At 61.9% G+C, this 57,592-nt stretch carries 53 protein-coding genes and 2 pseudogenes; 23 read left to right on the plus strand and 32 right to left on the minus strand.

Annotated features, from left to right (window positions below; genetic code table 11):
• Positions 1-139 precede the first annotated feature (139 nt).
• Entirely contained in the window at positions 140-2,008 is a 1,869-nt protein-coding gene (locus DF200_RS05775) for an FAD-binding protein (RefSeq protein WP_109137338.1), read from the minus strand.
• A gap of 94 nt (positions 2,009-2,102) precedes the next feature.
• Between DF200_RS05775 and DF200_RS05780 the strand changes: the two genes are divergently transcribed.
• A complete protein-coding gene (locus DF200_RS05780) occupies positions 2,103-2,459 on the plus strand; it encodes an MGMT family protein (protein WP_109137339.1) in 357 nt (118 codons plus the stop codon).
• A 5-nt stretch (positions 2,460-2,464) separates the two neighbouring features.
• Here DF200_RS05780 and DF200_RS05785 read toward each other — a convergent pair whose 3' ends face one another.
• From DF200_RS05785 to DF200_RS05795, 3 genes are read right to left on the minus strand one after another with little or no spacing between them, the layout of a single operon-like run.
• Positions 2,465-3,877, minus strand: a complete 1,413-nt coding sequence (locus DF200_RS05785; RefSeq protein WP_241520150.1) for a DNA-processing protein DprA — start codon at positions 3,875-3,877, stop codon at positions 2,465-2,467.
• Between the two features lie 23 nt (positions 3,878-3,900).
• Positions 3,901-5,436: a YifB family Mg chelatase-like AAA ATPase gene (locus DF200_RS05790; protein ID WP_109137379.1), complete on the minus strand. Its 1,536-nt coding sequence runs from the start codon at positions 5,434-5,436 to the stop codon at positions 3,901-3,903.
• Positions 5,433-5,921 (minus strand): YraN family protein, encoded by a 489-nt coding sequence (locus tag DF200_RS05795; protein ID WP_241520151.1) that lies wholly within the window; start codon positions 5,919-5,921, stop codon positions 5,433-5,435. The genes DF200_RS05790 and DF200_RS05795 overlap by 4 nt, the downstream gene beginning before the upstream one ends.
• 351 nt (positions 5,922-6,272) lie before the next feature.
• Here DF200_RS05795 and DF200_RS05800 point away from each other — a divergent pair, with 351 nt between their 5' ends.
• Positions 6,273-7,589, plus strand: coding sequence for an O-acetylhomoserine aminocarboxypropyltransferase/cysteine synthase family protein (locus DF200_RS05800; RefSeq protein WP_109137341.1), 1,317 nt, complete (start codon positions 6,273-6,275; stop codon positions 7,587-7,589).
• Positions 7,590-7,753: 164 nt separating this feature from the next.
• Here the strand turns inward: DF200_RS05800 and DF200_RS05805 are convergent, their stop codons facing one another.
• Positions 7,754-8,887, minus strand: coding sequence for an ROK family transcriptional regulator (locus tag DF200_RS05805; RefSeq protein WP_158275791.1), 1,134 nt, complete (start codon positions 8,885-8,887; stop codon positions 7,754-7,756).
• Between the two features lie 129 nt (positions 8,888-9,016).
• Here DF200_RS05805 and DF200_RS05810 point away from each other — a divergent pair, with 129 nt between their 5' ends.
• The 4 genes from DF200_RS05810 (at position 9,017) to DF200_RS05825 (ending at position 15,695) form a co-directional block, all read left to right on the plus strand.
• Positions 9,017-10,192 (plus strand): pyridoxal-phosphate-dependent aminotransferase family protein, encoded by a 1,176-nt coding sequence (locus DF200_RS05810; protein WP_109137343.1) that lies wholly within the window; start codon positions 9,017-9,019, stop codon positions 10,190-10,192.
• Between the two features lie 252 nt (positions 10,193-10,444).
• Entirely contained in the window at positions 10,445-11,941 is a 1,497-nt protein-coding gene (locus DF200_RS05815; RefSeq protein ID WP_109137344.1) for an MFS transporter, read from the plus strand.
• A gap of 266 nt (positions 11,942-12,207) precedes the next feature.
• Positions 12,208-12,993, plus strand: a complete 786-nt coding sequence (locus DF200_RS05820; protein WP_170112487.1) for an ABC transporter ATP-binding protein — start codon at positions 12,208-12,210, stop codon at positions 12,991-12,993.
• Positions 12,994-13,025: 32 nt separating this feature from the next.
• Complete coding sequence (locus DF200_RS05825) at positions 13,026-15,695, plus strand: ABC transporter permease (protein ID WP_109137345.1); 2,670 nt, start codon at positions 13,026-13,028, stop codon at positions 15,693-15,695.
• Between the two features lie 214 nt (positions 15,696-15,909).
• Here DF200_RS05825 and DF200_RS05830 read toward each other — a convergent pair whose 3' ends face one another.
• On the minus strand, positions 15,910-16,614 hold the full coding sequence (locus DF200_RS05830) for a response regulator (protein WP_109137346.1): 705 nt from the start codon (positions 16,612-16,614) through the stop codon (positions 15,910-15,912).
• A 13-nt stretch (positions 16,615-16,627) separates the two neighbouring features.
• On the minus strand, positions 16,628-19,216 hold the full coding sequence (locus tag DF200_RS05835; protein ID WP_158275792.1) for a sensor histidine kinase: 2,589 nt from the start codon (positions 19,214-19,216) through the stop codon (positions 16,628-16,630).
• Positions 19,217-19,347: 131 nt separating this feature from the next.
• Here DF200_RS05835 and DF200_RS05840 point away from each other — a divergent pair, with 131 nt between their 5' ends.
• The gene (locus tag DF200_RS05840) at positions 19,348-20,778 is read left to right on the plus strand and encodes an alpha/beta fold hydrolase (RefSeq protein WP_109137348.1); all 1,431 of its coding nucleotides are present in this window, start codon (positions 19,348-19,350) and stop codon (positions 20,776-20,778) included.
• A 94-nt stretch (positions 20,779-20,872) separates the two neighbouring features.
• On the opposite strand, the gene DF200_RS05845 is transcribed toward DF200_RS05840, so the two are convergent.
• From DF200_RS05845 to DF200_RS05860, 4 genes are read right to left on the minus strand one after another with little or no spacing between them, the layout of a single operon-like run.
• Positions 20,873-21,718, minus strand: coding sequence for a transporter substrate-binding domain-containing protein (locus tag DF200_RS05845; RefSeq protein WP_109137349.1), 846 nt, complete (start codon positions 21,716-21,718; stop codon positions 20,873-20,875).
• A gap of 56 nt (positions 21,719-21,774) precedes the next feature.
• Positions 21,775-22,554, minus strand: a complete 780-nt coding sequence (locus DF200_RS05850; RefSeq protein ID WP_109137350.1) for an amino acid ABC transporter ATP-binding protein — start codon at positions 22,552-22,554, stop codon at positions 21,775-21,777.
• Positions 22,547-23,275 (minus strand): amino acid ABC transporter permease, encoded by a 729-nt coding sequence (locus DF200_RS05855; protein WP_241520152.1) that lies wholly within the window; start codon positions 23,273-23,275, stop codon positions 22,547-22,549. The genes DF200_RS05850 and DF200_RS05855 overlap by 8 nt, the downstream gene beginning before the upstream one ends.
• Positions 23,256-23,915, minus strand: a complete 660-nt coding sequence (locus DF200_RS05860) for an amino acid ABC transporter permease (RefSeq protein ID WP_109137351.1) — start codon at positions 23,913-23,915, stop codon at positions 23,256-23,258. The genes DF200_RS05855 and DF200_RS05860 overlap by 20 nt, the downstream gene beginning before the upstream one ends.
• 483 nt (positions 23,916-24,398) lie before the next feature.
• Between DF200_RS05860 and ychF the strand changes: the two genes are divergently transcribed.
• Entirely contained in the window at positions 24,399-25,493 is a 1,095-nt protein-coding gene (gene ychF, locus DF200_RS05865) for a redox-regulated ATPase YchF (protein ID WP_109137352.1), read from the plus strand.
• A 165-nt stretch (positions 25,494-25,658) separates the two neighbouring features.
• Here ychF and DF200_RS05870 read toward each other — a convergent pair whose 3' ends face one another.
• Positions 25,659-27,080 (minus strand): DNA-methyltransferase, encoded by a 1,422-nt coding sequence (locus tag DF200_RS05870; protein ID WP_158275793.1) that lies wholly within the window; start codon positions 27,078-27,080, stop codon positions 25,659-25,661.
• A gap of 317 nt (positions 27,081-27,397) precedes the next feature.
• On the opposite strand from DF200_RS05870, the gene DF200_RS05875 reads away from it, so the two are divergent.
• From DF200_RS05875 to DF200_RS05890, 4 genes are read left to right on the plus strand one after another with little or no spacing between them, the layout of a single operon-like run.
• On the plus strand, positions 27,398-28,978 hold the full coding sequence (locus DF200_RS05875) for a site-specific DNA-methyltransferase (RefSeq protein WP_109137354.1): 1,581 nt from the start codon (positions 27,398-27,400) through the stop codon (positions 28,976-28,978).
• A gap of 5 nt (positions 28,979-28,983) precedes the next feature.
• Positions 28,984-31,656 carry a DEAD/DEAH box helicase gene (locus DF200_RS05880; protein WP_109137355.1) on the plus strand — a complete coding sequence of 891 codons (2,673 nt, stop codon included), beginning with the start codon at positions 28,984-28,986 and terminating at the stop codon, positions 31,654-31,656.
• Positions 31,657-31,711: 55 nt separating this feature from the next.
• The gene (locus DF200_RS05885; protein ID WP_109137356.1) at positions 31,712-32,608 is read left to right on the plus strand and encodes an SMODS domain-containing nucleotidyltransferase; all 897 of its coding nucleotides are present in this window, start codon (positions 31,712-31,714) and stop codon (positions 32,606-32,608) included.
• Complete coding sequence (locus DF200_RS05890; protein ID WP_158275794.1) at positions 32,577-33,134, plus strand: SLATT domain-containing protein; 558 nt, start codon at positions 32,577-32,579, stop codon at positions 33,132-33,134. The genes DF200_RS05885 and DF200_RS05890 overlap by 32 nt, the downstream gene beginning before the upstream one ends.
• Before the next feature lie 1,958 nt (positions 33,135-35,092).
• On the opposite strand, the pseudogene DF200_RS11355 reads toward DF200_RS05890, so the two are convergent.
• Together DF200_RS11355 and DF200_RS05900 are read right to left on the minus strand one after the other, a co-directional pair.
• Positions 35,093-36,286: pseudogene (locus DF200_RS11355) on the minus strand (UvrD-helicase domain-containing protein); the annotation flags it as partial.
• A gap of 121 nt (positions 36,287-36,407) precedes the next feature.
• Positions 36,408-37,352, minus strand: coding sequence for a hypothetical protein (locus DF200_RS05900; protein WP_109137359.1), 945 nt, complete (start codon positions 37,350-37,352; stop codon positions 36,408-36,410).
• A 32-nt stretch (positions 37,353-37,384) separates the two neighbouring features.
• Between DF200_RS05900 and DF200_RS10800 the strand changes: the two genes are divergently transcribed.
• Positions 37,385-37,531, plus strand: coding sequence for a hypothetical protein (locus DF200_RS10800; RefSeq protein ID WP_158275796.1), 147 nt, complete (start codon positions 37,385-37,387; stop codon positions 37,529-37,531).
• 141 nt (positions 37,532-37,672) lie between these two features.
• On the opposite strand, the gene DF200_RS10670 is transcribed toward DF200_RS10800, so the two are convergent.
• Positions 37,673-37,948, minus strand: coding sequence for a hypothetical protein (locus DF200_RS10670; protein WP_146192024.1), 276 nt, complete (start codon positions 37,946-37,948; stop codon positions 37,673-37,675).
• 172 nt (positions 37,949-38,120) lie between these two features.
• Positions 38,121-40,121 carry a tyrosine-type recombinase/integrase gene (locus DF200_RS05910; RefSeq protein WP_109137361.1) on the minus strand — a complete coding sequence of 667 codons (2,001 nt, stop codon included), beginning with the start codon at positions 40,119-40,121 and terminating at the stop codon, positions 38,121-38,123.
• Positions 40,122-40,456: 335 nt separating this feature from the next.
• Between DF200_RS05910 and DF200_RS11290 the strand changes: the two are divergent.
• Positions 40,457-41,503, plus strand: a pseudogene (locus tag DF200_RS11290) (tyrosine-type recombinase/integrase).
• Positions 41,504-41,558: 55 nt separating this feature from the next.
• Here DF200_RS11290 and DF200_RS05920 read toward each other — a convergent pair.
• The 8 genes from DF200_RS05920 to DF200_RS05945 form a co-directional block, all read right to left on the minus strand.
• Positions 41,559-41,762 carry a hypothetical protein gene (locus DF200_RS05920; protein WP_109137362.1) on the minus strand — a complete coding sequence of 68 codons (204 nt, stop codon included), beginning with the start codon at positions 41,760-41,762 and terminating at the stop codon, positions 41,559-41,561.
• The gene (locus tag DF200_RS11230) at positions 41,759-41,884 is read right to left on the minus strand and encodes a hypothetical protein (protein ID WP_277725062.1); all 126 of its coding nucleotides are present in this window, start codon (positions 41,882-41,884) and stop codon (positions 41,759-41,761) included. Before DF200_RS11230 ends, DF200_RS05920 begins: the two co-directional genes overlap by 4 nt.
• A gap of 50 nt (positions 41,885-41,934) precedes the next feature.
• On the minus strand, positions 41,935-42,285 hold the full coding sequence (locus tag DF200_RS05925; RefSeq protein WP_146192025.1) for a type II toxin-antitoxin system HicB family antitoxin: 351 nt from the start codon (positions 42,283-42,285) through the stop codon (positions 41,935-41,937).
• A complete protein-coding gene (locus DF200_RS05930) occupies positions 42,282-42,587 on the minus strand; it encodes a HigA family addiction module antitoxin (protein ID WP_109137364.1) in 306 nt (101 codons plus the stop codon). Before DF200_RS05930 ends, DF200_RS05925 begins: the two co-directional genes overlap by 4 nt.
• Positions 42,559-42,846, minus strand: a complete 288-nt coding sequence (locus DF200_RS05935; protein WP_109137365.1) for a type II toxin-antitoxin system RelE/ParE family toxin — start codon at positions 42,844-42,846, stop codon at positions 42,559-42,561. The genes DF200_RS05930 and DF200_RS05935 overlap by 29 nt, the downstream gene beginning before the upstream one ends.
• A gap of 267 nt (positions 42,847-43,113) precedes the next feature.
• On the minus strand, positions 43,114-43,506 hold the full coding sequence (locus DF200_RS05940; RefSeq protein ID WP_109137366.1) for an ImmA/IrrE family metallo-endopeptidase: 393 nt from the start codon (positions 43,504-43,506) through the stop codon (positions 43,114-43,116).
• Between the two features lies 1 nt (position 43,507).
• Positions 43,508-43,642, minus strand: a complete 135-nt coding sequence (locus DF200_RS11235) for a hypothetical protein (RefSeq protein WP_277725067.1) — start codon at positions 43,640-43,642, stop codon at positions 43,508-43,510.
• Between the two features lie 65 nt (positions 43,643-43,707).
• Positions 43,708-43,896: a hypothetical protein gene (locus DF200_RS05945; RefSeq protein WP_146192026.1), complete on the minus strand. Its 189-nt coding sequence runs from the start codon at positions 43,894-43,896 to the stop codon at positions 43,708-43,710.
• Positions 43,897-44,029: 133 nt separating this feature from the next.
• Between DF200_RS05945 and DF200_RS10675 the strand changes: the two genes are divergently transcribed.
• The 3 genes from DF200_RS10675 to DF200_RS05955 all read left to right on the plus strand — a co-directional run bounded on the left by DF200_RS10675 (position 44,030) and on the right by DF200_RS05955 (position 45,400).
• Positions 44,030-44,245, plus strand: a complete 216-nt coding sequence (locus DF200_RS10675) for a hypothetical protein (RefSeq protein WP_146192027.1) — start codon at positions 44,030-44,032, stop codon at positions 44,243-44,245.
• A 130-nt stretch (positions 44,246-44,375) separates the two neighbouring features.
• Positions 44,376-44,894, plus strand: a complete 519-nt coding sequence (locus DF200_RS05950; protein WP_109137368.1) for a hypothetical protein — start codon at positions 44,376-44,378, stop codon at positions 44,892-44,894.
• A 125-nt stretch (positions 44,895-45,019) separates the two neighbouring features.
• A complete protein-coding gene (locus DF200_RS05955) occupies positions 45,020-45,400 on the plus strand; it encodes a hypothetical protein (RefSeq protein ID WP_109137369.1) in 381 nt (126 codons plus the stop codon).
• Here the strand turns inward: DF200_RS05955 and DF200_RS05960 are convergent.
• Genes DF200_RS05960 through DF200_RS05970 form a run of 3 tightly spaced genes read right to left on the minus strand, consistent with a single transcriptional unit; the run spans position 45,328 to position 47,124 of the window.
• The gene (locus DF200_RS05960) at positions 45,328-45,747 is read right to left on the minus strand and encodes a lipocalin-like domain-containing protein (RefSeq protein WP_109137370.1); all 420 of its coding nucleotides are present in this window, start codon (positions 45,745-45,747) and stop codon (positions 45,328-45,330) included. The genes DF200_RS05955 and DF200_RS05960 overlap by 73 nt on opposite strands.
• Positions 45,748-45,790: 43 nt before the next feature.
• Positions 45,791-46,753, minus strand: coding sequence for a homocysteine S-methyltransferase (mmuM, locus tag DF200_RS05965; RefSeq protein ID WP_170112486.1), 963 nt, complete (start codon positions 46,751-46,753; stop codon positions 45,791-45,793).
• A 5-nt stretch (positions 46,754-46,758) separates the two neighbouring features.
• Entirely contained in the window at positions 46,759-47,124 is a 366-nt protein-coding gene (locus DF200_RS05970) for a phage holin family protein (protein WP_109137384.1), read from the minus strand.
• A gap of 119 nt (positions 47,125-47,243) precedes the next feature.
• On the opposite strand from DF200_RS05970, the gene DF200_RS05975 reads away from it, so the two are divergent.
• The 3 genes from DF200_RS05975 (at position 47,244) to DF200_RS05985 (ending at position 49,280) form a co-directional block, all read left to right on the plus strand.
• A complete protein-coding gene (locus DF200_RS05975) occupies positions 47,244-47,660 on the plus strand; it encodes a peptide deformylase (RefSeq protein WP_109137371.1) in 417 nt (138 codons plus the stop codon).
• A gap of 47 nt (positions 47,661-47,707) precedes the next feature.
• Positions 47,708-48,490 (plus strand): nucleoside triphosphate pyrophosphohydrolase, encoded by a 783-nt coding sequence (locus DF200_RS05980; protein ID WP_109137372.1) that lies wholly within the window; start codon positions 47,708-47,710, stop codon positions 48,488-48,490.
• A 106-nt stretch (positions 48,491-48,596) separates the two neighbouring features.
• On the plus strand, positions 48,597-49,280 hold the full coding sequence (locus DF200_RS05985) for an HAD family hydrolase (protein ID WP_109137373.1): 684 nt from the start codon (positions 48,597-48,599) through the stop codon (positions 49,278-49,280).
• 13 nt (positions 49,281-49,293) lie between these two features.
• Here DF200_RS05985 and DF200_RS05990 read toward each other — a convergent pair whose 3' ends face one another.
• Complete coding sequence (locus DF200_RS05990) at positions 49,294-50,139, minus strand: sulfite exporter TauE/SafE family protein (protein ID WP_109137385.1); 846 nt, start codon at positions 50,137-50,139, stop codon at positions 49,294-49,296.
• 217 nt (positions 50,140-50,356) lie between these two features.
• On the opposite strand from DF200_RS05990, the gene DF200_RS05995 reads away from it, so the two are divergent.
• Entirely contained in the window at positions 50,357-51,067 is a 711-nt protein-coding gene (locus tag DF200_RS05995) for an SDR family NAD(P)-dependent oxidoreductase (protein ID WP_109137374.1), read from the plus strand.
• A gap of 7 nt (positions 51,068-51,074) precedes the next feature.
• Here DF200_RS05995 and brnQ read toward each other — a convergent pair whose 3' ends face one another.
• Positions 51,075-52,394 carry a branched-chain amino acid transport system II carrier protein gene (brnQ, locus tag DF200_RS06000; protein ID WP_109137386.1) on the minus strand — a complete coding sequence of 440 codons (1,320 nt, stop codon included), beginning with the start codon at positions 52,392-52,394 and terminating at the stop codon, positions 51,075-51,077.
• A gap of 272 nt (positions 52,395-52,666) precedes the next feature.
• Here brnQ and DF200_RS06005 point away from each other — a divergent pair, with 272 nt between their 5' ends.
• A complete protein-coding gene (locus tag DF200_RS06005; protein ID WP_109137375.1) occupies positions 52,667-53,494 on the plus strand; it encodes a histidine phosphatase family protein in 828 nt (275 codons plus the stop codon).
• A gap of 28 nt (positions 53,495-53,522) precedes the next feature.
• On the opposite strand, the gene DF200_RS06010 is transcribed toward DF200_RS06005, so the two are convergent.
• The gene (locus tag DF200_RS06010; RefSeq protein WP_109137387.1) at positions 53,523-54,779 is read right to left on the minus strand and encodes an alpha-amylase family protein; all 1,257 of its coding nucleotides are present in this window, start codon (positions 54,777-54,779) and stop codon (positions 53,523-53,525) included.
• Positions 54,780-55,024: 245 nt separating this feature from the next.
• Here DF200_RS06010 and DF200_RS06015 point away from each other — a divergent pair, with 245 nt between their 5' ends.
• On the plus strand, positions 55,025-56,014 hold the full coding sequence (locus DF200_RS06015; RefSeq protein WP_109137376.1) for a DMT family transporter: 990 nt from the start codon (positions 55,025-55,027) through the stop codon (positions 56,012-56,014).
• A 69-nt stretch (positions 56,015-56,083) separates the two neighbouring features.
• On the opposite strand, the gene DF200_RS06020 is transcribed toward DF200_RS06015, so the two are convergent.
• Both DF200_RS06020 and DF200_RS06025 read right to left on the minus strand, forming a co-directional pair.
• The gene (locus tag DF200_RS06020; RefSeq protein WP_241520156.1) at positions 56,084-56,815 is read right to left on the minus strand and encodes a Fic/DOC family protein; all 732 of its coding nucleotides are present in this window, start codon (positions 56,813-56,815) and stop codon (positions 56,084-56,086) included.
• A gap of 166 nt (positions 56,816-56,981) precedes the next feature.
• Positions 56,982-57,254, minus strand: coding sequence for a hypothetical protein (locus tag DF200_RS06025; protein WP_109137378.1), 273 nt, complete (start codon positions 57,252-57,254; stop codon positions 56,982-56,984).
• Positions 57,255-57,592: the final 338 nt, after the last annotated feature.

A 57,592-nucleotide genomic window follows, 5' to 3' on the forward strand; every position in this document is an offset into this window, starting at 1 on the left:
AAGGACTAGGATTTCGCGCTCACCCCAAGTGAGGCACCACTCCGGATTACGCGCTCACTTTCAAATGAGGCACCTCGCGGCGGAGCCAATCATCAAGGAGTGTTCACGAGCGGCCGCGGCCGACCGGACTCGCCGTCGGTCAGTAGGTGCGGGACTTCGGCGGATAGTCGGTGATGGCCACCGGTTGCCAGGAGACGACACGGTCCGGGCCCGTCATCGAATGGGCGAGGAACCCTTTGTCGTCGCGTTCCGGGAAATCCCGGCGGAACAGGGCGCCACGCGACTCATGCCGGGCGTCCGCCGCCGAGAGCATGGCCTGCGCCACCGTGAGCAGATGCCGCGCCTCAAGTATCGCGGTGATCTCCTGGTTGTAGGCCGCGGTGTCGCTGTGCGCCGTGAGACGTTCGGCGCGGGGGACGAGCTCGCATTCGATGGCATGCAACGCCTTGATGAGACCGTCGTGGTCACAGCGCACGGCGGCGTGGCGTTCCATGATTGCCCCAAGGTCGGCCATGAGACGGTAGGCGTTGTCCTCTCCGGCGCCTGCATCATCGTCGGACGGTTCCGTGGAGGCCGCGGACGTAAGCAGGGAGTCGACGGCGCGGCGACGGAGATTCGCGGCGTCGGCGACGGATGGAATCGCGGCCGTGGCGTCGTCATGGGGCGCGGTCCCCTCGATGCGTGACGCCATGGCTTCGCCGGCCCGGGTGCCGAACAGGCATGCATCCAGCAGCGAGTTCGCGCCGAGCCGGTTGGCTCCGTGAACGCTGACGCACGAGCATTCGCCCGCCGCGTAGAGCCCTTCGACGGGGCGCCTCGCGTCACCGGTCCATTCGTAGACGTTGCCGTCGGCGGCGATGGGGATGCCACCCATGGTGTAGTGCGCGGTCGGCTTGATGGGGATGAGGTCCCGGGATGGGTCGCGTCCCGCGTACTGGCGCACGGTCGCGCACACTTCGGGGAGCCGCTTCTCCAGTACGTCATGGCCCACCGCCCGCAGGTCGAGCCACACGCAGTCCCTCGGCCCGTCCGGATCCTTCGGGTCGGCGACGCCCCGGCCGGCGTCGACCTCGGCCATGATGGACCGGGACACCACGTCACGGGCCGCGAGATCGCCATGCCCGGGGGCGTAGCGGTCCATGAAGTGCTCGCCGTCGGCGTTCAGCAGCCGTCCGCCCTCGCCCCTGGCCGCCTCGGACAGCAGGATTCCGGTATGCGCCAGTCCGGTGGGATGGAACTGCACGAATTCGATGTCCTCCAGCTGCAGTCCCGCATCAAGCGCCAGGGCCATGCCGTCGCCGGTCAGGTCCCACGAATTCGACGTGGTATGGAACAGCCGGCCGGCTCCGCCGGTGGCCAGCATGATGGTGTCCGCCTCGATGCCGTGCACCTTCCCCGTGTGCGTGTCCAGGACCACCAGTCCGCGGGCATGGGCCGCGCCGGCGTCGTCGCGCTCGACCACCAGATCGCTCACGTACCATTCCTCGGCGAACTCGATGCCCTCCCGGACGCATTGCTGCCATAACGAGTGAAGGATCTGATGGCCGATGCGGTCGGCCGCGTATGCGGTACGGTGCACCGGCTGCCGTCCGAATTCCACTGTGTGCCCTCCGAACAGACGCTGGGCGATGCGTCCGTCCTCGGTGCGCGAGAACGCCACGCCGTCATGTTCCAGACCGATGACGGTGGCGGGGGCGTGCTCCGCCAGTATCGCGGCCATGTCCTGGTCTACCAGCCAGTCGCCGCCCTTGATCGTGTCGTACAGATGCCAATGCCAGTCGTCATGTTCGATATTGCCCAGACTGGCGGCGATGCCGCCTTCGGCGGAACCGGTGTGCGAGCGCAACGGCTGGAGCTTCGAAAGCACCAGGATCCTGGGTTCGCGTCCATCCCCGCGCATCCGTTCGTACGCCTCGGAACGCAACAACCCCAGGCTGGCGGACAGCCCCGCCGCGCCGGCTCCGACGATTATCGCATCATAGTGTGTTTCCAACTGCTTCGGACTCATACCCTTGATTGTCGCACAAGCCCGGACCACGGAACGGCGGGGGAACGGCGGACGGCCCGCGTGGCAGGACCGGCGTCGGACCCATAATGGGAGCATGGACAAGGATGATGAACAGTCGTTTTCCCGGAAGGTCTATGCCGTGGTGAGGCGGATCCCGGAGGGGTGCGTGGCCACATACGGACAGGTGGCCGCGCTCGCCGGCGCCCCGCGCAGCGCGAGGTTCGTCGGTTTCGCGTTGCACGGCAATCCCGAGCCGGGGAGGATACCCTGCCACCGTGTGGTGTTCCGTGACGGGTCCCTGGCCCCGGGATTCGCCTTCGGCGGCCCCGAACGGCAGCGTGCGTTGCTGGAGGAGGAGGGCGTGGTGTTCGTGCCGCCGTCAGGGGAGGGCGGCAACGCCGGCGCGGATGGATGGCGGGTCGACCTCGGCCGCTGCCTGTGGCGGGCGTAGCCCGTCTAGCCGGGCGCTGTTCCCCGGTCCCGCCGACGAGGGGCAGAGGAGACGATCCCGTCGGATCCTATGACGACGGCTCCCGAGGCCTCCATGGTGGCTAGCGTCGCCTGCAATGTGGCCGCGTCGCAGGGCGGTGACGTCTTGCGCGCACGCAGACGCGCAAGGATGGCGTCGGGTGTCGCCGGTGTATGGCGGCGTCTGCAGGCGCGGACGGCTGCCTCCACCGCCTGCCGCATCCCGTCGTCTTCGATGGCTCGTTCGCGGGCCGGGCGTGCGCTGGCGGCCTTCTTCCGGTCTCCGGCCTCGTCGACGTGGACGGGATCCCCGTCGGTATCCGGTGGCGCCGCGGCGGCGTGCGGTGCGTGGCAGATGTCCGAGACGTCGGTGGCCGAGGCCAGCAGCATGGCCTTGCCCTCATGGACCAGCCTGTTGCATCCGGTGTTGTAGGGTTCGTCGATGTCGCCCGGGGCGGCATAGAGCTCGCGGCTCATCTCCGCGGCCCAGGTGGCGGTGTTCAGGGCCCCCGAACGATGTCTCGCCTGCGCGACGACCACGACCCTGCCCAATGCCGCGATTATTCGGTTGCGCAGCAGGAACCTCCGCGCCTCGGGGACCGTTCCCGGGGGCATCTCGCTGATCAACGCCCCCTGGCGGTCGGTCATGGCCTCGAACAAGGGGATATTGCGGGACGGGCCGATGTGGTCCAGCCCTCCGGCGAACACCGCGACGGTGCGTCCGGCGGGATTCCCCCCATCCGTGCCGTCCCGCTCGTCCCATGCCGCCACGGCGCCCCAATGTGCGGCGGCGTCGGCGCCCATCGCTCCTCCGGACACCACGAGATGCCCGGCGCGCGCCGCGTGGAGTCCTATGCCCCTCGCCACGAACCGCCCATAGTCGTTGGCCTCGCGCGACCCCACCACGGCCACCGGGGCCTCGCAGCTGACCAATGCCGAGGGATCGCCCACGCCCCACAGGCACAGCGGGGGCGCCCAATCCGAACGTATGGACAGGTCCGCCAGCTGCGGCGGCCAATACGGCGAACCGGGACCGATGAGCCACTGTCGTCCATCGCGTATGAACCATGACGTCAGCTCCTCGCGCGAGTGTGCGGGCAGGAGGTCCAGCCGCCCACGCCAGCGGTTCAGCGCCGTGTGGAACCCGTCCATCGCCCTGGCATCGGCCCGGCGCCCCCATCGAGCCAGCCCGGTGATGAACATCCGGTCGAGTTCGCGGTCTCCGCCCCGTTCCCCGTATCCCAGCCATCGCGGTCGCCGGCCGCCGGCTCCCTCGCATAGGAGCGCCAGCAGCTGTGCGGGCGAGTCGGCCCCTTTCAGCGTGGCGAACATGAGGGCGTCGGGCCCGTCCCCGCAATGGGTGAGCGCCGCGCGGCAGAGCGCATCGATATCCATGCCCATGCTCATCGTCTCCTCCATATCCGTTATTTCAATCGTGTCCGCAGCGCTATGCCGGCTGCGACGTCCCCCGAGTCGGGGCTGGTCCGGCCGGAGACGTCCGCCAGCGTCCAGGCCAGACGCAACGCGCGGTCGGCGCCCCGCAGGCTGAGCTGCTGCGTCTCCAACGCGTCGGACACCAGCGACAGCGCCTTCCTCGATGTGTTCCGGCGCAGCCACTCGCCGCTCGCCTTGGCGTTGCATGGCCACCCCTGCATCCGGAAGCGTTCCGCTGCGGTCCCGCGCGCCTCGATCACGCGCTTGCGGATGGTCTCGCTGGATTCGCCGGGCCTGCGCTCGCCGGAGACGAGTTCCGCCACCGGCGGCACGGTCACCTGGATGTCTATGCGGTCGAGGATCGGTCCGGATAGCCGGTTCCAGTAGCGGGTTCTGTCCTTGACGCTGCATACGCAACGTTCGCCGGACCCCCAGCCGAATCCGCATGGGCAGGGGTTCGCCGCCATGACAAGCTGGAAATGCGCCGGATAGTGCGTGGTCCCCTTGGAGCGCGAGAGCGAGATGAAGCCGGTCTCCAAAGGTTCGCGGATGGTCTGCAGCACGCGTGGAGGGAATTCGGGGGCCTCGTCCATGAACAGCACGCCGTTGTGGGCCCGTGTTATGGCGCCCGGGCGTGCGAAGCCCGAGCCTCCTCCCACCAGCGAGGCCACGCTGGATGTGTGGTGGGGTGCCTCGAACGGCGGGACGTCGGTGATGCCGTATGAGGGAAGGGACCCGCATAGAGACCGGATGGAGGCCACCTCAAGCTGCTGCCGTTCGTTCATCGGAGGCATGATGGTGGGCAGCCGTGAGGCCAGCATGGTCTTTCCCGCGCCGGGAGGTCCCACCATGATGACGTTGTGTCCGCCTGCCGCCGCCACCTCCAGCGCCCATTTGACGTGGTCCTGCCCCACCACCTGATCCATGTCGGACGGATCGTGGCCGCCCGTCGTGTCGGCGGCCCCTCTCGTATCGTTTGCGGCGTCGACGTCCTCGGGAAGATGGTACCGGGCGTCGCCTCCCATGTGTTCGATGAGTTCGCCGAGATGGCGCACCGGCACGATGTCGATGCCGGGTACCAGCTCGGCCTCCTCCAGGTTGCCGTGGGGGATGAACGCCCTCGCGATGCCGCGGTTGCGTGCATGGAGCAGCATCGGCAGCAGTCCGGTGATGGGCAGCACGCAGCCGTCGAGCCTCAGCTCGCCCATGACGAGGGTCTGCTCGAAGGCGTCGTGCGGTATGGCGCCGCCGGCGCACAGTACGCTGGCCGCGACCGCCAGGTCGTGGCTTGCCCCGCTTTTGGGCAGGGACGCCGGGGAGAGGTTCACCGTCACCCGTGTCTGGGGCCAGGCGAAACCGGCGGCCGAGCACGCCGACTTCACCCGTTCCCGGGCCTCGGACAGCGAGGCGTCGGGCAGGCCGATGATGGAGAAATACGGCAGGCCGGGGGATATGTACGCCTGCATGGTGATGGTGAAGGCCTTGAGGCCGACGAGACCCACCGAAAGCGCCGTGCCGATCATCAGAACGCCCCCGGTATATGACGGATTTGCGGGGCGCGACGCCCGCCGAGCACGCTGATGGCCAGGACGTCGAAACGCGTGCCGCGATGGCGTATCGCCCCGCCGTGCCGCTGCATCCATTCCAGCCCGGCATGACGCAGGGTCCTGCGTTTGTGTTCGGTCACCGCGTCCTGGGGCGGCCCGAACGTGGCGCTGCGCCGTGTCTTCACCTCGACGAACGTGAGCTGGTCGGCACGGTTCAGCGCGATGATATCGAGCTCGCCGTGCCGCGTCCGCCAGTTGCGGCCGAGGATGGTCCAGCCGCGCTCCCTCAGCCACAGTTCGGCGTAGTCCTCGCCGAGGAGACCGAGCTGCCGCGGGGACAGCCCCGGCTGGTGGAGCCTCATGGTCAGCCGGTCGATCTGCTGCCGGACCTGCGCCGCGGAAGGCTCTCCGGCAATGGTTGTCTGCCGGTTCGAGATCCGCCCGGCCTGCATGGTGTCTGTCATGGGTCCACTTCACCATGGACCGGCCGGCGGCGGGGTTCTTTCCCGGGCATGTGGACGGACGGACCACCCCCGGCCGGCGAATGTAGACAACGGGCGACCGGCCACGCGGACGTGGACGGGCACACGCCCGTCCACACGCAAGCCGTTCCGGCGTGTCGCGGAGGATCGCCCGGAAAAACCGGCGACCGGCCCCGTCGGCAAACCATTGCGGAACATGCGACTGGGAAAAGGCTATAACCAACCCTGATAGCCAAAAGCCCGTTTTGGCTTGAAAACAGGGGCTTCCAGCGGATATTGTCACAGTCATCAACCAAAAACAAACCAAACACGAACTTGAAGGAGCTCACCACAATGGCTGAGAAGAACAAGAACTACCGTTTCGAAACCCTGCAGCTGCACGTCGGTCAGGAGCAGGCCGACCCGGCCACCGATTCCCGCGCCGTGCCGATCTACGCCACCACCTCCTACGTCTTCCATGACTTCGACCACGCCGAGGCCCGCTTCGGACTTCAGGATCCGGGCAACATCTACGGCCGTCTGACCAACTCCACCCAGGGCGTGTTCGAGGACCGCATCGCCGCCCTCGAAGGCGGCACCGCAGGCATCGCGGTCGCCTCCGGCGCCGCGGCCGTCGAATACGCGGTGCGCAACATCACCCAGTCCGGCGACCACATCGTCTCCTCCAAGAACATCTACGGCGGCACCTTCAACCTGCTCAAGCACACGCTGCCGCGCGACGGCATCGCCACCACCTTCGTCGACCCCGAGGTCCCGCAGAACTTCGAGGACGCCATCCAGGAGAACACCAAGCTCGTCTACTTCGAGACCTTCGGCAACCCGAACGCCGACCTGCCGGACTTCGAGGCCATCTCCGCGATCGCCCACAAGCACCATCTGCCGGTGATCGTCGACAACACGTTCGCCACCCCGTACCTGTTCCGTCCGCTTGAGCACGGCGCGGACGTGGTGGTGGAGTCCGCTACCAAGTTCATCGGCGGCCACGGCACCACGCTGGGCGGCGTCGTCGTCGAGGGCGGCAAGTTCAACTGGGCCGAGGTGCCGGGCAAGTTCCCGACCCTCACCGAGCCGGATCCGTCCTACCACGGCCTCAACTTCTACGAGGCGCTGGGCGGCGCCGCGTTCGTGACCCGCATCCGCGCCATCCTGCTGCGCGACACCGGTGCCACGCTCTCCCCGTTCGCCGCCTTCCTGCTGCTCCAGGGCACCGAGACGCTCTCCCTGCGCGTCGAGCGCCACGTGCAGAACGCCCTCAAGGTCGTCGAGTACCTGCAGACCGTGCCCGAGGTCGAGTCCGTCTCCCACCCGGCCATCGAGGGCCGCCGCGACCACGAGCTGTACAAGAAGTACTTCCCGAACGGCGCCGGCTCCATCTTCACCTTCGACATCAAGGGCGGCAAGGACGCGGCACGCGTGTTCATCAACAACCTGCACCTGTTCAGCCTGCTGGCCAACGTCGCCGACGTGAAGAGCCTCGTGATTCACCCGGCCTCCACCACCCACTCCCAGGAGACCCTGGAGGAGCTGGAGGATCAGGGCATCCACCAGGGCACCATCCGCCTGTCGATCGGCACCGAGAACATCGAGGACATCCTTGACGACCTCAAGGGCGGCTTCGAGGCCCTGCGCGAGTCCGGTCTCGCCAAGTGACCCTGAGGATTCGGGGGTAATCCTTACTTTCGGTCAATCGGGGCCGGCGCTGTTGGGGGATGGCGTCGGCCCCTTTCCCTTTCCCCCGTCCGGATGCCGTCCCGCGATGCGTGGCCCCATGCTACGCATCGCGGGACGACGCGCATCCATGCATCGGCCGTGCGCTACCGGCCGCACACCTCGTCCACGAACGTGCGCACGAAGGTGAGCGCGGCGCCGAGCACGTCCTGGTCGGGCGCGCACGCGCTCTTGCGCATCGTCAGGCTGCAGTCGGGGAACGAGTCCAGCCGTTGCACGCGCTGTTTCAGGTCCGCCATGTCGTCGTTGGTGAAGTACTGGCCGACCTGGCCGCCGATGATCACGTCGCAGTTGAGCACGGTGCGCATGTTCTTGATTGCCAGCGCAAGGTTGTCGAGATAGATGTTGAAGACGCGGCGGTGCGTGTATTCGTCGTCGCGCACCTGGTTGAAGAACTCCTCGATGCTTTCGTTCCTATGCCCGGTCAGCACGCGGGCCGAGCAGTAGGCGTCGAGGCAGCCCTTGCGCCCGCAGTAGCAGGGGGCGCCGTCCTCCACCAGCGTCATGTGCTCGATGGTGCCGTTCTTCATGGTGGAGCCCTGGCGCAGACGTCCGTCGATGATGACCGCGCCGCCCATGTACGGCTCCAGATACACGCACAGCGCGTTCTCTATGGACGGGTCCAGCCATAGTTCCGTCATCGCCGAGGCGTCGGAGTCGTGGATGAACGTGCACGGGTGGTCGATCTCCCTGGCGAACGTGGATGTGTTCAGCCCCTCGTTGCCGAGGATCTTGCCGAACGTGATGCTCTGCCCGTCCGCGGAGACGATGCCCTGCATGCAGAACGCCACGCCGAGGATCGTGGACGATGGCACGTTCAGCGATCTGATGAAGTGGTTGGTGAACTGGCAGATGCGGTGGTAGTACGCGTCCGTATGCGCGTAGGGAAGCCTGCCGGAGGCGCGCTTGACGCACACCCCGTGCATGTTCACCGCGCAGACGATGACCGTGTCCGAGGTCATGCGCACCCCGATGGACAGACGCACCAGGCTGTTGAACATGTAACGCTTCGGCTTGCGTCCGCCGGTCGACTCGAAGAAGCCCCCGCATTGGATGAGCCCGTCGGCCTCCAGGTCGCGCAGGTTCTGCGTGATCGTCGGCAGGCTCATGTTCAGCGCCCGCATGATGTCCTGCTTTGACGAGCCGTTATGCCGGTAGATATGGTCGAGCACCTGATGCCGGTTGTGCAGTTTGACCTGCGCGGTGGTTGCAGTAGCCAATAGAAAACCTTTCCAACGCCTCATTGTATAGACCGGGATCCGATTCCGCCGTGAGGGCGGCGGAAGTGTCGCATCGTGGTCTGCGACTACGATGACGTATGACGGTCGTCTCGAACGATAGGACGCATCATGACCTCTGATTTCCATGCACGCATCCCCGACCTCATGATGGCTTCGGGCCCCTGCTCCGCCTACCCGCGTGTGCTGTCCGCCATGGGACGGCAGATGATGCACCACCGCACCGAGGACTTCGTCGAACTCATGTTGTCGGTCGACGCCGACCTGTCGCGGCTGTTCCGTACGCGCAACCGTGTCCTGCCCGTCGAGGGGGAGTCGATCCTCGGGTTGGAGATGGCCGCATACAATCTCGTCGAACCGGGCGACGTATGCATCAACCTGGCGTCCGGATACTACGGGGCGGGGTATGCCAGGGTGCTGCGCGGCTATGGCGGCGAGGTCGTCGACGTGTCCGTGCCGTACGACACGTCCGTGTCCATCGATCAGGTGCGCGGGGCGCTGGACCGCCATCCCGAGGCGAAGGTGCTGGCCTTCGTGCATTCCGAGACCCCGTCCGCGTCCGAGAACCCGATGGGGGACATCTGCCGCGAATGCCGTGATCGCGGCGTGCTCACCATCGTCGATTCCGTTTCCGGCGTGGGCGGCTCCGACGTGCGGTTCGATGATTGGGGGGTCGACGTGTGCGTCACCGGCACGCAGAAATGCCTTGGCTCCACACCAGGCATGTCGCTGGTCGCGCTCAGCGACCGTGCGTGGGAGCGTACACGCGCGGTCGCCGTCGACGCCGGACGATACGAACGCTCCTACCTGTCGTTCCTGCCATGGCGGCGGTGGGTGGACGAGGACTATGTGCCATATACGCCGCCGATCTCGTCGATCTACGGGCTCAAGGCAGCGCTCGACATCATCATGGACGAGGGCGGCGTGGACGCGTCGATCGCCCGTCACGAGGCCGCCGCCAAGGCGACCCGCGCCGGCATCCGCGCCATGGGACTGGAACTGTGGGTGGACGAGGACGCCCACATGGCCAACTCCGTCACAGCGGTCACCGTCCCCGACGGCATCGACGACCGACGTCTGCGCGGCATCATGGACGACGAATACGGTCTGCATATCTCGGGAGGCCTCGGAGACGAGGCCGGCCGTCTCATCCGCATCGGGCACATGGGATATACGGCCAGCCGGCAGAAGGTCGTCACCGCCTTGGGCGTGCTCGCCTCGGCGCTCGCCGAACTCGGCCGGCCGGTCGACGTCGCCGCCGGGCTGGAGGCTGCGGCCGGGGCGTAAGGTCCGCCCGTCTCGTCATCCGAAGAGGAAGGCGGCCCCGATCGTTCCGTCGAACCTTGTCTCGGCTATGTTGCTACACTGCACATGCTTGTGCGCCAGGCTCGCAGTGAATGGCATGGACCCGCAGGGATGAGATTCATGATGGGCGCACCGAAGGCGTTTCGTACATTCCGATGGATGATGTGATGTAAGGATGGAATCGTGAGGGAATCGCGGACTGTGGTGAAGGAACGGGAGACGGGGATATCGCCGATGGACGACATCGCGACCGGCGGCACGGCGGCGGATATGGATGAGAGGATACCCCGCAAGCTCATCGGCTCGATATTCGCGGTGGGGTCGTTGGCCTTCTTCGGCATCCTGACCGAGACGGTGATGACCGTGCTGTTCCCCGAACTCATGAGGGAACTGCATGTCGGCACCGCCACCGTGCAGTGGATCACCACGATCTACCTGCTGTCGGTGGCCGTCACCATGCCGATCAGCTCGTACCTCAAACGCCGGTTCCCCCTGAAGGGCATATTCGTGGCCGCGGTGATACTCGCCGTCGCCGGATGCGTCATCATGATCTTCGGCCGCAGCTTCCCGGTGCTGATCGTGGCGCGCATCATCCAGGGCGTGGGCTCCGGCATCGCCACGCCGTTGATGATCAACATCATCCTGGAACAGTCGCCGCGTTCGAAGATAGGCCGGCTCATGGGCGTGGGGTCGCTGGTCATCACGGTGGCGCCCGCCATAGGCCCCACCGTGGGCGGCGCCGTATCCAGCGTGCTGCCGTGGAGGGCGATCTTCGTGCTCATCATCCCCGTCATGGCGGTGTCCCTGATCGTCGGGCTGTTCTGCATCGAGCAGAGGACGCCGACCCAGTCCGCGCAGCTGAACCCGCTGCAGTTCATCGCGATCGTGCTCGGCCTGGCCGGACTGGTCATGGCGCTGAACCAGGCCGGCGTCGCCATCGGCGCGGCTGCGGATGGGGGATCCTACGCCACGGCCGCGTCCATCGCCTGCGCGAGCCTCGTCGTCGGTGTGCTCGCCCTGCTGTTCTTCGGCTACTCGTCCAAGCGCTCCTTCTCACCGCTCATCCGGCTGGGAATCCTGCGTGACCCGGTGGTGCTGCTGCATCTTCTGGCATATGGGATCCTGCCGATGGTGGGCATCGGATTCGGATACGTGATCACCAACCTCGCCCAGCTTTCGCTCGGCACCAACGCGTTCCTCGCCGGGGCGCTGGTGCTTCCCGGCGCCCTGATCGGCGCGTTCTTCGCACCCGTGGGCGGCATGCTGTACGACCGTTTCGGCCCGACCCGCCCCATCCTCACGGCCTTCGCCGTGGCGATCGTTGGCCCGGTCCTCCTGCTGGTCTTCTCCATGCGTCTGACGCCCGAGCTGCTCGCCGGATTCTACTTCATCTTCGGCCTGAGCTATGCGCTCGGCTACTCCAACATCATGACCAGCGCGTTGAGCGCCATCCCCCCGCAGTTCACGCCGGACGGCAACGCCATCTTCAACACCATGCTGCAGTTCGGCGGCGCCGCCGGGACCACGCTGTTCTCGACCGTCCTCACCATCGCGCAGGCAGGGGCGGGGAACGAGGGGTCGTCGTCGTTCGCCCATGCGACGGCGGTCGGCGGCGCATGGACCTTCGCCGTCATGGCCGTCATCTGCGTCGCCGCGTTCATTGCGCTCGCCTTCGCGTTCCGCATCAGGTCGCTTCGAGGCAAGCGGGACAAGGCCATATCCCATATGTGATGCCATGTCATATGACATAGACCATCGGTGTGCCCGTCATCCCAGGGGATGACGGGCACAGTCGTTTTCTCCGCCCCACGCACGATGGAAGGGACGGCGAGTCCCTCGTAATCTGGCGGATATCGACGGGCATTCGCCCGGATGCGAAAGGAAGGAGAACGACGATGGGTCGTCATACGAATACGGGGGCCGGCGCGATGCTCCGGTCGGGACGGGCCGCCGCAAAACACGTCGGACACATGGCGGATGCCGCATACGACATCCCGATGCCGCCCGCAAGGACGGGTGTGGCACGGGGAACGGTGGCCGTCGAGGCCATCGGACTGACCAAGGACTACGGAAGGGGAGAAACGGCCGTCCACGCCCTGCGCGGCGTGGACGTGTGCTTCGAACGCGGACGGTTCACCGCCATCATGGGACCGTCCGGCTCCGGGAAATCCACGCTTATGCACACGCTTGCCGGCCTTGACTCCGCCACCGGCGGACACATCCTGCTCGACGGCTCGGACATCACCACGATGAACGACCGCGAACTCACCCTGTTGCGCCGCCGTCGGATAGGATTCATCTTCCAGAACTTCAACCTGCTGCCGATGTTCACCGCGGAACAGAACATCCTCATGCCGCTCACGCTCGCCGGCGCGAGGCCCGACCGGTCCTGGCTACGCACGCTGGTCCGTACGCTCGGACTCGAACAACGCATGAACCACCGGCCCAACGAACTGTCGGGCGGACAGCAGCAGCGCGTCGCCATAGCCCGGGCGCTCATCGCGAAGCCGGCCGTCGTCTTCGCCGACGAACCCACCGGCAACCTCGACTCCGTGTCCAGCACCGAAGTGCTGGAATTCCTCAAACGTTCCGTACGGGAACTCGGACAGACCATCATCATGGTCACCCATGACGCCGTCGCCGCATCCTACGCCGACCGGGCCATCGTCTTCGCCGACGGACGCATCGTGGCCGACGAACCCCATCCCACGGCCGAACGCATGAACGCGCTGCTCATGGAGGAGCGCCGGAACACCGCAGCGCACGCGCGGCCGGGCCGCTGAACCGAGACCATACGCAGGAAAGACGCACGATAATGTTCTCCATAACCATCAGAATGATGAAACGCAGCGCGAGGATGCTCGTGCCGGCGGGCATCGCCATAGTCATCGGCACCGCGTTCATCGCCGCCACACTGCTGTTCGGCAATGCGATGAACGACACCCTGAAGCGCATGACCACCGCGCAGTACGGCGACGCGAACTACTCCATCGGATTCGACACGTCCATCGCCGATGCGGACGACGCGGACATGGACTACCTGTATTCACGGACCGTCTCGGACTTCCATCCGGAGCGGCTGCGAGCCGTCGAAGGCGTGAAGGGGCTGCGCTTCGAGGCGCGCGCCGAAGCGGTCGCGACCAACGGCGACAGCCACGCCAACGTGTTCGCCGTGACCACCGCATCAGAGAGGGGGCTGCTGCCCGTGACCGTCACGCAAGGCGCCCAGCCGTCAGGAGACGGACAGGCCGCATTGCAGGATTCCACAGCGAAACAGCTTGGCGTGAGAGTCGGCGACGACATCACGCTGGCATCGAAGGGCGCGTCGCACGATATGCGGGCACGCGTCGTCGGGCTCACCCGCGACGACGCCGGCGCCTACCCCTACTACGGCGGTGCCTCACTGCTCTCCGACGACCTCATGGCCGCAATGAACGGCGTATCCGATTTCGGACGGGTGAACGCCACCACGGCCTATCTTGACATCGACGGCGATCCGGCCGCAGTGAAGACCACCGTCGACACAATCAACCGCATCCTGCCGAAACGGTTCACCGCGCAAAGCCGTGACAAGGCGGCCAAGGCCGCCGTCAAGTCGCTTTCCGGCGGGGACACCGACATCGTCACCACGTTCCTGCTCGGCTTCGGCGCGCTCGCCATGCTCGTCGCCGCGCTTGTCATCGCCAACACGTTCCAGGTACTCGTCGCCCAACGGCGACGCACCCTCGCCCTGCTGCGCACCATCGGCGCCGGCAAGGGGCAGCTGTACGCCTCCGTGCTGTTCGAGGCGGGACTGCTCGGCCTTGTCGCATCCGTATTGGGCGTGGGGCTCGGACTCGCGTTGATGGCCGCGGTGACGGCGTCCGGACTGACATCGTCCATCGGCATGGCCATGCGGCTTGTGCTCGACTGGCGCGTGTTTGTCGTGCCGATCGCATTCGGTGTCGTCATGACGGTCATCGCATCGCTCTCCTCCGCGCGCACCGCCACGTCCGTCACCCCACTGGAGGCGCTCAGGCCGATGGAACTGTCGGAAACGCGCCGGACGGGCGTCGTGCGAGGCGCCCTGTCCGCGCTGATGCTCGCAGGTGGACTGGCGATGTGCGCCTACGCGGCATGGCAGATGAGCCGAAACACCGCGGGACAGGCGTCGATGGTCGACGACCACTATTCGACCGTGCTCGTCATGGCCGTCGGCGGATGCGCGCTCGTCTTCCTCGGCCTCATCGTCTCCGCCGTATACTGGCTGCCCCGGGCCCTGCACGGCGCGGGAGCATTCGCCTCCCTCGCCGGCCCGAGCGCCAGGATCGCGCACGCCAACATCCAGAAGAACCCACGGCGCGTCGCAGCCACCGGCGCCGCACTGCTCATCGGCGTAACCCTCGTCTCCACGATCGCCACCGGCGCCGCCAGCGGCAAGGCGACCATGGGCGAAGCGCTCGCCTCCCGATACAGCGTCGACATGATCGCCTCCGGCGACGACATGACCGACGCCAGGGCCTCCAAGGCCGCCAAGGTGAAGGGCGTCACCGCATCCATATACGCGCCCACCGCGACGATGAACGTGAAGGACACGCACGGCACGACCATCACCACGCTCGTCGTCGGTGTGGACGGTGCGGACACCCTGCGCAAGGTCATGCACGCCGACCTCGGCGACACTGCCATCGGGAACGGCACGATACTCATGCCCCACCGTTCCGCGTTCGGCGGCAAGGACTTCGTGTTCAGGAACGGCCGCGTCGAACTCACTCCGGCGAGCGTCTCACCCGCCTCCGGCGACACGGCGACGTCCGACGACGCCCGCGACGGCAAAGGCGCGCTGACGCTCGACGTGCGACAGGCCGACTACCGCCGCGTTTCAGCCGACTACGCCGCCGTCGCCTTCGTGAACATCAGGCACTTCACCGACGGCGACCTGAAGACCGACGGCCACATGATGCTCATGCGCATCGACGCCGACAAAGCCGGCACCACCCTCAACGACGTGTTCACCGGCGTGCAATCCGCATTCGCCGACTCCGCAGGCATCACCGTCACCGGACCCATCGCCGAACGCGCCCAATGGGAGACGATGATCGACGCGATGATGGCGATGCTCGTAGGACTCATCGCCGTCGCCGTGCTCATCGCGCTCGTAGGCGTCGCGAACACGCTGTCGCTGTCCGTCATCGAACGCACCCGTGAATCCGCCACGCTGCGCGCCATCGGCATGACTCGCGGCCAGCTGCGCCGTTCCCTCGCCATCGAGGCGCTGCTGCTCGCGCTTGTCTCCGGCCTGGCCGGCGTGGCGCTCGGCACCGGATTCGGATGGCTCGGCTCCTACATGGTGTTCAGCCTCTACGGCACGGTGGTCTTCCCGTTCGACTGGGCGGTCAACGGGGCCACGCTCGGCATCGCGGCGCTCGCGGCCCTGCTCGCCTCCGTCGCCCCCGCCCGACGCGCCGTGAAGACACCCCCGGTCGAGGCGCTGGCCGAAGCCTAGCGGAACCCTACGGGAACACACACCGTCCCATCAGCGGATACCCAGCCGACGGGCCTATAACTTAACCAAGTGATGCCCGCACGACACGCCTTCGGACGTGAAACGGCGGGCATCGTCCATTCCGTGCTCATTCCGTGCTCATCCCGCGTCAATCCCGCATAGGGGATCGGTCCGTATGCAGCACCAAGCACCAGAGTGCCGGCGCCGATGCCGGCTACACCAGATGGTTCTCGTAGGCGAACACCACCGCCTGCACGCGGTCACGGGCGTTGATCTTCGCCAGAATATGCGCCACATGCGTCTTCACCGTCGGCAGGCCGATGAACAGCTTGTCGGCGATCTCCTGATTGCTCAGACCATGCGCTATCTCGACCAGCACCTCGCGCTCGCGCTCGGTAAGCGTGTCGAGTTCGGGATCGGTGTATGCGGCCGTGGAGCCCGATGCTCCCAGGTCCGCGGCCTGCGCCCTATGCTCCCGGCTCATCTTCTCGATCAGCCGTTTCGTCGCGGAAGGCGCGATGATGGCGTTGCCTTGGAACACCGTGCGAATCGAGGCGAGCAGGGTCTCCGGCTCGGTGTCCTTCAGCAGGAATCCGGAGGCTCCGGCATTGATCGCGGCCATCACATATTCGTCCAGGTCGAAGGTCGTGAGGATGATCACCCTCGTCGTCACGCCGCCGGACTCCCCGGTCGGCGACGTGATTCGCCGCGTCGCCTCCAGGCCGTCCATGCCCGGCATACGAACATCCATGAGCATCACGTCCGGGTGCAGCCGTTCGGCCATCGCCACGGCCTCGGCGCCGTCGCCGGCCTGTCCGACCACGTCCAGATCGCTTTGCGATCCGATGACCATGGCGAATCCGGCGCGCACCAGTTCCTGATCGTCCGCTATCACCACACGAATACGGTGTTCCGGCATGTCCGTCCCTTCCTCACTTGGTGCCGTCCTTCGCATCGACGGCTTTCCGAACGCTCACGGTGTTCCACTGTAGCTGTTGGCTCAGAGGACCCGCGGGGGAAAGACGCATGGTCCCGGCGCCTGCGTCGGTATCGTCGCTGAAGCCGGTCTCGCGCAGCACGCCGAGTAGCTGGCGCATCCTCTTCAGTGCGGCGCGGCCTTCGGAGGCGATGTCGCCGAACGCCGCGGCGACCGTCTCCGGATCGGCGTTCCCGTCGTTGAGGACGCGCAGGCCCTCGTCCGCCCTGCCGATCACGCCGAGCAGCGTGTCGGATACGTCGGCCTGGATGTTCGCGCTGATGCGGTCCCGCTCCATGTTCGCGGCGAGGACCTTCTGCCTGGCCTCCTCCTTGCGGAGCGCCTCCTCGCGTGCACGCAGCACCAGCATGTTCGAGCCTCGCGAACGCGACCACATGCCCGCGGCCATGACCCCCAGCAGCGTGATACATGAGACGAACGCGCACGCCGACAGCAGGGGCAGGGCCGCTGCACCCCGCGCCGGATCGGAGGCGACCGATTCCGGCGATCCGACGAGCAGCGCAATCAGCGATGCCGTCGTGATGCCGAGATAGTTCCTCGCGGTGAAATTGGCGGCGAACACGAACGACCCCAGAACGATCGTGGGAATGGTCCACCGCCGGGCGTTCCTCGGACCGTACAACGTGACCGAATACACCGAATACACCGACAGCAGCGGGGCGAGGGTGCTCCAAGGGGCCGCCGTCAGCTCCAGCATCGCGACGGCTGCGAACGTCGCGGCGCTGGCCTGCGGGAACCGTCGACGCCACACCAAGGGCAGCAGGAGCATGATGTTGGCCAGAATTCGATGATGCCCCGTTTCACCGCCCACGGATGGGAGAAACATCATGAACAGCAGGACGACGGCGAGCAGGTCGACCAGAAGATAATGCCGCTCGGTCCATCGGGAGACGCGTTCGATCATGTTGAAATCCCCGGCTTCGGGATTATCGTGTGCGTCGTCATGTCCACGGTCGTCTCGCAGGAAGTCGAATATCGTATGGATCCTTTCGGCGGCGGACTGTGCGAACCCGTCCGGCGAATACATCGGAGCCGTCTCCCCGGACGACGGTGCCGCATCCGCGGCCCGGCCGCCGTGCTCCACCTCCTCCGCCGCCATGGCGGAGGAGACGCGACGGCCCTCCGGCCCGTCTTCGACTGCGGAGGGGGAGAAGGGGATGAACGCCTCGACCTCGAATCCGCCTCCTATGCGTGGCCCCGTCGAGCATGTGCCACCCAACGATTCCAGACGCTCCCGCATCCCTATCAGGCCGTATCCGGTTTTGTGGCCGTCCTGCATCGTTGACACGCCCCGGCCATCATCCTCGACGCGCAGCCGCAGCCCGTTGTCCGACCAGTCCTCCGTAAGGGAGGCGTGCACGTGCGGGCCGGCGTATTTGCGGATGTTCGTCAATGATTCCTGAACCACGCGGTAGGCGATGACCTGCGCGTGCGCGCCGAGCCTGTCCGGGGCCGACGTGCCGTTCACCACGCGGTCGAGCCTAATGTCCGGGCAGGTGGCCCGCGCCTGCCGTACCAATGCGGCGATGCCGTCGTAATCCGGGCGTCCGTCGTCCGTTCCGGGCCGTGACCGGGATGAGGCTCCGAACATGCCGGAGTCTCCATCGGACCCATCGGCATCGGATGAGAAGATGCCGAGCAGATGCCGCATGTCGTCGAGCGCCTTCGTGCTTTCGTCCCGTATGGTCTCCATGGTCGATCGTGCGAGGTCGTGGTCGTCGGCCGCGGCGAACCTTCCGCCGTCCGCCTGCACGATGATGATGGACAGCGTGTGGGCCACCACATCGTGCATGTCGCGGGCTATGCGGGCCCGCTCCGCCAGCGCGGCTATGCGCGACTCCTCCTTGCGCCGGGCCTCCAACGCCGTATTGCGCTCCTGCATCCATCGGATGGTGGTGAGTCTCGCGCGTTGCCAATAGGCCATGACGATCACCGCGATCACCGGGGCCAGCATCATGGCCAGCACCATCGCGGCGTCCAGACGCATCGACGGGGCGCAGGAGTCGAGGTCTACCGAGCCCGACGGGGTGAGGCATTCGTATGGCGAGGACTGGTATCGGTCGGCCCCGTTCACCGTCAGCGGGCCGAAGGCGAGCACCGCCATGTTGACGGCCGCCGCCACGAACGTCATGCCCGCCGCCATGGCGATGAACGGCCGTGCGGCGGCGCGGTCGCCGTGGACGATCACGGCGTAGAGATGCATGAGGGCGAAGCAGTCGGTCGCCACCAGGGCGGGCCCCACCGCCAGCTGGATGATGCATAGGGCCACGAATGCCAGTGCGGATGCGCGCGGCGTCTTGCGGCGGAGCATCAGGGGAAGGGCGTATATGCAGGTCCAGAACATGAGCGATCGTTGCGACGTGGGGAACAGCAGCCCGTTCTGCGACAGCGTGCCCGACGTCGAAGTCGCCCCGAGCAGCAGGGTCAGCGTCAGCGACAGCGCGATGTCGAATGCGAGGTGGCGGTCGACGAATCGTCCGGACGACGATTCGGTTCCGCCTGGGATGTCCGTGAATGCATGCACACCCATAGCCTAGCCGGATTCGGCGGTTCCGCCGTCCTTCCTGGGAATGATTGCCTATGATTCGGCATATGTCGGTTCCCGACATACTTCGGTGCGACAATGGGGCCGTAAGACGAACAAGGAGCGTGCCGATGCCGTTGTTGGGAAGATACTATGTGCCGGGCCTGTGCGTGGAGGACCATTCCATCGCCGTGCCGGTCGACTGGGGTGGGGCGAATCCCGCGGATGTCCTGCGGTCGGGGCTTGCGAAGGATGGCCCGGATGGGTCTCCGGCGACGTTGGGGCTGTTCTATCGTGTGCTGTGCGCCCCCGAGCACGTGCATGACGATCTGCCGTTGCTGGTGTTCCTGCAGGGAGGGCCGGGCGGCCAGTGCCCGCGGCCGCTTGGCCCTAGCGATGACGGGTGGATAGCCGAGGCGGTCCGGCATTTCCGTGTGGTGCTTCCCGACCAGCGGGGCACGGGGCGTTCCTCCCGCATCGATGCGCAGTCCGTCGCCGGCATGGACGCCCGTGCTGCGGCGGATTATCTGAAGCTGTTCCTCGCCGATTCCATCGTCCGCGATTTCGAATACCTGCGGTTGAAGGCGTTCGGCGGGGCGCGGTGGGCGAGCCTGGGGCAGAGCTACGGCGGCTTCCTCACCCTGACGTATCTTTCGCTGTTCCCGCATGGGTTGGCGGCGTCGTTCACCACGGGCGGCATACCGCATGTGCCCGCGGACGCGGCCGAGGTGTATGCGCACACGTTCCCCCGCATGATGGCGAAGACGCGGCGGTACTACGAGCGCTATCCGCAGGATGCACGGCGGGTGGCGGCCATCGCCGACCGTCTTGCCCAGGGGGATGTGACGCTGCCGAACGGCGACCCGTTCTCCTTGAACCGACTGCGGATGCTGGGTGCCGATTTCGGCATGAAGCCGAGCTTCGAACGCCTGCACTGGCTGGTCGATCAGGCGTTCACCGGGGGAGACGGGGCCGTCCTTCCCGAGGACGATTCCTCCGGGGTGCCCCATGCCGACCATGCATACGGATGCGAGCCGGCAGCGTTGTCCACGGGATTCCTCATGAACGTGCTGGCGCGTACGGCATCGTACGAGCGTCCGCTGTACTGGCCGCTGCAGGAGTTCATCTACGCCGACGGCGAGCTCGACCATCCCATCCGGTGGGCCGCGCAGCATGAGCTGGAACACCATCCCGAGTATGCCGCGGACGCCCGTCCGTTCATGTTCACCGGCGAGGCCGTGTTCCCATGGATGTTCGACGAGGACTCCTCCCTGCGTCCGTTCAGGCCGGCCGTGGAACTCCTGATGGAGGATACGCATTTCGGGAGGATCTATGACGTCGGCCAGCTGGAACGCAACGACGTGCCGTTGCAGGCGGCCGTCTATTTCGACGACATGTACGTGGATTCCGGCCTGCAGCTCGACACGCTCTCCCGCATCGGCAACGCGCACGCGTGGGTGACCAACGAATTCGAGCATGACGGCGTGCATGACGGCCCGACCGTGTTCCGCCGTCTGTACGAGGAGGCCCGGGACCGGGGCGATCTCGCCAATCTCCGATGATCGGGGAACGGGAAAAGCCCGCCGTGACGATTCCCCTCGGAACCGCCACGGCGGGCTTTTCCCATGCGTGTGACGCATCGCGCCGGGCGCGGCGTCACTTGATGATGACGTCCTCCGGCTTGATGTCGCTGGTGAAGCTCGGCGCGAGCTCGGTCTGGTAGGACTTTTCGAAGAATCCCTGGTCGGTGAGGGTCTTGATCTCCTTGTTGGTCCAGTCGAGCAGGCTCTTGTTACCCTTCTTCACGGCGGGGGAGATGGTGGACTCCTCGCCGAGGGTCTTCACGCCCACGGTGTAGCCCTTGTTGTCCTTGGCCCATGCGTACAGGTAGGTGTTGTCGTCGGCGAGGGCCGCCACACGGCCGTCCTTGAACGCTTGGAACTGCTGGGTCTTGGAGTCGAACTTCTGCAGCTGGACGTCGGGGTAGTTCTGGGTGAAGAACGTCTCCGCGGTGGTGCCCTTGGTCACGGCCAGGGTCTTGCCCTTGAGCTGGTCGGCGCTGGTGATTTTGGCCTTGTCGGGGGAGACCACGCCGATGGAGACCTTCATGTACGGGCTGGCGAAGTCTACGACCTGCTTGCGTTCGTCGGTCACGGTGAAGTTGGCGAGGACGAGGTCGACCTTGTCGGACTTGAGGGCGTCCACGCGACCGTCGGCGTTGACCTGCACCCAGTCGACCTTCACACCGAGGTCCTTGCCGATCTGGTTGCCGAGGGCCACGTCGTAGCCGGCGCGGGTGCCGTCGTTCTTCACGTAGCCGTAGGGCGGCAGGTCACCGAAGGTGGCGATGCGGATGGTTCCCGCCTTCTTGATCTGCTCGACGGTCTGGCCCTGCTGCGAGGAGGCCGCGCCATCGGAGCTGCTGGAGCCGCCGCAGGCGGCGAGCGAGATCATGGTGACGCCGGCCAGAACCCCGGCGATGACTTTCTTGAGTGTATTCATCGTTGCTATCCTCTCTGTTCGGTGATGAATCCCTTTGGAAAAATGGAAAAACCGGTCTATTCCCCGTCGCTGATCGGCGCCATGCTCTCCAGGAACGCCTTGGCCCGGTCGGTTTCGGGATGCGTGAAGAAGTCATGCCCCGACTGCCGTTCCAGGATCACGCCGTTTTCAAGGAACAGCACGGTGTCGGCCACACGGCGAGCGAACTCCATCTCATGGGTCACCACGATCATCGTCATATGGTGTTCGGCCAGGCCGAGCATGAGTTCGAGCACCTCGCGGACCATCTCCGGGTCGAGCGACGCGGTGACCTCGTCGAAAAGCATGAGCTCGGGGTTCATGGTCAGCGCGCGCACGATGGCGATGCGCTGCTTCTGTCCGCCAGAGAGCTCGCGGGGGTATGCGTCCCGGTATTCGCTCAGCTGCACGTCGGCGAGGAGGCCGTCCATCTGCCGTTCCACCTCGTCCTTCGGGCGCTTCTGCACCTTGGTGGGACCGAGCAGGATGTTCTGCGCCACGGTGAGGTTCGGGAACAGGTCGTAGCTTTGGAACACCATGCCGATCTCGGTGCGCAGCCTGCGCCACGTCTTCTCCCTGCCGTCGATCGGCTCGCCCTTGAACGATATGGTGCCGCCCTGGATGGTTTCGAGCCCGTTGAGGCATCGAATCAGCGTGGACTTGCCCGACCCGGATGGGCCGAGCAGCACGAACACCTTGCCGCGCGGCACGTCGAAGCTGATGTCCCTGAGCACCTCGTGGTCCCCATAGGACTTCTTGAGATGCCGGACCGACAGCAGGATCTCGTCGTTCGAGACGGAATTGTTCGAATCAGCCATTGTTACGCTCCTTGGCGCGCTTCTCCAAGGCCCGGGCGATCATCGCCAGAGGCCAGCATACGATGAAATACAGCAGGAACACGAATCCATACACCCAGAACGCGGAGTCCGGATGGGCCATGCGGTTCGCCTCCATGATCTGCTGACCGACGGTGATGACGTCGATCACGCTGATGAGCAGCAGCAGCGACGTGGTCATGATCACGCGCGCCGCCAGATTGATGGTCGCCGGGACCATGAGGTTTATTGACTGGGGGAGGCGCACGTACCACAGCAGCTGAAGGCCGTTCATGCCGAGCGCCTTGCCCGCGTCGATCTGATGTTCGGGCACGGAGATGAGCGCGCCGCGGACGACGTCGCTGATCTCGGCGGCGACCCACAGGCCGAACGCCACCACGGCGATGGTCTCGCCGTCCACCTGCACGCCCATCTCGCGCGGCAGGATGTAATAGAACAGGAACAGGATGACCAGCGTCGGGATGATGCGGAAGAACTCCAGATACAGGCGCAGCACGGCCCTCAGCACCGGATTGCGCAGGATGCGCAGGGCGCCGAGCACGACGCCGAGCGGAATGCCGAAGACCAGCGCAAGGCCGGCGATGCTCACCGAGGTCCACAGACCGCCCAGCAGTCGGGTGAGGTTGTCGCCCGTGAACAGGATCGTCCAGCCTGCGTCCGCGGCGAGCACGGTCGATGCGGAATCAATCGCCGAAAGTACCACGGCGTACCCTCCTTTCGAGCAGGGTCAGCATGACGGACAGCGGGATGAGGATGATGGCATAGGCCACGACCAGCATGAGCAGGTACTCGTCGGTGCGGTAGTACATGCCGATGAGGTCGCGGGCCGTGTTCGTGAGCTCGGGCACGGCGATGACGGTGAACACCGAAGTCTCCTTGACCAGGAAGATCGCGTTCGCGGCCACTGCGGGAACGCTTCTCGTCAGGCCCTGGGGAAGGGTGACGTGCCGGATCATCTGCAGCGGCGAAAGGCCGAGCGCCTTGGCGGATTCGACCTGGATGGTCGGGATGCCGCTGAAACCGCCGCGGAACGCGCCGGACATGTATGCCGCGCCGAGCAGCGAGATGCCGATGATGGCGCACGCCTGGGCGCTGAGCTTGATGCCGATCGAGGGGAATCCGTAATACAGGAAGAACAGCTGGATCAGCAGCGGCGTATTGCGGAGCAGCTCCTCGAACGTGGCGCAGACCTGGGAGGCCACCGGCACCCGGTATTCGCGCACCAGCGCGATGGCCAGTCCCAGGATCGTCGCTAGCGCGACGCCGATGGCGGAAAGTTCGAGCGTGAGCACGAAGGCCTTCCGGAAAAGGGGAAGGGCCTGTTGGATGACCTGCCAGCTCATCTGCCACCCTCCTTCGATCCCTGCGTTGTTGTCTCTGTCTCTTTGCTTTGCATGAGTCTTTTTCTCTCGGAAACGTCTGTGAATACCATACGGGCTTTTCCGGCACCATCCGGACGCGGCCCCTCCGCGGGAAAGGGCCTGTGCGGGACGGCGGGGTCTCGCCGTACGTTTGACGAACGACGGTCCCCATGGTCGGGCATCGATGAAAACCGTTGCGGTCATTGGTGTCCCGATGTCGTGCCGATCCGTCGGCGGGGAGTCCGGCGGCGAAGGGGAGTCCCGTGGTTATGGACATCATTTATGACGTGCTATCAGCAAATCGATAACTACCATAACAAAACTTTGGTGTGTTGCAATTGCGTCGGTAATAGATATATGTTTGAAGCAAGGTGCGTGATATAAAAAAACCTTATAGGGGCGAGACCGTCGCGCCGGGCGTCCCATGCTCCCGTCTATGTCCCTCGTGCCCTTAGACTGGGAGACATGTCTTTAACTATTGGAATCGTCGGTCTGCCGAACGTCGGCAAGTCCACCATGTTCAACGCGCTGACCCGCAACAACGTGCTTGCGGAGAACTACCCGTTCGCCACCATCGAGCCGAACACAGGCATCGTGCCGCTGCCTGACGACAGGCTGGCCGTGCTCGCCAAGTTGGTGCACACCGAGAAGATCGTGCCCGCCACCGTCACCTTCGTCGACATCGCGGGCATCGTCAAGGGCGCGTCCGAAGGAGAGGGCCTGGGCAACAAGTTCCTCGCGAACATCCGCGAGGCCGACGCCATCTGCGAGGTCGTGCGCGCCTTCGAGGACGACGACATCGTGCACGTCAACGGCCGCATCGACCCCGCCGACGACATCGACACCATCAACACTGAACTTATCCTCGCCGACCTGCAGACCATCGAGAACGCGCTGCCGAAGCTTGAGAAGGACCTGCGCGGCAGGAAGATCGAGCCCGCGTACCTCGACGCCGTGAAACAGGCCAAGGAGATCCTTGAGTCCGGCGAGACGCTCGACAAGGCCGCCCGCGAGGGCCGTTTCGACAAGGATTCGGTCTATGACCTGCATCTGATGACCGCCAAGCCGTTCATCTACGTGTTCAACGTGGACGACGACGAGCTGCAGAACGCCGACCTGAGGAAGAGGCTGGCCGGCTCCGTCGCCCCGGCTCCGTCGGTGTTCCTCAACGCCCAGTTCGAGGCCGATCTCACGGAGCTCGACGAGGCGGACGCCCGAGAGATGCTTGAGGACGCGGGTCTCAAGGAATCCGGTCTCGACCAGCTGGCCCGCGTCGGCTTCGACATCCTCGGACTGCAGACCTTCCTCACCGCGGGTGAGAAGGAGGTGCGCGCCTGGCAGATCCACAAGGGCTACACCGCCCCGCAGGCCGCCGGCGTCATCCACACCGACTTCGAGAAGGGCTTCATCAAGGCCGACATCGTCTCCTACGACGACTTCGTGGCCGCCGACGGCTCCATGGCCACCATCAAGGAGGAGGGCAAGCTCCGTCAGGAGGGCCGCGACTACGTGATGCAGGACGGCGACATCGTCGAGTTCAAGTTCAACGTCTCGAAGTAAGTAATACCAACGATTTCTGCCTGTCAAAATTTGTCAAAAACTACGGCGTGTCGGCATGTTTTTGTACAGGTTTTGACAGACCCGCAAGGCGGGGGCGTCGTCGAACGTGGATTCGATGCCGCCCCCGCCTTGCGGGTCTATGGCATGGATGCTGGTTAGTTTCCGTTAGCTGCCCAGTATCTTTCGCTTTGACTGCATTAGGTAATCCTCATTGAGGTCAATGCCCACGTACTTACGACCAAGCGATCGCGCTGCAAGTCCGGTTGTGCCACTTCCGTTGAATGGGTCCAGCACGATGCCATTGCGTTTGCAACCTGCCTTAATACATCGTTCGGGTATCTCTACTGGGAATACAGCAAAGTGTGCGTCATGTGTGAATGAAGGACAAATCGGCCAAACGTCTCGGAGATTGCGTCCCCGCTTCAGGTCTCCCACGGGCTTGATGTTTTTTGCCCCACCATTAGCGCGATAAGAACCGGATTGGTTTTCAATGTTCTTAAAGCGCCGTTTCGAGATGTCGGACAATGGTATACGTACATCATCGATGTTGTAAGTGTTGCCGTCGGTTTTAGTAAACAGGAAAATCTGTTCGTGATTATGGTTCAACCGATTACCAGATGCACCAGGAAGCACCCTCGTTTTATGCCAGATGACCTCATTGCGCAATAACCATCCATCCTGCATCATAGCGAGAGCCAGCCGCCAAGGGAGGCCCATCAAAGAATGCGCGGGAGCGGGATCGCGCGCATCTCCTGTCGAATAGCAATCGTCAATATTCAGCCACAGAGTACCGTCATCCGCAAGTATGCGCTTTACCTCATGGAACACGCCAACGAGCTTCTTAATGTAAGCATCGCTTGTATCCTCGCGGCCTATTTCCTTGCGACCTCCGCTGTAGTTTCGTTGATTGAAATAGGGTGGGGACGTGACAACGCAATCAATGCTCTGCGCAGGGAATCCGCTCATAACCGCTTTTGCATCACCTTGATATAGCCGTAGCCCATTTTCGTGATGCCAGAGACAGTGTGTGGGGAATGAGCCATCCCATTCCAGCTCATCATCTTGCACCGGCGTGAGGTCGTTTAACACGGCAAAGCCATTAGCAGCTATGCTGACAGCGCCAAGTGTCGTCTTCTCAAGCTCTTGGGTTGCAGCAATCACCGTCTGCTTGAAACGGCTGCGTCCGCCGTTACCTGTAATGACGTACATGTCGTCATAACTAACAGATGCCCCGGCAAGCTGTTGCCTTGCGATAAGGTACAGGTCTACGGACATGGATGATCGCAGCTGCCTTACTATCAAGGAATCCACGCTAATGGCATGGGCCAGACGATGCATGAACTGCCGTGTCAACACGATTTCGCCCTGCTTGTTTTGGCGTGAGACCGATAATGACCGCCAACGCTGTCCGTCGTGCTCGGAATACCGACAGCTAAGCAGCAATGAGAGTTGACGTTCTATGCGGTCGTACTGCCGGCCGCCAACACTAGCGTCAGCTCGAACCATAAAATCCCGTAATCCAGAACGGGCTATGCGCCCTGTTTCGGCATCGACGCTTCCATCTCGCTGAATGAGACTGGTGCTCATCCACATCAGTACAAGTCGTGCCGCCTTACCTGACGGAAGAGTCTCCGCTGTAGTGGACACGCGATACTGTCCGCGCGTTAGAGACTGCTGCCCTCTATCCCTGTGGGGAAAGGCCATGTCCAGACCAAGTCTCGGAAAGAACATCTTCATGGGCGCTCCAAGTCTCACCTTAAACACAGCCGGTATCGGCTGCCCTGATGTATTAACCATAACAGATGTGCAAAAGGTGATGACGTCGATACGTGTGGCGAGTTAGCATATGAACTCATACACATGAGACAATGGTGCTGCCAAGTAACGCTGGGAAAGGAATGTGCATGCCGACGCTGGAATGGATGGGCAAGGATAAGGTCATTGGCTATCATCGCCAGGTCCCCTATCGCGTGCTTGACAGCGTTCCGGCCAAGGGTGTCCTAGCAACAGATGGTAGCGATCGCGGCAACAAGATTATTCATGGTGACAATCTTGAGGCGTTGAAGTCACTGCTTCCCGAATATGAGGGAAGGGTAGATTGTATCTACATCGACCCGCCATACAACACCGGCAACGAAGGATGGGCTTACAACGATAACGTGAACGACCCCAGAATCCGTCGTTGGCTGGGTGAAGTCGTTGGCAAAGAAGGCGAAGATTTCTCACGGCACGACAAGTGGCTGTGCATGATGTATCCGCGTTTGCAGATGCTGCGTCTCTTGCTGAGTGAGACCGGTGCTATCTTCATCAGTATCGACGACAATGAACAGGCAAACCTGAAAATGATGTGTGATGACATCTTTGGGCCATCCAACTTCATTGCCACTATCATTTGGCAGAAGCGCACCTCACCGGACGCCCGCAAGAGAATGAGCAATGGTCACGAGTACATTCTCGTATACGCCAAGAATGCCTCGGACCTGACTAAGGTGCTCAATCTTCTTCCATTGGATGAAACAGATGCAAAAAAATACCGTAACCCGGACAACGACCCGCGAGGGCCGTGGGTGTCGGTTGATTTCACGGCGCAAGGGTACAGGCCAAACCAGATGTATCAAATAGAAACGCCTTCCGGGAAGGTCATTGACCCTCCGGAGGGACGTTGCTGGAAAAACTTGGAGAGCGTGTACAAGCAGATGCGCGCCGAAAACCGCCTATGGTTCGGCGAAAGTGGGGACGGGGTGCCGCGCCAGAAAAACTATCTGGCCGATAGAGCCGGCAAAACTGCATGGACTTGGTGGCCGAATACCGAGGTGGGCCATACTCAGGAAGCCACGCAGGAGCTTGCTGAACTGCTCGGCAAGGCAAGATTCGACTACCCGAAGCCGGTAAGACTGATAGAGCGAGTGCTGGAACTGGCTACCAATAAGGAATCTATTGTTCTGGACAGTTTCGCCGGTTCGGCAACGACAGCACATGCCGTTTTACGCTTGAATCAACGTGACGGGGGTCACCGTCGGTTCATTCTCGTGGAACTGAGCGATTACGCGGATACAGTTACTGCCGAACGGGTCCGTCGTGTCATTGCGGGCTATGGTAAGGGCGATAAAGCGACTCCCGGCATTGATTCTGGTTTTTCTTACTACGAACTTGGACCGGTGCTGTTCGAGCCGGATGGCATGCTGAATCCTGAAGTGCCGCGTGAAGAGCTGTTCCGGTATGTCTGGTATACGGAGACGAAGGCTGATTATGTTGACATGACGAGTGAGCATCGTTACCTTCTTGGAGAGATAGCGGATACCGTGTATTACCTCGCCTATGACGGTGCCGAGGAAAGCGTGCTCGGCTATGACCTACTGAGAACGTTGCCTCGACGTGGTTCCACTACTGTCATTTATGCCGATCGCTGCGTACTGCCGCAGGACAGGCTCGATGCTCTGAACATCGTTTTCAAGCAGATTCCCCGTCAGATTGCAAGGGTGTGATTGCCATGGAACTGAAGAAATACCAGCGCAAAGTTCTTTCCGCAGTGCGCGAGTATGCCCATCTGACCGTCGAACTTGGTACCGGAGGCGCCGCATATGACCGTCTGCTTGCCCAGGATGGCTTACGTCCCGGCAAGGACGATATACGTCCGTACGCTGATGACGTGAACGGTGCGCCAAGGGTCTGCGTTAAGGTGCCTACTGGAGGCGGTAAGACCTACATTGCCGCCAATGCCTTGCGTACACTCACGGACGAACTCCGAGTTGACACGAAGGCTGTCGTATGGCTGGTGCCTCGTAAGGAGATACTACGCCAGACGCTGCGGCAACTGCGCAATCCCGCGCATCCGCTTCGTATGGCTATAGACCGCGATTTTTCACATCGCGTAGAAATCTTGGACAAGGAAGACGGCCTGATGGGGCGGGGCCTTAATGCATCATCCGTAGAAGGGCAGCTCACTCTGTTTGTGTTGTCCTATGATTCGTTTAAGAATAAAGACGGTCGCCGGGCTTATGCAGAGAACTCTTCACTGGTGGCGTTGACCAACTACCAGAAGGCACAAGGCGAAGCCGTAGAAGTTGCTGGTGCTGATGATACGGCTCTTATCACTGCGTTGGCCGGCATGCATCCCATCGTCGTCGTGGATGAGTCCCATCATGCCAAATCGAGTCTATCCCTTGAGATGTTGCGTAATCTCAATCCTCGTTTTGTGCTGGAACTGACAGCCACGCCTTCCGCTAAATCCAACGTCATCGCTCGGGTATCTGCCCAAGAGCTCAAGGCGGAGGAAATGGTCAAACTTCCCGTCATTGTGTATCGCAGGGACGGCAAGACCGAAGTCGTGCAAGATGCCATCATGCTGCGCAGACGACTGGAACAAATCGCGGAAATCAACGAACAGAAAACGGGCCACTACATCCGGCCTATCGTCTTGCTGCAAGCCGAACGCAAAGATGCCGATAATGCTGAAACCTTCCGCAAGCTGAAAGCTAAACTCGTGGATGCCGGCATACCCGAGGAACACATCGCGATCCGGACCGGCAACGTGGATGAACTCGGAAACGTGGACCTCATGTCCCGGGGATGCCCCATCCGCTACGTCATCACGGTCGAAGCATTGTCAGAGGGATGGGACTGTCCGTTCGCCTATGTGTTGGCGACCGTTGCGAACAAGTCCTCTCGCACCAGCGTTGAACAGCTTGTAGGGCGAGTACTGCGCCAGCCTTATGCTCAGCATGCCAAATCAGGCAGTCTGAATACATCGTACGTCTTGACATCATCGGCCGACTTCAACGAGACCATTGACCAAGTAGTTGCGGGACTCAATGGAGCAGGATTCTCCAAAAGGGATGTGCTGGCAAGTATAGAATCCGATGACCCGAACAAGACATCAGGTCCGGTTCCAGTGCAAGGCATCCTTGATGAACTGGCTCATCACGCCGAAAACAACGACACAGAAGTTTTCGAGGGTGCTGATGATTTCGATGACTTGACGATTGCCCTACCTGATGAGAATGAAAAACTGCCGGATAATGGGAGCACTGAATCAGTACCCGACTCCATCGATGACATGATTCGCGCGTCCGAAACTGCTGAAGCTGTATGCGCTCAATCCGCCAAAGATAATACGGACACATTGCTGGGCGGCACGACTGGAATGGGAGACGACATGAATACATTCCGCATAAGAGATACAGTGGCCGACACCGTACGTAGCCTAAGGATTCCCCGTTATCGTCTCGAACAGCAAGCCGGCCTGTTCTCAGATTTGGATGACACTGAAGGTGAACTATTCGATCGCGACTCCCTGCTTGAACATTTCATGCTCGCTAAAATCGGCACGGAAGACATCAGACTTGATGCCATGCACGTTGCTGACGCTAAACAAATCGACATCTCGAACGATTCCGAACTCAAGGTCCGTAATCTATCCGATGCACAGCGCCGAGGTATGAAAGAGCTTTTCGCACGCGATAGCAACGAAGGCCGTCGGCGAAGCGCCAAATTGGACCTTCCAAACCTTATGAGTCCGCAAGTGCAAAAGCTGTATGGCGCACACGGCTTGAAATCATTCATCAACCGTGTTGTAGACCAGATGAGCGATGACGAACTCGAAGGATACTTGGACAATGCATCCGCTTATGCCGCTATCATCAGCCAGGCAATCAAGGACAAGGCAGACGCATTCCGCGTTAGAGAGTTCGATGTGGAGCGCCGTCGTGGCGACATCATCATTACGCCTGAATACGCATTTCCATCTTCGGTGTATCTTCCCAATCCATTGACCACTCTCGATCGCACACTGTACGAAGCCGAAGACGGTGGTATGAACGAGTTGGAACTTCAGATGGCCGACTCTTTGGCCAACTGTGAAGGTGTCATCTGGTGGCATCGCGTTGTAGAACGTCGCAAGGGCGAGTTCTACATCAACGGATTCATCAACCACTACCCGGACTTCTTGGCTATGACACGCAGCGGTCGTTTGTTCGTCATCGAGACAAAGGGCGAACAGCTGAAAAATGACGACAGTCGTGACAAACTCAGACTTGGAAACCAATGGGCCAGTGATGCCGGACCAAACTATCAGTATTTCATGGTATTTGGCAATAGCCCTATGGACATTGATGGTGCGTATTCGTTTGCCACGTTCAAGTCTGACTTCTTGAACCACCTGTAAATCGATGGAAAAAACAAATCGTCTAATGTAACGAACGCGAGAAAGAGAAAGAAAAATGGGAGTAAGTTCCACATTTCAAAGGTTTTGCTCATCCTTGCTCATGGATAAAGATACAACAGATACCATAAGCCTGAGATACCACAGCATTGTCAAGCTGATAAATGTTTATTACTGGGACGTTTCCAGTGAGTCGCTCCATGGTTTATATGTCGGTTCTTATGGTAGAGGGACTGAAATCTCGACCAGTGACATCGATATCCTAATAGAACTGCCACCTGAAATATTCCATCGTTATAACCGTTATACCAGCAATGGTCAATCTGCTTTATTGCAAGAAGTAAAAACTGTAATACAAGCCAGATATTCAAACTCGCATTTGCGAGGTGATGGACAAGTTATCGTTATTGAATGGTCTGATGGGATTCGTTTCGAGATTGTTCCCGCATTTTCCCAAGATTCCGGTAATGCATATTACTACCCGGACACTCATGATGGAGGTTCATGGAAAGTAACGAATCCTAAGGATGAAATCAATGCGTTAAATAGCCTTTCAACATACTATGAACATTCGCCCAAAGATTTATGTCGCATGCTTCGTGCATGGAGAGATGCCAACAATGTCAACATTTCTGGTATAGCAATCGATGCGTTGGTTTATGTTTTTTTCTTGCTTAATGATGTGCCAATTGAAAAGTACAAAAACTATTCCCAATATGGGGAGATGACTCGCGATTTCTTCGCGTACCTTGTAAAACATGGCAGCGATTCCAGTTTATTTGCTCCGGGAAGTCTTTCAACTATAGATTTTTCCGTAGATGTTACGGCAAAAGCAAATAGTGCATATGAGCACGCTAAAGAGGCTCAATACGATGTAGACCTTGGCATTGATTCATTAGCAGAAGATGAATGGAAGGCCATCTATGGTGACCGATTTGAAGTCAGATTATCGTGAACAGCTCCGGTCTGAGCTGATAACGCGGTACGGGAAAGTGGTGTACACATTCACTGCGCATGAAAAGGATGCACACCGGTTAAGGGCGAAAGACCGTAGGCTCCGATGGAGCCAGCTCATATTTTCAGCAATAACTGCGGGTGGGTTTTTAGTAACCGTATTCCCTACATGGGCTAAAACCATTGGGGCGATTTTTGCCGTTGCTCTCGTGATTGTGAACGCAGCAACAAAGAATTTTAATCCGGCGGCGAAAGCTGAGGAACACCAGAAGGCAGCCGATCGCCTATGGATAGTACGCGAAGAGTATGAGGCACTCCTTACAGATTTTAACGAACTAAGTGATGATGAGATTCGTGAGAAGCGTGACAACTTGACTAAGACTGTAGCGAACATCTACGTAACGACTCCGCGAACGTCTGAGAAAGCGTATCAGGAAGCGCAACATGCGTTAAAGAAAGAAGAAGAGCAGACCTTCAACGAAGGCGAAGCCGAACGGTTCCTGCCACCTGTATTGAGGCGGCAATAACTGCCTTGTCGAACCGCGATCGCCGGAACGCCCTTGGCTACTTCTTCTCGTTCATACAAGCCAAACAGCTGGCGACGCCAGCTGGCTTAAGTGTTTATATAGAAACAACTGGCACGTAGCGGTAGGGGCGGCAAGCTGATTGGTCGCCGCACCTACCATAAGGTCTGCTGAGATTATGAAAGGAAATCGGCTTCGTCATCATCCGCGTCAACGGTTTCGTATTGAACGTATTGGCGTAGGTCTGTCAGCCAGTTGAATGTGATGGACTGTTCCAGCGTCCAGTTCGCGTTACCAGTCCTCGTGCGTTGCAGGTAGCGATCGCAGAGCTGTCGCTCGTCGGCATCGTGAAGCACTTGGGCGATGATGCCGGTGCGGGAGATGAGGCGGGCTCCCGTAATGGCGTCTATTTGCGGGATGATTTGGTCGAGTTCTTCTTTGCTGGTCTTCGCAAATAGTTCGTCGGGTTTGAAGGCGTATTTGCATGTTTCCTGGATGGCTGATTTCAACAGTGCAGGATTCTTTGTGAGATGTGCTTTTTGTTTTGGCGTCATGGCGTGTCCTTTGACACTGATGGATTCGATATCGATTACCGCGCCGTTGGACCATGCTTTCTTCTCGTTTTGCCGCGCCTTCTCGTAAGTGACTGTACCGGGCTCGCATTGCTTGACCTGAGCCTGGGCTTGCTCGATGGTTTGTTCCACGTCGGCGCGGCTCATGCTCATAAATCGTTGCCAACGGTCGGTCTGGAAATCATCATGCGTTATTCCCTTTTTCCGGTCTTGTCGGATGATAGTTTTTACGGCTTTTTGAACGGCGTTGGTCCATTCCAGTTTCCACCACAGAAGGTCTTTGTATAGGTGGTTGGCTTCCACGATGTCACCCTTGTAGTCGTGTTTGTTCCTGATGTCGTCTTTATGGAGTTGGTCATGGTAATAGGCTTCCAGGGTCGCGAAAATCATGTGGGCATGCACATGCCATTCGCCTTTTGCCCGTATGCCGTCTATCTGCCGTTGCAGCTCTGCCTGTTGTGTATCGGTCATGTCATGCGTGGCTTCATGCTGCTGTAGTTGGTCTTCCAGCTCGTGTAGGCCGGCGTTGACGTACTGATTGGTGGCTTCGTCACTGCGTGTGGTGCCTGCGATACCTTGGGTGAATACTCGCTCGCGTTCGCTCATGCTGTGATTGATGTCTACGTGGGTGAGGTTACGGACGGCGCTATTGAGCACGCGGATGCCGAGCGCAAGGTCGTCAAAGTTGGGCATGGTCCCCGTGAAGAATGCAGGCGTCGCGAACCGTAGCTCGGCAATCCGCTCATACAGTTCGGGCAGTAAATCCCGGTAGTATTCGGGGTTGGACAGACAATCGAGTGCCGCGCCGACGCACAGTTGGTTACGGACGGCCCTACGCCCCATGCAAATGTTGCAGGTCTTCTGGTTGCAGAACCACGCATGCGCCAACAGACTGCGCCGCACGTTGCCATCGGTCATGGTCTCGAACGTCAGCTTATCCGCGCAATCTGCCAGCTTCGCCGCCGACTTAGTGTTTCCCAGCCGTTGGTAGCTTGCGACAATACGACTCTGCTGCTTTTTCTGGATGGTGATGTTCTGTGCGGTTCTGTTGTCCTCGATGACATCCTCCAGGAGATTACGGCTGCTGATGTCGTGGTGAAGTCGGTCAAGAATCGTCTGTGAGTCGGATGGCTCTTGCAAACCGCAGTCTTCCAGTGTGGGGTAAGGCCCGCATGCGGCGGAAGTACGGCCACCGGGAAGACTTGTCTGGTCGGGATAGGAGATGACGAGTCCCAATCGTGCTCGTGTCATCCCCACGTACAGCAACATGTCCGCCTCGTCGCTGCGATCGCCCCATACGGCTCGACTCACGCCCACCAGTATGATGATGTTCGCTTCATCGCCTTTGTAGGAATGAATGGTGCGGAAGGCGTCCACGTCTATTGGCATGTTGCGTTCCTCAAACGTTCGCTTTAACGCGCGGAACTGGCTGCGACGCCACGCGAGGAATCGTATGTTGCTCACCGCAGTATGACCGTCGGCCAATAGGCCTTCAACGATGTCCGCGATTTTCTCGGCTTCATCCTGTTCATTGTTCGCTCGTATCAGCTGGGGCGTCATGCCGGCTGTGGCGTTCTTGGCGGCTTTGATGTTGTCTCCGAACACGTGGTTCGCGGCATCGACTATCTCTGGTGCACATCGGTGGTTAACGGGAAGTTCCAACGTTTGGTCGAAGTGGCTGCCATCGCGGAACCAGTCAGGCGTCGCGCCCTGAAAAGCCATGATGCCTTGCCGCCAATCGCCGGCGACGATGGTTTGCATCGTCGTAGCGGTGATGCTTTCCACCAGCCGTATTTGTGCCGGGTTGAGGTCCTGTGCTTCATCAACGCCTAGTATCTCGAACTGAAAACCTGACTGCTGGTAGTGTTGCGCGGCGAGTAGCTCAATGGTTGGCCATTCAGCACTGTGAATGGTCTTGCACCGCTTGGCGTATTCCTCCAGGATGTCTTTGAGACATTCAGATTCGGGATGCTCGTCAGGATACATGGCGTAATGCGTTGCATCTTGCATCAGTTGTTTCAGCGTGATGTGTTCGTGCGGGTACTTCCTCATGCAGGTTTTTCGAATGTCGGAGAGTATCGATTTCTTGTCCTCGTCAGTGATGGCCGTGACGTATATGCCGGCCGCGCCTAGTATCCGCAAGGCCAGTGAATCGAGTGTGCTTACGCTGGTGCCATACACACCATTGCGCGTAAGCGCACCATCGATGACACGGGCGGCTTTGCGGGTAAACGTGATGACTGCGATGCGTTTCGCGTCGTGAAGTGTGGCGGCGGCTGCGATGGCGTTGGCGAGCGTCCGTGTCTTACCGGCTCCGGCCGACGCGACGATGCGCAGTCGGTGGTCCGTGTTTCTCGCCGCCAGTAGTTGCCAGCGGGACATCTCCAGCTCGCCGTCGTGGATTCGCTTTTGCAGTACACTGTTGCGATGTGCGCGTTCGAGCTGCCGTTCGTTCTTGACAAGCGTGAGCCGTTGCGTGGCAGATATTGCTGTTACGGACATTACGAAACACCTCCATGTTTCGGTTCCACGGGAGGGGAAGCCCGTGTTATCGTCGGTTGCTCTTACGCCGGCCGGTGCCATTGTGGCGACGGCCGGCGTTTGGTTTTAAGGGGAATATAGAGAGCCGCTTATCTGGTGGCTATCGTTACGGCATGCGCCCAGTGACAGGAGATGCTATCCGTCGTACGTGTTCTCGCATCCATCATGCTCTGGTCGTCAAATCGACGCCGCCCCACAACGGTCCGCCGTTGGAATCGGCCATCACGACGCGCGCCAGCTGTTCGGTGCCGGTCGCTGCGATGCCACGGCGAATCGAATGCGCGATCGCCTCACTGGTTACAATCCAAACGACCAGCGCATAAGCGTCACGACTCTGCCGAGTGGAGTATCCGGCCATCGTGGCGATGTAATCGTTCACGGGCTTGCGCGTCAGTTCGACTTCGATGGCTATGGATTGGTGGAACGGTCTGGCAAGAACCAGGTCGGGTCTGTGGTCGGTCAGTGAGATAACGGCGCTGTCCGATTCGGCGTACACGTTGCTGACCAGGCGTTGCTCGCGTATGCTCCATGCCTCACCATGTGCCATGACAATCCATGGCCACAACTGATACGGATTTCCGCCGGCCCAAGCTCGGTACGCGACATCATCGCGTTGCGTATCCATGAGGTGCATCATCTGTGCCACGGCCTGGTCGCGTTTGCCGGACCGGCGCAACCGGCCTTCGGCCATGCGAAGGTCCGTTTCGCAAACCAGGCCTGCCTCGTAGTCCTCCATCTGTGCGCGAACGTTTTCCCACTCATTGCTGGGCAAGTGCAGCACGTTGTCGCCATGCGCAAGTTGCGATGCGATGCTCGACACGGCCAGTGCGTGCGCCGAAGCATCTGCGGCTTTCAGCGGCGATGTCTCCAGTCCCAGCAATGGGATGAGTTTGGGCGTCGGTACGAATACGACATGTGCGCTCGGACCGGTGATGACGCGCACGTAACCACGTTCCGAGTAGGCGTGCAGTCTTCGGCTAATCCTGTATCGGCTGGATAGCGCCAGCCCGGAAAACCGGACGGCGCTCAGAATGCTGAGGCAACGAAACCTCGCCAACGCTTCCAACACCCTTCGGTCGCCGTTGGTCGGGCGCAAAGTGCGGGTCATTTTGGTGTCCTTCCATAAGTACAAGGGACGGTATGAAGCCGTCAGACACGATGTATGACGGCTTGCCAGCCAATATCGCAGAACTCGCATCAGATGTTGTGCCTGATGAGGTCGGAAAACGTCTGACGCCGATAACGCCGGTGGAACGGGATTATCGGCGCGATCGCATCGGCGAGTAAATCACACATAACCGCCATCGGAAAGCCAACAAAGACAGCGAGAATGCGATTCGCACACTCCGGCGTCGGGGCATGGTCATTCCATTGGAGAGCCGTCGTGGTCTGAGATATAAGGGGCCAGCTCTTGGTCGCCGCATACGCTTAGAGCACGCTGGAACGGGAGAACGACCCCGCCGAAATGCCGGCAGGCGATGCGGCGATAATGAAGCGCGGCGGCGAGGCAAAGCGCGAGCGGCTTTTTCTTTTTTTTTCGACGATATGTTCCTGACGACATTTCCCGGAAAAGGAGCAGCCATGCCAAGCGCCAAAGACCCAGCGATAATCCACATCATCGGACCCGAGACGGCCGAGTTCTGCGTCAATCCCGGCCGGTGCATACTGACGCATCACCGGATGAGCGAGCTCAACGAAGCGCAAATCATCTCCGTCTATGCATCAGCCGGCATCGACATCACAGAACCGCATCCACTGAGAAAAAAAGATGCAAGACGCATACCTTAAACACAACTCGTTCGCGTTTTTCGGACGAATATGCGCACATGTTGTGCTTAAGGTTCAGTGATGGCTAGGAATGTATAGTTACTGTTTATCAGTATTCAAATCCAGTTGGAGGTATGGCTTCCTTGACCATGTGCGCATAGCGATCAAGAGTGAATGAAGCGTTCTTATGTCCGAGCTCCGCCGCTACCTGTGGAATGGGTACCCCTGCTTGTATGCGGCTGGATGCTGCAAAATGGCGTAACCCATGATAGGTCCAACCTTTTCTGTTGTGTATTGAGTTTTTACGATGGAGCGGGTATTCGCCGGTGTTGGCAGATACATAATCAAAAATCGGATTGAGGCTTCTTTCAACGAAGTTGGCTTCGGTCATGTACCCGCAGGTACCAGGCACTATGGCAGTGTTGTTCGTCCATCCAGGTATGGGACGTATGGCGGGCAGACCGTCCTTGGTCATACGTGGATTGGAACGTGCCGGGAATAGGAGCATTTCGCGGAACTCGTCTATACGCTTATTCGGCGGTATATCGGCAAGGGCTGGCGAGTTCCACAGTTCGCGGAAGCGTTCGAGAAGCATCCATCCTATAGGCACATACCCCTTGGTCCACAGGAGGCCGGCTTCTTCATCGGTGCATGTCCAGAATGATACGTTGTTTTGTGACTCCGGCTGCTGCTTGAAACGCGTGACGATGTTGCCGATGGCTTCGCGCTGACTGACGTGCGTGCGATTGGCGATGTATTCCCAATTAGGAAGGAAATACGGCAAGTGCGCTACACGTTCTCTGCCGATTCCCATTTTCGGCGGCTGAATAAGGTACTTCGTTCCCGCCTGCGTTATTTGTTCCTCGATGCTGATTCGCCCGTTGTAATCCGCACGACTGTCCCAAACGGGAAATGTTCCTGTTCTTTTTTGGTTTCGGCGAATGGCATAGACCTCAGTACTGGCGGGAACTGTCCTGCCCCCGATGGTTACTGTCCGGGTATCGTTATGAATGGCGAGGCTGGAAACAAACATGCGTGCTGCTTGTTCACGAGTCAGAAAATGCCTGACACGTAGCGGTAGCATTTCCCCTACGCGGAGACCACCGGCTGCGCTCAAGGCAAATGCAAGGCCGATAAGTCGAAAGCGTTCGCCGCAAGCTACTATCTCTGCTGCTTTGCGTTCATTCTGATGATGCAGGTGTTTCGGTATACTGCGTCGGATGTCACTGGCGTACACAGGAATGTGTTTCGTTTGTTTTTTCGGCATGTTCGCCGATCGCATTTGAGCATCTTCTTCATCGATGGGGAGACCCAAACGAATACGAGCGTCAAGCGGGGTGATGTCCATGATGCCGTCGAAGGCGTCGGGTGACTGATTGAAGAAACGCGTGACCTCTCGTGCGCTACTGGTCTTTTTCCCCGTCATCGGGTCTATGTGCGTTGGCTTTCCGTCACGTTGTCCGGGCATTGCGTCATCCAGTGGCGTAATGCTCATGGTGCTGTATGCGGCAGTGATGATGTCGGCAACGTATTTGCCACTGGGAATGTCACGCTCATCAACGGGTTTGGTTCGCCCCTTATATGCTTTCCCCGTGACTATGAGCTGTGAAGCATAAAATGTTGCATCATTTCCGGTCCACCGTTCAGCTTGCGCCATGGTTCCCTTGATGAGGCCCTTAATCTTACGTTGACGCTCGTTGTTCAATGTAGGTAGCGTAATGCTGCGGATGTCCGATTGCGTGATACGTGTCACTGGTTTGTTACCAAGCACCGGCGCAAGATGCTTCTTGTATAGGGAAATCATTCCCGCTCGAGTGCCGTCTGACCAGTCGCTTCCTTTCACAGCAGACATTTCGTAGAACATCTCTTCAAACGTTGGAGGTTGGATGTTTGCTCGTGTCTGTGTAACATCGCCGAGGCCCTTACGAGCCGCCTCGATGGCTGCGTCCTGAGTCGCGCAGTTCGTAGTCCGCATTTTCCCGGTTTTCGGATCGCGCCACCGCGGTCTCCAGTATGGCGATGCGGCGGTAGGCGCAGTCATGGAGGCGCGACCATTCAGTATCGGGATTGCCTTGCGATTCTTTCTAACAGGTTTCTTGACGTTTGTCATGCTGCTCCTTCATTTTGACATTTCACTGTCAAAGCTCATAGCATGAATCTTAACAAAATATTGAAATAATAGGAAAACCCATACGAAAAATGGTAATCACGAAGAGTTCAAGTTCAACGTGAGCAAGTAGGGGTTGACGTTCCTGAAAACGGCGGATTTCCAACGTTTCCGGCTTCTCGGAGTGTGTGGAATCCGCCGTTTTTCGATGCACGCGAAACCGCCGTTTTCCGCACGTATTCCGCCGTTTCCCGCATGGATAGAGTGCCTTTAGAGTGCCTTTTTGAGGGCGCTTGCGGCGGGGTCCCCGAAGGCGCTCCCACGACAGGGAGGCAATCATGGCGACCAACGGAAGACGACGCACGAAGGGCGCGGGCAGCATCATCCACCGCAAGGACGGCTCATGGGAGTTCCGCCGCGAGATCGGCCGCGACCCCGCCACCGGACGACGCCGTTTCATCACGGCCAAGGGGAAGACGAAGGCGGACGCGCGGGAACGCTTCGACGCGAAGATCGACGAGCTGGGGCGCACCGGCAGACTGCCCGGCGGCCGGTCCCCGTATCTGAGGGACTATGCGGAATGCTGGCTCGACGAGTACCGGATGCACGTGAAACCGACCACGTACCGGACGCGCGCCGGCCGCATCAAGGCGTGCATGGAGGTCATCGGATGCGTGCGACTGGCGGACCTGACCGCCGACCACATCCGAAAATGCATGCGCGTGCTCGGAAAGCGGCTCGCCCCTCCACGCTCAAGGACCACTATGTGAACCTGAAGATGATGCTCGACCAGGCGGAACTCGAAGAGCTCATCCCCGTGGACCCGTGCCGACGCGTGCGCCCGCCGCGACGGCGTGCCCGGCGTCAACGTATGCCAGCAGATACAGGAATACGGCAAACCCGGCGAGGTGGAGATACCCGGATGGCTCAAGGCCGAGCATCTGTACGGCATCCTGTGGCTCACCACGCCCAAGACCAGGACCGCCCACCGATTCGTGCCCATCACGGAAAACCTATGGGAGCGGCTGTGGGCGCGCATCCGGAGGCTGGGCATAGGCCCGCGCGAGCTCGTGTTCACCAACTCGCGAGGCAACCCCATCCGCAGCAGCACCGAACGATACAACTGGCGCAAGGCGCTCGCCGCCGCCGGCCTGCCCATGGTCAACGTACACAGCGCACGCCACTGGACCGCCAGCATGACCGCCCGCGCCAACATGCCCGACGACGCACGCACCGCCATCATGGGCCACACCAGCATCGCCATGACCAACCACTACACCCACAGGGATGCGGCAAGCCTCGCCAAACTCCTCGGCCAGGCCATCCCCGAACTCCACGACGCCACCGACGTCATCGACGCCGAGGTCATCGACGAAGCCTCATAGACGAAACCAACAACGAAGCCCCGGCGCTCGCAAAGAGCGGCCGGGGCGGTTCCGATCAGGCCTTGTGCTTGCGGGGGCGTCCGACGCCGACGCCGCGGCCGGGTCGGGCCGCGTTCCACGCATCGATCGTCTCCGGCAGCCAGCCACGAGTCGAACCGATCAAAGCGTCCGGCTCCGGCAGATGATAGCCCCTCGCCGCGGGGTTCTTCACGCCGATGCGCTCGCCGACCTCCTTGAGGCTCAGGTACCGTTCGGTCATCGCCGGCCTCCCGCGAGGTATCCGAAGACGCCGGCGGCGATGGCCCGCCCGCCGACGGCGAGGATGAGGCACATCGCGCCGCATGCCAGCGAGACGAACCCGTATGTGTTTTTTGCGTTCATGATGGTCCATGGATTAGTCTGGTAGGGAGCCGTAGCTCCGGATACTTGGGTTATTCGGAATCTGCGGCTTTCGTCCTATCTGCGAGGCCCTCCCCGCGCAGTGCGGCGACGGTGCTGCGGGCGAGCTTCGATGCCTCGTCCTGCGCCTTGCGCGCGGCGTCCCGCTTGGAGAACGGTTCGTCCACCATGCGCTGCGTGGCCTCGTCCAGCCGCGGTTCGACGGTGATCTCGCCGACCCGCACGTCGAGCATGCCAGCCGCGTCTCGCACCATGGCCTCGACCTGATCGAGACGGCGGGCCTGCGTGAACAGGCCGGGGATCTCGGGGACCTCGACGGCCCACCGGCCGCCGCTGCGGATGCACACTGCGGTGACGTTCGCTGTTCCGCTCGTTTTCATCATGCGGTGACGAGGGGCCGGATGTCGCCGAGACTGGTCGGGTCGAACGTGAGCAGATCGTAATCGTTCTGGAGATTGCTCCAGAATTCCGCGGTGGTTCCGAGTGCCTTGGATAGTCGCCATGCCATCGCGGTGCTGATGCGTCGCTTGCCGTTGACGATCTCGCCGATGGCGGTCTCGCCCACGCCGATCGCCTTGGCGAGCCGGTAGCGGCTGATGCCGAGCGGCTGCAGGAATTCCTCGTCGAGGATCTGGCCCGGTGTGCTGTAGTATCCGTTAGCCGTGGTAGTCGTCGAAGTAGACATCGGTTGCCTCCTTGTTGGTCTCGTCCCATTGGAATACGAGTCGCCATTGCTGGTTGACGCGTATGCTCCAGCGGCCTTGCAGATCGCCTTTGAGTGGTTCGAGCCTGTTGCTCGGCGGTATGCGCAGGTCCCGCAGTTCGTGTGCGGCCTTGAGCATCTGGAGCTTGCGCATGAGGGTGCGTTCAAGGCCGACCGGATAGCCTTTGGTATACCGGCCTCCGTAGAGGAAGTCGGCGAGTTCCTTGGTTCTGGTTTCCACGACACTATACTAACGCAATGCGTTACTAACGTCAATCGTTACTATTTCGGATCGTTCCGTCGAATCCTCGGCCTTGATGCGGTCGGCCCATGCGTCGATGTCGATGGGAGCCTTTCGTTTTATTCCGGCCATTCCGGCCAGAATCCCAATGGCGTCGGTTCGTGGGTTGGATAGATTTTCAGCCCGTCTTACCTAGATTGACGCGGACGCCCTTGCCCAGGGATATGCTCTTGCGGATTTTGAATCCCATCGTTCTCCTTGCCTTTCTCACCTGTGTATGGCCGCGTTGTCGTGCAGCCATTCCCGGTACGCGCGGACGGTCCACGGCATGACGGTCAGCTCCCGCGCCATCGCGCAGACGTCACCGCCATAGACGATTTCCGCGGTAACGTATTCGCCCATGTCGATGAGTATTCGCGCGGCGTCGATGTCGGCTCGCCGTTCCGTCACGGCGTCGCCATGACCCCCGACGTCATGATGCCTGGCATGGCTGATCTCATGGGCGAGCACGCACCGGCGCTGTATGGGCGAGAGCCTGTCGCTGAGCACGATCTCGTCCCGTTCCGCGTCGTACACGCCCTCCAGCCCCGCCGGCAGCGGACGGTCGCATATCCGCCGCACCCACCGCAGGGCGACGGCCTCCAGCACACCGTCATCCATGTCAGGCCGCCTTCTCCGTGTCGCTCCATCCGAAGCAGGGATGGTCGTTCGACTGGTCGAGGAAGGGGGATGCTATCTCCCGCCATTCGCCGTATTCCCCCACGAAATCGGCGTCGATTCCGGTCCGTGCCGTCATTTCGGTCCCTCCATTCCCTTCCTCCACGAAGTCCTGGGTTTCGATGTCGTTCGGCGTCGTTCGGCTTATGGCAGTTCCTCGTATGCCTGCTGTTCCGCGTCGATGTCGCCGCGCTTCGCCGCCATCGCGTAATAGTCACGAGTCCCGGCATCATCGCCGGCGTCCGCGATGCGGTCCGCGAGCGCGTCATCCGCACGAACGGGGGAATCGATGTCGGCAATCAGACATACGGCAAGCCTTGGGTCACATCCCACGAACACGATACATGGGGAGAAAAAGAGCTCAAGCGGATTCGCTGGGAAGAATCCTCTTGGAAGGAACATTCCGCAGAATACGAGAAATGGAATCCATAGCCGGTGGGATAATCAAATAAGGAGGTGTCACACAATGCCTGTGGTGGATTCGTATCAGCGTGCTCGTGAGATTGTCGGGGAAGCCTCTGGCCGTGGGGTTGAAGCCACCCGGCCGGAAGGTCATGAAGACGAAGCCTATTACTGGGTGCCTCTTATCCGCCAATCAAGAAGCGGAACATGCTGGGCCGTTGATAAAAAAACCGGGCAGGCGCAAAGACGCGGGATGCTTTCCTATCTGAAGAACCAATAAATCATTAAAGAACTTTCTGAGCCCCATGGCGGATCGCCGTGGAGCTTTCCCGTACCCGCATGACCGTTGGACGAGGAAGCCGTTCGCATCATACTGGACGGGGATCCCGGAACCAACAGAGGAGGGTGTTATGGAAGCAAATGGTCAAGCGATATCGACGTTCGACGAGCTTGAAGCCATCGCCGAACGATGGAACCCTATAATCGAATCCATAAATCCGCTTGAGGCATCCCTTATGGCTCTCGATGTGGACGCCGGCGAACCCGAACCTGCCGTCGCATCCGCGCTCGCCATCATTCTCTCGCACCCCGAATTGGGCGTCGAGATCCCGCAGACCGTCATCTCCCTTACGCATAATCCCGACTACCCCGCTCTTTACCGTTTCCGCGACCGATTTAGAGCCCCTCAAGGAGCAGATTCCAGCAAGGTCGTCTCCTACGGGCAGGCCCGCGAGATCGTCGGTCGCGTGTCAGGTAAAGGCGTGGAAAACACCGATCCGGATGGGAGTGAAGACGATACCTACTATTGGGTGCCCCTGATCCATGACTCGTACGACGACTGCTGCTGGGCGGTCGACAAGAAGACCGGCAAAGCGGAACGACTGGGGACAGGCCCCTTGATGTTTGTCGCCGAACCGAAGAAACGCTAAACGCTGGAAGATATCCATTCACGAGCCCCACGGCGATCCGTCGTGGGGCTTTCCCATACCCGCATGGCCGTTGGTCTGCGGGTTTTCTTGTATCCACGCCGGGCGCGCGGGGAAAGGAGCGTCCCATGGGCGCAGAAGACACCACAGCACAGGGCTCCGCGGCGGAGGACATCGGGAGCCTGCCCGACTGGGCGCAGAAGCTCATCCACGGGCTGCGCGACGAGAACGCCGCGGCCCGCGTGAGGAACAAGGAGGCCGCGGACGCGCTCACCGAGGCGCAGGCCGCGGCCAAGCTCGCCGGCGACAACGCCAGCCAGCTCGAAAGCCAGCTGAAGGCCGAACGCTTCGCCCGCATGGCGCATAAGCGGCCACTAGTCGCGCTTCTTGCGCGGCCGTCTCGCCTTGAACTGCTACATCGCCAGTTCGACCGGGGTCATCGCGTTTTGCGCCAGACGAGCCGGGCGGTGTTGACGTCGGCGGTGATGGTCAGCAGTTCGCCGTCGTAATCGATGTGACGGACCTGAGACTGGTCCTCCCACGTGGGATTCATGCTGATTTCGATGTTGTGGATGACGTTCGCATGCTTCAGGTCCAGCGTGTAGGTGCCGCAGTAGGCCATATAGCCGTGCGCGGCGGCGGCCATCTCCTCCATGGTGCCATCGTGCAGGTCATGTGAGGCGTAGGAGGGCCTCCCGGTCGCCGACATCTGCGCCGACACATGACCGTCGGCCGTGTAGATGAGATAGGCTCGGCAATCCTCGCCAAGCGGGTGGTATACGGTCCCGTCCTCGCGGGTGAGCGTGTAGGAGACGATCTCCCACGTGCCGATGAGCTCGTCCTGTGTGATGGTCATGGTTTCCCGTTCCCTTCCTTTCGGTCGCATCGTTTTCGTCTGGTCAGCCTTGCCGGCCGCGCGATCCGTCGTCGGCGCCCAGTCTTCGGGCCAGTCGTCGGATGTCGTCGGGCGTGGTGCGGCAGCATCCGCCGATCAGCGAGGCCCCGGCCTCCAGCCAGCGTGGCGCAAGACGCACGAAATCCTCGTCGCCCGGAGCGGGCGTCCATGTCTTGGTGCCGGGATGGTAGACGTCGCCGTTGTTCGGATAGACGACGATCGCCTTGCCGGTTGCGGAGCGAAGCCGCCCCACCGCCTCCTCGACCATGCTCGGCGGAACGCAGTTGACGCCGACCGCGCCGATCTGCGGAATGTCGTCGATCGCCGCGGCCGCGGCCTCAAGACACGTTCCATCGCAGAGGTGGCCGGCGTCGCGCAGGCTGAACGACATCCAGGCCTGTGCTTCGGGGAATTCGTCGGCCAGCAGATTCGCCAACGCCCGGACCTCGCCGAGATTCGGCATGGTCTCGAACGCGAACAGGTCCACGCCGGCGTCGGCGAGCACGTGCATTCGCGGCAGATGAAAATCCTGGTATTCGCTTTCCGGAAGCTCGTAGGCCCCCGTGTACTCGCTGCCGTCCGCGAGAAACGCCCCGTATGGGCCGACGCTTCCCGCGACGAGCAGGGGTCGGCCTTCTTGGGCGGCGTCGACGTGGGCCAGCCGATAGTCCTCCCGTGCGGCGAGCGCCTCGCTCGCGGCCAGTGCGATGAGCCGTTCGGCGTCGGCGTGCCGCAGTCCCAGCCGCTCGAACGCCGGGATGTTCGCCTGATACGTGTCGGTGACCGCGATGTTCGCCCCTGCCTCGAAATAGCTGCGGTGCACGTCGCGTATGGCCTCCGGCCGGTCGAGGAGCGCCATGGCGGCCCACAGCGCGTTCGCCGTGTCCACGCCGCGCTTCTCCAGTTCAGTCGCCATCGCCCCTTCCACGATGAGGGGTGGGCGTGCGGCGAGTGCTTCGATCAGCATGATGGTCAGTCGCCGATGACGGCGTTGACGAGACCGGAGACGATGGCCATGATGAGCGAGCCGAGCACCGCCCACAGGAAGCCGTGGATGATCACGCCCACGTCGAACAGCGACATTGCCAGCCATGATGCCAGCTCCATGAACAGCCAGTTGAGAATCAGCGCGAACAGCCCGAAGCTCAGTATGGAGATGGGCAGGGCGATGAGCTGGACGACCGGTTTGATGGATGCGTTGATGAGCGCGAGGAACAGCGAGAACGCGGCGATGCCGAGGACGGGAGGCTCGCCGACGGCCTCCATGCCCGGCAGCAGCGCCACCATGACGCCCGCCGCTATCGTAAGCACCAGCCAACGGGAAAGGAAACGAGTCATATCCTTGATTATGCCATCATCTCCGGTCGCGGCGTCGATGGGCATGGGGCGTTCTTCGGCGGGCGATCATATTGTACATTGGATGATGGTGGCGTACGGCCCGTGGAGAAGGAGAATCTATACGGCGATCGATCATGAAGGACGAGGCGTTCCTTGGCAGGGCGTCCGCGCCGGCGACGGAGGACGACCTGCCGGTGGGTGACGACCTGAGGGACACCCTGGCCGCCCACGAACACGAGTGCGTCGGCATGGCGGCCAACATGATCGGCGTGTCCAGGCGCGTCATCGTCTTCGCCGACGGGCTGACCGGCCGCAGCATGGTCATGTTCAATCCCGAGATCGTCGCCAAGGCGGAGCCGTATGAGACGCGGGAGGGATGCTTGTCCCTGGAGGGGGAGAGGCCGGCGACGAGATACCGGCGCATCACCGTCACGTATCGCGACCGTCGTTGGCGTGAACGAGCCGCGCGCTTCGAGGGCTTCACCGCGCAGATCATCCAACATGAAATCGACCATTGCGACGGTATTCTCATCTGATGGGACGATATTTCGTTAATCCCAATGAACACAAGGACTACAATCAAATGACAGACGATATTATTCGAGACGAGGCATCGTATACGTTGCCTGCGGGATTCGAACACTGCTCCAAACTCCGCCCCGTGGTCGAGGCGAGGACAGCGCTCGACCGTGTCAGGGCCATCGTCGACATCCTCTACTCGCCGGGAGGCTGCCCCTGGGACGGCAGGCAGACGAATCGCAGCCTGCTCAAACATCTGCTGGAGGAGACCTACGAATACATCGACGCCGTGGAGGCCGACGACCGCGGCAACATGCGCGAGGAGCTTGGCGACGTGCTGCTGCAATCCGTGTTCCAGGCTCGCGTGTGCGAATCCGACCCCGCCGACCCGTTCGATATCGACGAGGTGGCCGACCGGCTCGTCGACAAGCTCATCACCCGCCATCCACACGTGTTCGCCCCCGACGATGCCGGCTCGGACGACGCGGGCGGTGCCGGGGGCGGGGCCGAATCCCCGGAAGACACGCTCGCCCTGTGGGAGAAGGTCAAGCAGAGGGAGAAGCATCGCCGGTCCGTGCTCGACGGCATCTCACATACGCAGGGCGCGTTCCTGCGGGCAGCGAAGGTTGTCTCTCGCGTATCCAAATCGCCGAAGGCCGACGACCTGTTCGCCGCATTCGACAGGGCGGACGGGTCCGCGGAATCCAGGGCCGACGCCTATGCCGACGACATCCTCGACGTCATCCGCCGCGCACAGGCGGACGGCGTCGACGCGGAGGCCGCCCTGCGCAACCGTCTTCGCGACGTCGAAACGGATATCCTCCGTCTTGAGGACGCGCGACGTTGAGCGTCGCAGTTGCCGCCCAATCGGCATGGCCGAGTAGGGTGTTGGGCAGCGGCATCATCGTGCACAGGCGTCGTGCACAGACGGAAGGAAAGGGCGACGGCCGGCCATGAGGGTTTTCGATTTCGACGGCACCATATACGACGGCGAAAGCCTCTTCGACCTGTACCTGTTCAGCGCACGATACGATCTGCGCGTGTTCCGCCACATCGCACCGGTGTTGCGCTACGCCATCAAATACAAGCTGGGCAGCGCCACACTCGAACAGATGGAGCGCGGCGTGGGCAAGGTGACCGGGAAATACCTGCGGGACCTCGCCGTATCCCGCAAGGTCGACCATCTGCGCGTCGGCGCGCTCCGGGATGCCGTGGACGCGGGGCTCGGCGACGACGTCCTGGCCGCAGACGCCTCCGCACGTGAACTCGAATCGGTGACGGGATCGCTCAAGGCGCTGGTCAACGCGTTCTGGGACCGCAACATGCGCAAGATCAAACCATGGTACGAGCCGCGCCCGGACGACGTGATCCTCACCGCATCGTTCGACATGACCGTGGGGGAGGCATGCCGGCGTCTCGGCGTGGGCACGCTGATCTCCTCGACCATCGATCCGAGGACGCTGACGGTCACCTACCTCAACTTCAACACGAACAAGCCGAAACGACTGCGCGAAATACTCGGCGACGACGTGCGGATCGACGAATTCTACACCGACAGCAAATTCGACCAGCCCATGATCGACATGGCCAGGAAAGGGTTCATGGTCAAAGGCAGCACCATCACCCGGGTCAAATAGGCGGGCGAGCCCGTCACAGATACGTGCTCCAGCCGAGTTTCGCCGCCAGCGCCACGCCGGCCAGCGTCGCCGTCGCACGCATGATCCGGGACGGTATACGGCGCGTGATGGGCGGGGCGATGTAGCTGCCGAGGAAGCATCCGGCGCACAGGGTGACGGCGAACGTCCAGTCGACCGAGCCGCGCACGATGAACATGATGGCCGCCGTGATGTTCGCGGCGAATCCGATGACGGTCTTCAACGCGTTGATCTCATGGAAACGGCCGATATGCCCGAGGTCGAGGATGGCGAGGGCGAACGTGCCTGCGCCCGCGCCGAAATAGCCGCTGTAGATGCCGACGAAGCTCACGGCCGGCCACATCCACCACGGGTCGCCACGGACGTCGTCCTTGGGTTTGGCCAGTCCATGTTCGGCGGCCATGAGCGCCTGCGCCGAATCAGGGCCCAGCGTCCGGGCGACGGAATCGCGGGCATGGATGCGTTCCCTCGGATTGCAGACGATGATGAGCGCGCTGAACAGGATGAGCGGCGGCACCAGATATTCGAATACGGCTGGTGGAAGCTCCAGCAGCAGCAATCCGCCGACGACACCGCCGACGACGCCGATGGCCGCGTAGATGATGACGCGGGCGCGATGGCCGGCCAATTCCCTGCGGGCCGACAGGCATCCTCCCACGCCGGTGCCCACCACGCCGACGGTGTTCGTGGTGTTCGCCAATACCGGCGGTACGCCGATGGCGAGCAACGCCGGATAGGAGACCAGTGACGAAGCGCCCACCGCATAGCCGACGAAACCTGCACCGATGCCGGCGAGCAGCACCGGCATCAGTGTAGTGACGGGCACCGAGGCAATGGTCATGATCATTCTCCGTTGTAAGGAATCCATTAGTATTCCGTTAGGAAATCGCAAGGAACATCATGCGAGCATAGCCACATGCCGAAGTTCGGTCGACCGGCTGACCGCAACGTGGACCATGGCGTTATCATCGAAATGACCGTCATGGCCCGGCATGGACGCCAGGGCCGCGCCCGCAGCCTGGGTTTCGGCGGATCATATGGCCAACGGAAGGAACATCATGGGCACGGATACGGGAAAGGGACTCGCGATCGTCACCGGCAGCGCCATGGGGCTCGGCTACGAGCTCACCAGGCAGCTCATCGGCCGGGGCTGGTTCGTCGCCGGCGTCGATTTCAACGAGAAGCGACAGGTCGAACTATCGCGGGAATTCCCCGCCGACTCATATCGAGGCTTCGTCGGAGACGTGTCCGACGAGGTGTTCGTCAAACAATCCATGGCGGGGATCGCCGGACTGGGGCACGTCGACCTGCTCGTCAACAACGCCGGGCAGCCGTCGTTCAAGGAGCCGGCGAAATACGAGGCCGCCGACGTGGACACCTGCCTCAAGGGGCTCAGGGGCATGATTCTGTGGAGCGTGGAGACGCTGCGTGCCACAGGGGAGCGTGACCTGAAGATCGCCAACGTCATGAGCACCGCCGCCACGCGGGGCAACGCGAACGAATCCGTGTACTGCGCCGCGAAATGGGGGGAAAAGGGCTATACGCAAAGCCTCAAGGCCGCCTACAAGGGCAGCAGCGTGAAAATCGTCGGCGTCTACCCGGGCGGCATCGACACCGACTTCTACCGCGACAGCCACGACTATGTGCCGCCGGAGAAGCAGCACACGTTCATGAACGCGGCCGAACTCGCCGAGGTGATCCTGTTCAATCTCGTCAACGACGCGAATCTCACCGTCTCCGACATCCTCATCGAACGCAACTACCGGTAGAAGTCCGTCATCGGCGTGCGCGGCCCCGCAGCACGCTGTCGGCCATGCCGACGACGACGCCCACGGCCGCGGGCGCAACCCATCCGAGTTGCGCATCATGGAGCGGCAGCATTCCAAGCGCGGAATCCAGCAACGGCAGCGCACCGCCGAACACGTCGGCAAGACTGGAGACGCAGCCGAGCGCGGCGACCACGCCGACCAGCAGCACCGTCCAGAAATACGTGCGGGGGAACCTCCGCGCGAACATGTTGTGCGTCAACGCCAACGCCACCAGCACGATGGCGATGGGATAGAGGGCCGAAAGCACCGGAACCGACACCTTGATGATCATGCTCAGACCGGCGTTCGACACCAGGAAACTGAACGCGGCGAACACGGCGCTCCAGATGCGGTACGGCATACGGCGGCCCGCCACCACGGGGAAACGGTTCGTGAAATACGTGCCGCATGTGGAGATCAGGCCCGTGCACACGTTCAGACAGGCGATGACGAACACCAATCCCATGAACGCCGTGCCGAACGGGCCGAACAAGGCGGAGGTCAGATTCGTCAGCACCGTGGCCCCCGTGTCCTTCGAGGGGTCGATCCCGGTGATCGACCCGGAGGCCGCGCCCATATACGCCAGTATGCCGTACACCACGATGAGCAGCACGCCGGTGCCGACGCCGGCGAGCGCCGTCTCCCTGCGTACCTGGGACTCGTCGTCGATGCCCTGCGACCGTATGTTAGCCGAAATCACGATGCCGAAGTACAACGCCGCCAGCAGGTCCATGGTCTGATATCCGTCGAGGAAGCCGCGCGAGACCTGTCCCGAGGCGTAATCGCCCATGGGGCGCGCGAATCCGCCGGAATGGCCGGCGACGCAGGCCACGAACAACACGGCGATGAGCGCGAGCAGCAGCGGCCCCATGAATCTGCCGAGCGTTTTCGACAGCTTCTCCGGATGCTGGGACAGCAGGAACGCCGCGGCGAAGAAGACGAGCGAATACGCCAGCTGGAGCAGCCATCGGGGCGTCGCGCCCGCGAACGGCACGACGGCCATCTCGAACGATGTGGTCGCCGTACGGGGGATGGCGAAGCACGGGCCGATCGTAAGGATGATGGCAAGACCCAACAGCGAGGAGAACCGTGGCGAGACGCGGTTCGCCAGACGCTCGAACCCGCCGGCGAGCGAGACGGCCACCACGCCGAGAATGGGCAGACCGACCGCCGAGACGATGAACCCGACCGCCGCCAGCGGCGTCCGGGAACCGGCCTGCGCACCGACGAACGGCGGGAAAATGAGGTTTCCCGCCCCGAAGAACATGGAGAAGAACGTGAACGTCATAAGCAGGCGGGCCTTGGGGCCGAGCTTGGGGGCGCGGGCGGACGCGATGGTCTCGGCATGGTCGTCGGTGGTGCTGGACAATCTTCCCTCCTCGTTCGGTACGGAGGCTTCCCATTCTCCCGGCGCCGCATGGCTCCGTCAACCGTGCTTTCCCAGAATTTCACCAAGGGTTCCATCATTCGGTGACGTCGGTATGCAGGCCATCGACTATGGTGAATACCACGAAATGAGGCGTCGCTGCCTCGCCGACAGTGTGAAACGAGGTATACGGCATGGGAATGCCATTGGATCTGTATGTAATCAGGCACGGTGAATCCGAGGCGAACGTCATCGTAAAAGCCGGGGAACAGGGCGACAACTCGCTCTACACGCAGGACAACGTGACGGTCCCGGACCGTTCGTGGCGTCTGACGGCCACGGGACGCAAGCAGGCCGACTGCATCGGACGCTGGCTCGTCGAACAGCAGCCCCTGTTCGACCGGTATCTGGTCTCTCCATACGTCCGCACGCGCGAGACCGCCGCCACGATGGCGCTGCCGAAGGCGCGGTGGGAGGAGACCCGGGTGCTGCGCGAACGCTCATGGGGCGAGATCAGTACCGTCACGCAGGAGGAGTTCCGTACCAACTACTCCCGCAACTGGATGTTCAAACACACCGATCCGCTCTACTGGCGTCCGCCGGCCGGCGAATCCATCGCCGACGTCGCCGAGGACCGCGTGCACAACCTGCTCACCTCGCTGAACCGGCGCGCCGAGGCGGAATCCGTGGTGGCCGTCTCGCACGGCGACTTCATGCTGGCGCTCATGCTCACCCTGGAGGACATCTCCGACGAGGAGTTCCTGCGCCGCACCTCCGACGACGCGTGGACGATCACCAACTGCACGTGCCTGCACTATTCGCGGCGCGACCCCAACACGGGACGCACCTCGCAGCGTGTGCGGTGGGAACAGACCGCACGCCCCGTGTTCAACGAGGAGATCGGGCGATGGGAGGTCAGGGTGGAGCCGTGGCGCGAATTCCAGAAGCCGATGCTCAGCAACGGCGACCTGGTCGACGTGGTCCATTCCGTCGACCCGCATCTCGAACAATACGCGAAATAGGGGAGACGGGATCCGCGCCCATGCCGCCCTACCGTCCCCGATACCGGTAGAGCGTCATGCCATCGTCGCCGGTGATGACGACGGACGGCGCGGCCGTGACGTCGAGCTCCACGACGATGCCGCTGCCACCGTCGGCCGCCACCGAACGGTAGACATACCGCTCATTGGCGAGGGACAGGGTCTCGGTGCGCGCCTCGACCAGCCACGGATTGCGCCGACGCAGGGCGATGAGATCCTGATACGCCCGGTACATGGGCTCGCCGGCCGGCGACAGGCCCGCGGGGGATTCGGGAAACGCCGGGCGGATGTCGTCGTCCCCGCCGAGGCATTCGCGCTTGACGCCCGTGTACGCCTGCTCGTCGCCGTAGTATATGCTCGGCGTGCCGCCCACCGTCATCAGCACGGCCGCGGCAAGCACCGAATCGTCGAAACCGACCTGGCTGGCGATGCGCGTCACGTCATGATTGCCGATGAACGTCTGCGGAACGAACGCGTCAAGAAAACCGTTATGCCGCCCCAACGTCCAATCGAGCTCATAGAAGTTCCTCGTCTTCAGGCTCGACCACACGGCCTTCCATAATTCGTACTGCGTGACCGAATCCATCGTGGACTGACCGACGATGCCCGCATAGTCGCCGTGGATCACCTCGCCGAAGACCCATGTATCGGGATGGCGCTCGCGGACCCTCGGCAGCACCTTCGCCCAGAACGACGGATCCACGGCGTAGGCGGCGTCGAGACGCCATCCGTCCGCGCCGCGGTCCAGCCAATGCGCCATCACCTCGGCCACGTACCGTACGGTGGCGGGGGAGTCGTGGTCAAGTTCCACCAGACGGTCATGCCCCTCGAACACGTCGAACACGGGGCGTCCGTCCTCGTCTCTGCGGGTGCGGACCAGGCCTGCCCAGGGGCCGTTCGCGTCGCCTCCCGACGCGGCCCTGACGGCGGGATGGTCTCGTCCGACATGGTTGAACACCCCGTCGAGGATGATCTTCAGCCCGCGGGGTCGACAGGCCTCGACGAGACGGTCGAACGCGTCGTCGCCTCCGAGCCGCACGTCCACATGCATATGGTCGAGCGTGTCGTATCCATGCGACGACGACTCGAAGACAGGGCCGAGCAGCAGCCCGGAAACGCCGAGGTCACGCGCATAGTCCAGCCACGGGACCAGTGCGTCGAGCCCCCGGCCGAGAAAACGGCGGGCACCCTCCGGACGGATCTGCGCGCCCACGAACCCCAGCGGATACACATGCCACCAGATGCCGTGACGCACCCATGCGGGCATGTCGTGGGTGGGGAACGGCGGCGTGGGAGAGGTGTTCCGCGGCGGCTGCGGCGATGTCCTCGATACGGTCATGGGGCCTCCCTTGCATCCTGGGCGCATCGGGGTCGTTCCGATGCCCAACACGATTCAATGTACACCGCGCCGTGGGAACCCGCGTCGCCGCGCATCCATCCCGCGTGGCATCCGCGGCGATTGGCTATAATCGCCTCTGGCCCATGAGAAGAGACGAGGACGGGAAGGGGACGATGACGGAGCAGGATGCGGCGGCGAAGCCGGGAACCGGGAAGGGGAGGGCTGTATCACCCCATGTGGCCAGGCTCATGCTGCTGGTCAACGCGGCGGTATGGGGGTCGGGCTACACCATCATCAAGCACATCCAGGCCACCGTCCCCACGCAATGGATGATGGCCATCCGTCTGTCCAGCGCCGCCCTGCTCATGGGCGTCATCTTCCTGCCGCGCCTCAGACGAGTCGCCCTGAGGCGTCTGGTCGTCCCCGGCATCATCCTGGCGCTCACCTACTGGCTCGGGTTCCTGTTCCAGCTCAAGGGCCTTGAGACCATCGCGCCGGGACGCAACGCGTTCCTGACCGACACCTACTGCGTCATGGTGCCGTTCCTCGTCTGGGCCGTCACACGCCGCCGGCCCAACTGGCGGCATATGCTCGCCGCCGCGGTCTGCATCATCGGCATCGGATTCGTATCCCTGGGCGGCGGGGCGTCCATGGGGGTCCTCGAAATCGGCGCGGGCGACGTCTACACCATCATCGGCGCGTTCTTCTTCGCCGCGAACCTCGTCGCCGTCGGGACGCTCGCGAGGAAATTCGACCCGGTGGCGCTGATGTTCATGGAATTCGTATTCGTGTCCCTGCTGTTCCTCGCCGGCGCGGTCCTGTTCGACGGCGCACCACGGCCAGAATGGGCGCGCTGGGACCTTATCGCCGGCTTCGCCTATCTGGTCATCGGCTCGACCATCGTCGCGCAGATATTCCAGACCGTTGCCATCCGATACGTGCCCACCTCGCAGGCGTCGATCATCCTCAGCACCGAAAGCATCTTCGGCGTGCTCATGTCGGTGGTCTTCTACGGGGAAAGGCTCACCGCATCCACGGTCAGCGGGTTCACTCTGATCTTCTGCGCCATACTGCTCAGCGAGCTGCATCCGACCTCGAACAAAGGCCGAAGGAACAAAGGCCGGAGGTCTTCCGGAACACGGAGGGACCCGTCCCGGTCCTGAGCCGGGAGGAAGGGGCCCGACGCGTCGGTTCGCCGGGTGCCGGTGCACAGGACGTCAGTGCGCAGGGCGTCAGTGCGCAGGGCCCTGGTCCCACCCCGCTATCAGGAACACACGCGTGGGATTCGCCGGCCGCACGATTGAGGCGAACAGCCGTTCGAAACCCGATGCGTCACCGCCGTAGGCGAGTCGTTTCGCACGCCGATAATCCTCCGCGTCGACCGTGCCCCAATCAAGATCCCATCCGGCGCTGTGTGCGAGACGCGATGCGAACACGCGCAACACCATCGCGTTGCCGAAGGCGAAGGGGTGCAGATAGCCGAGCTCGTCATAGAAATGCGCCAGCTGAGACACGAACGCTCCCCGGTCGAGACTATGGAGATTCCGGGCCTCCGCGAGTTCGGAGGCGATGTTCGCGGCCCCCGTCTCCAGCAGTGCGCACGGGAAGAACGCCTGCGGACTCGCCGCGATGGACCCCGACGCGTCATAGGCGCCGGACGCCGTGTCGTGGGAACGCAGCTCCCCGGCCCCGGCGAGCACCCCGCCGAACAGCGTCCGGTGGATAGCCCGCAGTTCGGCGAGATCGCCGCTGAAGGGGGCCGGATGCTCGGCGAGAAGCAGACCCCGCACGAAGACGGCGTCCGCGCAGTCGGCGAGGTCGTCCCCGCCCGCGCCGCATCGTTCAACGAATCCGTCGATGCCGAGCCGCCCCCGCACATAGTCCCTCGCGGACGACATGGTCCGCGGGCCGATCGTCATTGATTCAAGCGCGCAGTTCCGGGCGGAGAAGGCCACTGCGCTCATACGTTCCGCTGGCAACATAATTCGATGATAGACCATCATTCCTCCGGCGGCGCCATCGGGTCGGGCGGCCGCCATATGGGACACGATGAAACCACAAGGGGCCCGCGACCGTGGAATGACACGATCGCGGGCCCCTCCTGGGAAACCTATCCGTGGACCACCTGGATCACTTGGTCAGCAGCGGGTCGAGCACCGCACCGGCCTCGACCTCGTAGATCAGGTAGGTGTCATCGAACGGCAGGTTGAACAGCTGGCGCTTTGCGCCGAACTCGTCGCGCTCGCCGACGAAGTTGATGTTGGCGTCCTTGAAGTCGGGGTGGTCCTTGCCGATGAGCAGGGCCGCGTCGCCGAGGGCCTTGGTGACGCCCACGAGGGACTTGGCGCCGGTGGCCTTGTCGACGACCTTGACCACGAGATACAGACTGTTTTCGGTTGCCATGTTCTGTGCTTCCTTCTCTGTGAATACCGGGTTCACATGTAATACTACGTAATGACGGCGGACGATTACGGATGGATGGTCCACGTGCCGAAAGCGGCGTTCCGAAATTCGGAATGTTAGCGCTCTCCAAGCATGATACCGTGACTCATGGTCATGGGTCGATTACGGCGCGTTGGCGTTTGACGGGGTTTTTGTGGCGATGGACGCCGCCATGCATGGATGCGCCGGCGTCGTGCGGCATTGCGCGCAGGGCGTGCTGGCCGAGGTGCCTCATTTGAAAGTGAGCGCGTAATCCGGAGTGGTGCCTCACTTGGGGTGAGCGCGAAATCCTAGTCCTT

This window comes from Bifidobacterium catulorum, from assembly GCF_003129925.1.
Classification (GTDB): domain Bacteria; phylum Actinomycetota; class Actinomycetes; order Actinomycetales; family Bifidobacteriaceae; genus Galliscardovia; species Galliscardovia catulorum.

Bases quoted from the DNA above. Each gene is read 5' to 3' on its own strand.
- DF200_RS05775 (WP_109137338.1), bottom strand. From the start codon at position 2,008: ATGAGTCCGAAGCAGTTGGAAACACACTATGATGCGATAATCGTCGGA.
- DF200_RS05780 (WP_109137339.1), top strand. From the start codon at position 2,103: ATGGACAAGGATGATGAACAGTCGTTTTCCCGGAAGGTCTATGCCGTG.
- DF200_RS05785 (WP_241520150.1), bottom strand. From the start codon at position 3,877: ATGGGCATGGATATCGATGCGCTCTGCCGCGCGGCGCTCACCCATTGC.
- DF200_RS05795 (WP_241520151.1), bottom strand. From the start codon at position 5,921: ATGACAGACACCATGCAGGCCGGGCGGATCTCGAACCGGCAGACAACC.
- DF200_RS05800 (WP_109137341.1), top strand. From the start codon at position 6,273: ATGGCTGAGAAGAACAAGAACTACCGTTTCGAAACCCTGCAGCTGCAC.
- DF200_RS05810 (WP_109137343.1), top strand. From the start codon at position 9,017: ATGACCTCTGATTTCCATGCACGCATCCCCGACCTCATGATGGCTTCG.
- DF200_RS05815 (WP_109137344.1), top strand. From the start codon at position 10,445: ATGGACGACATCGCGACCGGCGGCACGGCGGCGGATATGGATGAGAGG.
- DF200_RS05820 (WP_170112487.1), top strand. From the start codon at position 12,208: ATGCCGCCCGCAAGGACGGGTGTGGCACGGGGAACGGTGGCCGTCGAG.
- DF200_RS05825 (WP_109137345.1), top strand. From the start codon at position 13,026: ATGTTCTCCATAACCATCAGAATGATGAAACGCAGCGCGAGGATGCTC.
- DF200_RS05830 (WP_109137346.1), bottom strand. From the start codon at position 16,614: ATGCCGGAACACCGTATTCGTGTGGTGATAGCGGACGATCAGGAACTG.
- DF200_RS05840 (WP_109137348.1), top strand. From the start codon at position 19,348: ATGCCGTTGTTGGGAAGATACTATGTGCCGGGCCTGTGCGTGGAGGAC.
- DF200_RS05845 (WP_109137349.1), bottom strand. From the start codon at position 21,718: ATGAATACACTCAAGAAAGTCATCGCCGGGGTTCTGGCCGGCGTCACC.
- DF200_RS05850 (WP_109137350.1), bottom strand. From the start codon at position 22,554: ATGGCTGATTCGAACAATTCCGTCTCGAACGACGAGATCCTGCTGTCG.
- DF200_RS05860 (WP_109137351.1), bottom strand. From the start codon at position 23,915: ATGAGCTGGCAGGTCATCCAACAGGCCCTTCCCCTTTTCCGGAAGGCC.
- ychF (WP_109137352.1), top strand. From the start codon at position 24,399: ATGTCTTTAACTATTGGAATCGTCGGTCTGCCGAACGTCGGCAAGTCC.
- DF200_RS05870 (WP_158275793.1), bottom strand. From the start codon at position 27,080: ATGAGCACCAGTCTCATTCAGCGAGATGGAAGCGTCGATGCCGAAACA.
- DF200_RS05875 (WP_109137354.1), top strand. From the start codon at position 27,398: ATGCCGACGCTGGAATGGATGGGCAAGGATAAGGTCATTGGCTATCAT.
- DF200_RS05880 (WP_109137355.1), top strand. From the start codon at position 28,984: ATGGAACTGAAGAAATACCAGCGCAAAGTTCTTTCCGCAGTGCGCGAG.
- DF200_RS05885 (WP_109137356.1), top strand. From the start codon at position 31,712: ATGGGAGTAAGTTCCACATTTCAAAGGTTTTGCTCATCCTTGCTCATG.
- DF200_RS05890 (WP_158275794.1), top strand. From the start codon at position 32,577: ATGGTGACCGATTTGAAGTCAGATTATCGTGAACAGCTCCGGTCTGAG.
- DF200_RS05900 (WP_109137359.1), bottom strand. From the start codon at position 37,352: ATGACCCGCACTTTGCGCCCGACCAACGGCGACCGAAGGGTGTTGGAA.
- DF200_RS10800 (WP_158275796.1), top strand. From the start codon at position 37,385: ATGAAGCCGTCAGACACGATGTATGACGGCTTGCCAGCCAATATCGCA.
- DF200_RS05910 (WP_109137361.1), bottom strand. From the start codon at position 40,121: ATGACAAACGTCAAGAAACCTGTTAGAAAGAATCGCAAGGCAATCCCG.
- DF200_RS05920 (WP_109137362.1), bottom strand. From the start codon at position 41,762: ATGACCGAACGGTACCTGAGCCTCAAGGAGGTCGGCGAGCGCATCGGC.
- DF200_RS11230 (WP_277725062.1), bottom strand. From the start codon at position 41,884: ATGAACGCAAAAAACACATACGGGTTCGTCTCGCTGGCATGCGGCGCG.
- DF200_RS05925 (WP_146192025.1), bottom strand. From the start codon at position 42,285: ATGATGAAAACGAGCGGAACAGCGAACGTCACCGCAGTGTGCATCCGC.
- DF200_RS05930 (WP_109137364.1), bottom strand. From the start codon at position 42,587: ATGTCTACTTCGACGACTACCACGGCTAACGGATACTACAGCACACCG.
- DF200_RS05940 (WP_109137366.1), bottom strand. From the start codon at position 43,506: ATGGATGACGGTGTGCTGGAGGCCGTCGCCCTGCGGTGGGTGCGGCGG.
- DF200_RS11235 (WP_277725067.1), bottom strand. From the start codon at position 43,642: ATGACGGCACGGACCGGAATCGACGCCGATTTCGTGGGGGAATACGGC.
- DF200_RS10675 (WP_146192027.1), top strand. From the start codon at position 44,030: ATGCCTGTGGTGGATTCGTATCAGCGTGCTCGTGAGATTGTCGGGGAA.
- DF200_RS05950 (WP_109137368.1), top strand. From the start codon at position 44,376: ATGGAAGCAAATGGTCAAGCGATATCGACGTTCGACGAGCTTGAAGCC.
- DF200_RS05955 (WP_109137369.1), top strand. From the start codon at position 45,020: ATGGGCGCAGAAGACACCACAGCACAGGGCTCCGCGGCGGAGGACATC.
- DF200_RS05960 (WP_109137370.1), bottom strand. From the start codon at position 45,747: ATGACCATCACACAGGACGAGCTCATCGGCACGTGGGAGATCGTCTCC.
- mmuM (WP_170112486.1), bottom strand. From the start codon at position 46,753: ATGCTGATCGAAGCACTCGCCGCACGCCCACCCCTCATCGTGGAAGGG.
- DF200_RS05970 (WP_109137384.1), bottom strand. From the start codon at position 47,124: ATGACTCGTTTCCTTTCCCGTTGGCTGGTGCTTACGATAGCGGCGGGC.
- DF200_RS05980 (WP_109137372.1), top strand. From the start codon at position 47,708: ATGACAGACGATATTATTCGAGACGAGGCATCGTATACGTTGCCTGCG.
- DF200_RS05985 (WP_109137373.1), top strand. From the start codon at position 48,597: ATGAGGGTTTTCGATTTCGACGGCACCATATACGACGGCGAAAGCCTC.
- DF200_RS05990 (WP_109137385.1), bottom strand. From the start codon at position 50,139: ATGACCATTGCCTCGGTGCCCGTCACTACACTGATGCCGGTGCTGCTC.
- DF200_RS05995 (WP_109137374.1), top strand. From the start codon at position 50,357: ATGGGCACGGATACGGGAAAGGGACTCGCGATCGTCACCGGCAGCGCC.
- brnQ (WP_109137386.1), bottom strand. From the start codon at position 52,394: ATGACGTTCACGTTCTTCTCCATGTTCTTCGGGGCGGGAAACCTCATT.
- DF200_RS06005 (WP_109137375.1), top strand. From the start codon at position 52,667: ATGGGAATGCCATTGGATCTGTATGTAATCAGGCACGGTGAATCCGAG.
- DF200_RS06010 (WP_109137387.1), bottom strand. From the start codon at position 54,779: ATGCCCGCATGGGTGCGTCACGGCATCTGGTGGCATGTGTATCCGCTG.
- DF200_RS06015 (WP_109137376.1), top strand. From the start codon at position 55,025: ATGACGGAGCAGGATGCGGCGGCGAAGCCGGGAACCGGGAAGGGGAGG.
- DF200_RS06020 (WP_241520156.1), bottom strand. From the start codon at position 56,815: ATGAGCGCAGTGGCCTTCTCCGCCCGGAACTGCGCGCTTGAATCAATG.
- DF200_RS06025 (WP_109137378.1), bottom strand. From the start codon at position 57,254: ATGGCAACCGAAAACAGTCTGTATCTCGTGGTCAAGGTCGTCGACAAG.